This window comes from Streptomyces yamdrokensis, from assembly GCF_053890455.1.
The window spans coordinates 1-57,671 of sequence record NZ_JBSSMB010000003.1; the positions used below are offsets into that span (position 1 = coordinate 1).

Sequence of the window (57,671 nt, forward strand, 5' to 3'; positions counted from 1 at the left end):
TCTCGGATCCCGTCCGCTTGTGCGGGCTCCTGGCCCGCGAGGGGGTTTTGGTCCAGGTACCGAAAGGCGTCAGGAGACAGGGAGCGGGCCGGCCGAGGTGGTCAGGCAGACGGGCGACCGGTGAAGGCCGGCAGGGTCGTTGTCCTGATCCGGCGGTAGGTTCTAAAGCCGTACGCGGTCAGTCCTGCCCAGATGACGGTACTGGCCAGAGGCCACCACAGATCCCACCCCTGCTCGCCCTGGATAAGACTGCTGACCCAGTTCACCGACCAGCTGACCGCAAGGACAAGCGCCACCCACCTGGCCCACCGCCAGATCCCCATGGTTCCCCGGGCACGCGCTTCCTGTGGGCTCCGCTGGTCCTGCCGCATTCGTGTGCCATCCATACCTATCCGCCTACCCTCTGCCCGTCCCTTGCCTCTCGGCCTTTGAGAGAGGGCCGAAAACGGACGGCCTCACCGGCTTTAGAGATGCACAGAGGCGGTCTGGGGAGGGACTGGCTTGCAGCCAGATGTCGAGGCGCAGAAACACGATGAGACCCGGGTCGGCGGGTGGTGCTGCCTTGCCGGCGGTGGGTCAGGCATCCGCGTGACGTGGTGTAGTCGCCCTCCGTGATGCGGCGTGGTGCGCAGGACGTCGCGAGCCTGCGGCCTGGAGACGCTGCAGCCACAGGGAGGCCGCGAGTAGGAGGCCGCTGAAGACGGCCAGGAGGAGGGCGGACACCCACATCTGCCGGCTTCCGGGCAACTGCCAGCCCGTCCGGGCGGTCAATGCCGCCCACAGCAGGACGCCTCCCATGTAGAAGGCGCGGACCCGGCGCAGCTGCCGCACGGCCCGCAAGGACATGACGCGATCAGTCTTGGATGCCATGCCGGCCCGTATACCCCCGTGCATGCTATTCAACGGAGCGGGTTGATCGGGTTCGTCCTCCGGTTGCCTCTCACTCTTACTGCCGGGTGCGCCCTTCGAAGTCGCGTCGTGCTGCTGCGCCTTGGTCCTCGACCAGTCCCGCGCCGTCGGGGAGGTCCAGGACGGCGCCGCAGTGGTTGCACAGTTTGCCGTCCTCGGCCGGCGTGCCGCACGCCTTGCAGAACCGATTGCCCTCGTCGTTTCCAGTCTTCTGTGTCATGTCTCTCTCCTGCACAGTGGACAGTGATAGGCGGGGAGTACCCCTGGTGTCTGTGCTGATTCTCTACACGTCTGCTTCATTCTGTGCTTGGGATAGGCTCTGGAGCCGGAGAGTTCCATCACCGTGAGTTCTGTGGCCCGCTTGAGGGTGGTCATTTGTGTCCAGCATCGGAGTATGGGGCCGGTACCGCGGTGTAGACGCTGTGGGGCCGGAGTCCCTTTTCAGGTGGTCAGTTGGTTGTGCCTTGGTGTGAGAGGGCTGTCGTCCGGCTTGCAGGAAAGGATGAACTGAAGTGATGGTGAAGGAACTCCGTCCTCATCAGCGAGAAGCCGTGGACGCGGTACTTCGGGCGCTCGAATTTCCTGCAAGATCTACTGTGCCGGAGCGGGGGCTGCGCACTCAGGTGGTCATGGCGACCGGCTCGGGCAAGACTTTGGTGGCCACCCGGAGCGCTGAGGAGCTTCGCGCGGGCCGCGTGCTGGTCCTCGTGCCCTCCCTGGATCTGCTCGTCCAGACGGAAGCCGCGTGGCGCGCGGGAGGTCGCACAGGCCCGATGATCGGGGTCTCGTCCTTGCGGGGTGAGGAGGCGTCCTTCCCGAACACTACGGACGTGGGCGAGCTGGTCGAGTGGGTACGGCCGCTCGACAAAGTCACGGTGTTCGCCACGTACGCCTCCCTCGGGTTCGGCACCCTGGAACGCGCGCACGCCGCCGGTCTTCCGGGGTGGTCGCTGATCGTCGTGGACGAGGCGCACCGGGTTTCGGGCCGGATCGGCAGACCGTGGGCGATCGTCCACGACAACACCCGCATCCCCGCCCTGCGGCGTCTGTACATGACCGCCACGCCCCGGCTGTGGCAGCTCGACGACGACTCCGAGGCTGCGCCAGGCGTGCAGGGTGAGCTGGTGGCCTCGATGGAGGACGATTCGGAGGGGCCGTTCGGGGCGCGCTGCTACACGTTGACGTTGTCCGAGGCGATCGACCGGGGGATCTGCGCGCCGTACCAGGTGGTGTGCCTGGACATCACCGACACCCAGCTCCGGGCGGCACAGCTGCTGGGTGTGGAGGGCCGCTCGGATGAGGTACGCGGGGCGCGCCTGGCAGCCCTGCAGACGGCGCTGGTGAAGGCCGCGGCGGAGGAGGGCTTGCGTAGGACGCTCGTCTTCCACCACCAGGTGAAGGAGGCCGAGGCGTTCGCAGCCGGCCTCCCCCACGTCGCCGGCCGGCTGCATGCCGCCGAGCCGGAGCTGTATCCCAAGACGATCTGGGCCGACTGGTTGTGCGGGGAGCACAAGCCGGGTCACCGGCGCCGTGTCCTGGGCGAGTTCTCCAGGGGAATCACTGCTGAGGGCACGGTCGTGGAGAAGACGTTCCTCGGGTCCGTTCGCGTGCTCGGCGAAGGCGTCGATACATCCCGCTGTGACTCCGTGTACTTCGCGGACGTACGCGGCTCCGTGCCCGACCTTGTCCAGGCCGTCGGCCGGGCCCTGCGGATTCAACCCGGCGAGGGCAAGATCGCCTCCCTCGTGGTGCCCGTCCTGCTCGGCCCCGGCGAGACAGCCGACAGCATGCTCACCTCCCGGGCGTTCGGCGGACTGGCCAAGCTGCTGGAAGCTCTCCGTGCCCACGATGCCCGTGTCGTGGAAGCACTCGCCGAGCAGCAGGCGCGAAGCAGCGTCCGAGGCGTGCGGAGTCGTAGCGGGAGCCAGGAAGGCGAGGGGGTAGAGAGCGACCGGAGCGACCGTCGGCTGTCAGTGCCGGCCTGGGCCCTGCTGAAGTTCTCCACACCGCGCGACCCGACGCAACTGGCCGCGTTCGTCAACCTTCGCGTGATCAACCCCGAGCACGGACACTGGCGGCGCGGCATCGAGGCCGCCGTCATCTACGCCCGCGAGCACGGCGACCTGCGCGTGCCGTTCACGTACCGTGTGCCAGGCCGCGACGACCAGGAGGCTAAAGCTGAGGGGTGGCCGGCCTCGCTCGCCGGGTTTCCCCTTGGGCAATGGATCGCCGATGCCCGCCGCTTCTATGCCCGCGGGGAGATGGACGTCGACCGTGTCGTCCAGCTGGAGAAGTTCGGCATGATCTGGTCGCACTACGACGTCGCCTGGGAAGAAGGACTCGCCGCCGCCCGCGGGTGGGCAGCCAAGCACGGGCACCTGCTGGCACCGACCGGCGCCACGTTCCAGGGCTACCGGGTGGGTATCTGGCTGAAGAACCAGCGGGCCGCCGCCCGGAAAGCGCAGGAGATCGAGCAGCGGCGGGCCGAGGGCCTGCCCGTCACGTCGGCGGCGGGGGCACTGCCGGAGGAACGGCGCGAGCAGCTCGAGGAGATCGACCCGTCGTGGTGCCCGGCCTGGCCTGTGGAGTGGCAGCGGTGCTTTCATCTGGTCCGGTTGCACCTGGAGACCGGCGGCGTGCTGCCGGTGGAGCCGGGCACCGTCGTACACCAGGGCGAAGACCTCGGCCGGTGGGTGCGCTCGGTCCGGCTCGGCTGGGAAAAGCTCACCAGCGTGCAGCAATGGCTGTGCGAGCACATCCTCGGCATCACACCCGCGGCCGAGGACGAGAAGCCCGAGCCTCACCGTTCGCAGGCCGACAAGTGGGCCGTGAACTACGAGGCCGGCAAGCAGTTCTACGAACGCGAGGGACACCTGCGGGTACCGAGGAAGCACACCGAGCGGATCGCCGTCGACGAGGGTCAGGAGCATCGGGAGCTGAAGCTGGGCGCGTGGATCGGGAACCAGCGCAGCAGGGCCGCCACCCTTTCCCCGGAACGCGTGGAACAGCTCTCCGCCATCGGCATGCGCTGGACATAGGTTCACCGCGATGGTGCAGCCGTACATGGCGGGCATCGACGCCTCGAGGGGGGCGGGCGTTGCAGTTCTTCGGGGGGCGGCTGGTGCACGCCGGCCGGAAGGGTGCCGTGCTCGCGTCCGGGACGCCGTACGACGTGCGCAAGCTCGCCCATCCGGGACTGGAGGTCTGGGAGCCCGCCGACGCCGAACTCCGGGTCGCGCAGGCGGCCTTGGACGCCGTACCGGACGGGCTCGGCGAGCCGCTGTACGCGCGTGTCGACCTCGTGGACGGGGAGGACGGGGAGCCGCGGCTGATGGGGCTGGAGCTGGTCGGGTCGCATCTGTTCCTGTCGCTGCGCACCGGGTCGGTGGCGCGGGTGGCGGAGGCGGTGCTGCGGGCGGCCGGGTAGCGGCCCGCGGAGCGGGGACGGCCGCTCCCGCGGTGGGTGCGGGAGCGGCCGGTGGGTCACCAGCAGCGGGAGCTGACGTTGCCCACCTCGTTGCCCTTGAGCAGGCCGCCCCAGATGTAGTTGTCGTCCGAGAGGTACACCCACTTGTTGTGGGTGTAGCCGTTGGCGGAGACCGTGCCGCCCTCGAGCCAGCACACGGCGGTGAGGTTCTGGTTCGCCGCGACGGTGTAGGCGATGCGGTAGCCCGTCGACGGCCCGATCCGCACATTGCCCTGGACCCAGGTGGTGACCGTCTCGAACTCGGCGCTCGCGTTCGTCCGGTCGGCCTGCGGGGCTTCCGCCGCGGAGGCCGGAGACGCCGTACCGGCGGCGGCCATCACGCCCGCCGCTGCCGTGATCATGATCTTGGTCAGCGGGCGTGAACTCGTCCTGTGCATCTTCTGATTCCCCCTGATGGGTTCCGGGAGGCCCTGGGCCGGGCGGTGTCCCTCGTGCGGCCAGCGTCGCCCGCGGTGGGGTGCCGTGCAAGCTTTTCGGGAATCCTCGAAACGTTGCCGCGGCCGTCCGCCGCGGTGGCCAAAAGCCGACGTCCGGGGAACGGCGTCCGGCCGGACGGTGTTGTGCTGGTCGGTGTTGTGCTGGTCGGAGCACGAACGACGCTTCACCTTCACGACGGGGGATCCTGTTGACCGGCAGTCGTCTCTTACTGGGGCCGCTGGACGAGGTGCACGTGGAGGTGGCCCGGACCCCCGGCGCCACCCTCTTCCCCGTACTGCACGAGGTGCTGGGAGGTGTGCGGCACGGGGTGCCGGGGCGGTGGCGGAGCACCGTCGAATCCGCCCTGCCCGCCTCGGCCGACGCTGTCCGCCCCCTGTTCGGGCCCGGACACAGCTGGCTGCCCGACGTACTGGCGCTGACCGGCGACGTGCGCGCCACCCGTATGGAGACCGTGCTGTCCCAGCTGCGGGAGGTCGACCCGGACGACCTCGCGGCCGAGGTGAGCGGGCAGTTCGGTGACGCGGTACCCCAAAGCCGGCAGCGGGTGCTGGACGACCCCGCGCGTTTCCTCGCCGCGTATCACGAGGTGGCCGACGCCGCCTGGCGGCGCCTGGAGCCGCTGTGGGCGCGGGCGGACGCCCTGCTGGGCAAGGAGACCGAGCGGGTGGGTTCCGCCGTGGTCAGCCGGAACCTCGGCGCGGTGCTGACCGGTCTGAGCCCCCGAGTGGGCGCTGTCTTATTGGGTGCGTGGGTCTCTGGCGGCGCGTCGGGGCGTGGTGGGGGCCGGGATCCGGGCCGGTGCTCAGACCGCGGCGGGCTGGCCGGCGGCGCCGGTGGTCTGCTCCCGGATGGCGAAGCGGACGGTCATCCCGGCTCGGTAGCCGGGGGCGGTCATCAGGTGGCGGCGGGGCCGGAAGTGGGGGGAGATGCCGCTGAACGGGGCCGGGAACCACTGGGCTCCGCCGACGCCGCGGAAGCCTTTCATGGCGCGTTCGCGCTGCCGGGTGGGCTGGTGGCTGTTCTCGGCCCGGCTGTTCAGGCCCTTGTGCGAGCGGTGGGCGACCAAGGGCATGACCTCGCGGTGGCCGGCGCCGTAGGAGCGGAACTTGTCGGTGACGATCACCCGGGGCACCGTGCGGGTCGTCTTCAGGAGCTTGCGGAAAAAGCGCCGGGCCGCGGCCTTGGCCCGCCGGTTCTGCACGAGGATGCCAAGGACGGTGCCGTCGGCGTCCACGGCCCGCCACAGGTACTTCAACTCAGCGTCGATCCTCACGAAGACCTCGTCCAGGTGCCACTTGCCGCCCGGCCAGGGCCGTCAGCGGCGCAGGCCGTTCGCGTAGGTCTGCCCGAACTTCGCGCACCGGCGCCGGACCGTCTCATGCGAGACGAGCACGCCGCGCTCGAGCTCCTCGACCTCACGGAAGCTGAGCGGGAACCGGAAGTAAAGCCACACGCAGTGCGCGATGACCTCGACCGGGTACCGGTGCCCCTTGCACGACAGCGACGCGGACGACACGAACGACCCCCTCCCCGGCACAACCAACTCCAACATCATCCCAGGCCGGTCAGCCAACGTGACAAAGCCCTCAGAACGGCCCAGCGCACGGCGCGGCGATAGCTGCAGGCGACGCCGTCGGTGTCGTCGGCTGGATCGGCACGGTCGACTCCGTCGGCCCGGTGGTCTTCTCGACGGGGGCTGTGTCGCCCGCGGGCAGCCCTGGTCCACGAGACACGGTGGTCGATTTCCCTCGTCCGGGAGTGGGTGGCATCGGCGCACCGGTCCCCGGTCGTGTACGTCGGTGCGCGCCGTGCCCGCAGGGTAAGTCGCCGGAATCGTGGGCCGGTTGAGCCGCTCCGCCGCTCCCGGGCCGCCTCCGGGGAGCACCGGGGCGGCGGGCGGGTCTCCCGGGGTTGTGCGACGGGCTTCCAGCGAGGCTTCAGCGGGTCTCCGTTGAGCCTCCGGTGGCCCCTGGGACGGTGCCCAGCGATCGTGTGCGTCGCTAGCGTGCGCATCGCGAACGCGCGCGTAGCTGCGTCGGGTCGTCGATCGTCAGGCGCCGATCGTCAGGCGGCAGGCGTGCCTGTGACCGCGCAGGTGCCGTAGGAGCCGCTGGTGAGGGGTGGGAACGTGTGGGACGTGGTTCAGGCGGCGCCGTCCGAGGCCGTCTCGGGCGTGAGGTGTTCGGGTTTGGTGTAGAGGACGTCGCGGGCCTGTTCCGCGGCGCGGGCGGTGCTCTCGGAGACGAAGTCCAGGAAGCGGGCGATGTTCTCCAGGCGGGCGCCGGCCGGGGTGTGGGAGCCGAGGACGCCGACGCCCTGCCGTGCGGTCTCGACGACCTGGGCGATGGACCGGGCGCTGGCCATCATCGACCGGTACCAGACGTCGTCGTCGACGACGTAGCGCTCGCGGCGGCGTTCGTCGCGTTCGCGGCGGACGAAGCCCTGGCTCTCGAGGAACGCGATCGCCTTGGAGACGGACGCCGGGCTGACCTGGAGGCGCTGGGCGAGGTCGGACGCGGTGAGGCTGCCCGAGTCGGTGAGGCAGAGGCAGGCCAGCACCCGGGCCATCATCTTGGGCATGCCCGAGGCCATGACGACGGTGGTGAACACCTCCTCGTACTCGCGCACCGCCTCGGCGTCGCGCCCGTGGGGCTGCGCCGGCGTCCTGGGGTTGCGGGGCGCGGTCTGCCGGCGGCGGTGGGCGCGGTGTTCGGTGGCACGGTGGGCCAGGTCGGCGCGATAGGAGGTGGGGCCGCCGTTGCGCATCACCTCGCGCGTGATCGTCGAGGTGGGGCGGTCCAGGCGCCTGGCGATCTCCGCGTAGGCGAGGCCGTCGGCCAGTCCCAGCGCGATCTGCTGGCGTTCCTGCTGGGTGAGCCTGCCTCCCGGCATCGTGGTCTCCTCACATCGTCGTGGTGTCTCCCGCCATCAGCATCCACCATAGCGTTCAATCCCAATCTATTGCAACGAACGGGGTTGAGGAAGTTGCGTTAGCCTTCAAGTTATTGCAACGCTTTCTCGGCTTTGACCTGTATAAATACTGAATCTATGCGACGAAGGTGTTGCCTAATCAATGAACGCAACGTAGCGTTTCCATCATCAGAAAACTGAGCGAAGGAGCGCACGATGCAGCTGGACAAGAGCGCGACGCAGAGGTTCGACACCCCCGCCCCCGTCGCGGCCGTCCTCGACATCCCCGCGGGACTCATCCGGTTCGTCGCCGCCGACCGGACCGACACCACCGTCGAGGTCCTGCCCGCCGACGCCTCCAAGAGCCGCGACGTGAAGGCCGCCGAACAGACCACGGTCGCCTACACCGACGGTGTCCTGCGCGTCGAGGCCCCGCCGGCCAAGAACCGGCTCCTGGGTCCTTCCGGAGTCATCGAAGTGACCATCCAGCTGCCCACCGGCTCCCGCGTCGAGGCGAAGGCCGCCAGCGCCGAACTGAGGGGCGTCGGACGGCTCGGCGAGGTCGCGTTCGAGGCCGCGCAGGGCACGGTCAAGCTCGACGAGACCGCGAACGCCCGCCTCACCCTCGCCGCCGGCGACGTCACCGTCCACCGCCTGGGCGGCCCCGCCGAGATCAGCACCCAAAAGGGCGACCTCCGCGTCACCGAAGCCGTACGCGGCACCGTCACCCTGCGCACCGAGCACGGCGACATCACCGTCGGCGCCGCCCGCGGCACCTCCGCCACCCTCGACGCCGGCACTTCCTACGGCCGTATCGAGAACACCCTCACCAACACCGACGGACCCGACGCCGCTCTCACCATCCACGCCACCACCGCCTACGGCGACATCGCCGCCCGCAGCCTGTAGAAGCCCCGCCGCCGAAAGGACACCGTCATGAAGCCGCTGCTCGAAAAGAGGTGCGAGGTGGCGGCTTCGGCCGGCCCCGGGCCGGTCGCCTCCCTCGTACGGTTCGTGATCTCCGGTGGCGGTGTCGGTGTGCTCTCGAGCTTCGCGGTACCGCTGTTGGCTGTGACGATGCCCTGGGCGGTCTCGAACGCGATCGTCACCATCGTCTCCACCCTGCTGTGCACCGAGCTGCACGCCCGCTTCACCTTCGCCAAGGGGCGCGGCGCCGGGTGGCGGGAGCACTGGCAGTCCGCGGGTTCGGCGGCCGTCGCCTTCCTCGCCACCGGCGTCGCCGTGCACGCCCTGCATCTGGTGCGCCCCTCCGCGGGCCCGCTGACCGAGCAACTCGCCTACCTCGGCGCCTCGGGCCTCGCCGGCGCGGGCCGCTTCCTCGTCCTGCGCCTGTACGTCTTCGCCGGCCGCCCCGCCAGGGTCGCACGGCCGTCGACGCGGCAGGGGACCGCGGCCTCCCCCGCCCTCGCGGCGGCGTAGGCGCGTACCGCGAAGTCCCCTGCGGCGGACGGCTGAAACCGGTACGTCCGCTCGACGTCCGCTCGAGGATCAGTCCTTCTCCTCCGGAGGATCCGGCCGCGCGGCCCCCGGCTGGGTCAACGTGTCCGTGTGACGAAGCCGTCCGCCCGGCCGTCATGCCCGTACGGCCGGCCGTACCCGTTCGTTCCTCGTCACCCCGCTCACCACCCCCTCATCCAATGGAAGTGCGGTTTCCTGTGGCTACCTTCCTGTACGCACTCGGCCGCTTCGCCTTCCGGCGACGCGGCCTCGTCACCCTGCTGTGGGTGCTGATCGTCTGCGGCGTCGGTGCCGCGGCCGCGGCCGCGCCCGCACCGCCCACCGACCGGTTCTCGATGCCGGGCACCGAGTCGCAGAAGGCGTTCGACCTGCTCGAGGAGAAGTTCCCGGCCGCCGGCACCGACGGCGCCACCGCCCGTGTGGTGGTCCGCGTGCCCGAGGGCGGGAGCATCGACGCCGAGAAGGCGGCGATCGGCGCGCTCGTCGGCGAACTCGGCAAGGCCCCCCAGGTGGCGGGCGTCGCCGACCCGTTCACGGCCGGCTCGATCAGCGAGGACGGTCGTACCGCCTACGCCGTGGTGACCTACGAGGTCGCCGCGCCCGACCTCACCGACGAGGCCCGTGAGGCGCTCACCGCGGCCACCGACCGGGCCCGCGAGGGCGGTCTGACCGTCGAGGCGGGCGGGGACGCGGTCATGGTCGAGCAGACCATGTCCGGCACCGGCGAGCAGATCGGCGTGCTGATCTCCGCCGTCGTCCTGTTCCTCACCTTCGGCTCGCTGATCGCCGCCGGCATGCCGCTGCTCACGGCACTGATCGGCGTCGCCGTCGGCACCTCCGCCATCGCCGCGCTCGGCAGCGCCCTCGGGCTGTCCGCCACGACCGGGACGCTGGCGATGATGATCGGCCTCGCGGTCGGCATCGACTACGCCCTGTTCGTCGTCTCCCGCTACCGGGCCGAGATCGCCGAGGGCCGCGCCCCTCAGGAGGCGGCGGGCGTCGCGACCGGCACGGCCGGTTCCGCCGTCGTCTTCGCCGGGCTCACGGTCATCATCGCGCTGGCCGGCCTCGCGGTCGTCGACATCCCGATCCTCACCAAGATGGGCCTCGCCGCGGCGGGTACGGTCGCCGTCGCCGTACTGATCGCGGTCACCTTCGTGCCCGCCCTGCTCGGCTTCGCGCCGCGCCGGGTGCTGCGGGTGGCGGACCGGCGGCTCGTCCAGGCCAGGAAGCCGCTGTCGGCGCGCAAGCTGCGCAGGTCCGAGAAGAAGGCCGCGAAGCTGGCCGCGCGGACCAGGCCGAACCTGTCCACCCGCTGGGCGTCCTTCGTGGTGCGCCGCCCGGTCGTCGTGCTCGTCGTCGCGGTGGCCGGCCTCGGCGCGCTCGCCCTGCCCGCCACCAAGCTGGAGCTCGGCCTTCCCGGCGAGGGCACGATGGCGACCGACACCACCCAGCGCAAGGCGTACGACCTGCTGTCCGACTCCTTCGGCCCCGGCTTCAACGGACCGCTGACGGTGACCGTCGAAAGCCAGGACGCGGCCGCCGCCGGCGACAAGGTCGGCGCGGCGCTGAAGAAGACCCCGGGCGTCGCCTCGGTCTCCGGTGCCAGCGCCAACGAGGCGGGCGACACCGCCATCCTCAGTGTCGTCCCGGAGACCGGCCCGACCGACGCCAGGACCGAACAGCTCGTCAAGGACATCCGTGCGAGGGCTACTTCGCTCGGGGCGTCCGCGGGCGCCACCGAGATCCTGGTGACCGGCCAGACCGCTCTGTTCATCGACTTCTCGCAGACCCTGTCCGACGCGCTGCTGCCCTACCTGGCCCTGGTGGTCGGCCTGGCCTTCCTGCTGCTCCTCCTGGTGTTCCGCTCGGTCCTGGTCCCGCTGAAGGCCGCGCTCGGCTTCCTGCTCTCGGTCGGCGCGGCACTGGGCGCGCTGGTCGCGGTGTTCCAGTGGGGGTGGGCCGCCGACTTCTTCGGCATCGAGCAGACCGGCCCGATCATGACGACGATGCCGATCTTCATGATCGGCGTGGTCTTCGGCCTCGCCATGGACTACGAGGTCTTCCTGGTCACGCGGATGCGTGAGGCGTACGTCCACGGTGTCCGGGCCAAGGAGGCCGTCGTCTCGGGCTTCCACCACAGTGGCCGGGTGGTCGCCGCCGCCGCGGTCATCATGATCAGCGTCTTCTCGGGCTTCGTCGTGGAGGACGAGGACCTGGTCGCGATGATGGGCTTCGGCCTCGCCTCGGCCGTCCTGTTCGACGCCTTCGTGGTCCGGATGGCGATCGTGCCGGCCGTGCACTCGCTGCTCGGCGACGCCGCCTGGTGGCTGCCGAAGTGGCTCGGCCGGCTGCTGCCCAACGTGGACGTCGAGGGCGAGCGGTTGCGGCGGCGGCTGTCGGCCGGTCCGCCGTCGCCCGCGCCGCGGAGCACGCCGGATCACGAGCGGGACCTCGTGCACTGAGGCGTGCCCGGTCTGAACTGCCGCGGCCCGGTGCGACCTTGTCCAGGTCGCACCGGGCCGCCGTCCGTGTACGGGCCCGGGGGACACCGGAGCGCCGCGGACGCAGGGGCACCGCGAACGCCGGAGCCTGCAAGACCGCTTGAGAGCTGGTCGAGGTCCAGCCGAGGTCGATGGTCCCGGCCACGGGCCTCCGGTTCACTGATCCCATGGCGACCCCGACTTCCGGCACCGGTCGCGTCCCGCAGCCGTCGCGGCGCGAAGGGCCCGCGCCGCGCGGCACCGTCCCCCACCGGTACGCCGATCCCCCCACCGCCCGGCCGTCCGGCGCCCTCGCCCCGGGGCGGCACCTGCCGCGCGTGGTCCTCGCCCTGCCGCACGCCGCCCGCCCCGGCCGGATCGCCGCCCGGTGCGCCGGACTTCACCCGCCCGCCCCGGCCGCCGCACACGCCGACGCTCTGCTCCGGCTCGACGCCCTCACCCGCCCGGTCCGGTTCCCGCCGGGTGGGTCCTCCTGCCGGCATCGCGGTTCCCGGCGCGCTCCGAGTGTCCCCGGTATAGCGTTCACCCTCTATCCATTGCAACGGATAAGGTGGATCCCGTTGCATTAAGTCCAATCTCATTGCAATGATTTATCGAATCTACCTGCATTTATGGCGACTTCAAGCAACAACCATGTTGCTAGTTCTATGAATGCAACGTAGCGTTTCCATTATCAGAAACATCGGGACGCAGGAGCGCACGATGCAGAAGAAGGAGTGCACGATGCAGAAGTTCGACACCCCCGCCCCCGTCGCGGCCGTCCTCGACATACCCGCGGGACGCATCCGGTTCGTCGCCGCCGACCGGACCGACACCACCGTCGAGGTCCTGCCCGCCGACGCCTCCAAGAGCCGCGACGTGAAGGCCGCCGAACAGACCACGGTCACCTGCGCCGACGGCACCCTGCGCATCGAGGCCCCCACCGGCAAGAACCAGGCCCTCGGCGCCTCCGGCACCCTCGACGTGACCGTCCACCTGCCCACCGGCTCCCGCGTCGAGGCGAAGACGGCCGACGCCCAGCTCCACAGCACCGGACGGCTCGGCCGCGTCTCCCTCGACAGCGCCCAGGCCACCGTCGAGCTCGACGAGACCGAAGGCGCCCGCCTCACCCTCGCCGCCGGCGACGTCACCGTCCACCGCCTGGGCGGCTCCGCCGAGATCAGCACCCAGAAGGGCGACCTCCGCGTCACCGAAGCCGTACGCGGCACCGTCACCCTGCGCACCGAGCACGGCGACATCACCGTCGGCGCCGCCCGCGGCACCTCCGCCACCCTCGACGCCGGCACTTCCTACGGCCGTATCGAGAACACCCTCACCAACACCGACGGACCCGACGCCGCTCTCACCATCCACGCCACCACCGCCCACGGCGACATCGCCGCCCGCAGCCTGTAGAAGGAGCTCTCCTCATGACCAAGCCGGCCATCGCAGCGAACGGGCTGCGCAAGTCGTACGGCGACAAGACCGTCCTTGACGGCGTCGACCTGATCGTCCCCGAGGGAACGATCTTCTCCCTGCTCGGCCCGAACGGGGCCGGCAAGACCACCACCGTGCAGATCCTGTCCACGCTGATCTCCGCCGGCGGCGGGCAGGCGCAGGTCGCCGGTCACGACGTCGCCGCGGACCCGCAGGCGGTGCGTGCCGCGATCGGTGTCACGGGGCAGTTCTCCGCCGTGGACGGTCTGATCACCGGTGAGGAGAACATGCTCCTCATGGCGGACCTGCACCACCTGTCCAAGCAGGAGGGGCGGCGGGTGGCCGCCGAGCTGCTGGAGCGTTTCGACCTGGTGGAGGCTGCGAAGAAGCCCGCCTCGACGTACTCGGGTGGTATGAAGCGGCGTCTGGACATCGCCATGACGCTGGTCGGCAAGCCGCGGATCATCTTCCTGGACGAGCCCACCACCGGCCTGGACCCGCGCTCGCGGCACAACATGTGGGGCATCATCCGCGAGCTGGTCTCCGACGGTGTCACCGTCTTCCTCACCACGCAGTACCTGGAGGAGGCCGACGAACTCGCCGACCGCATCGCGGTGCTGAACGACGGCAGGATCGCCGCCGAGGGCACCGCCGCCGAGCTCAAGCGCCTCGTCCCCGGCGGCCACGTCCGGCTGCGCTTCACCGACCCGGTCGCCTACCAGGCCGCCGCCCTCGCGCTGGAGCAGGCGGCCCGGGACGACGACGCGCTCGCCCTCCAGATCCCCAGTGACGGCAGCCAGCGTCAGCTGCGCTCCATCCTCGACTGGCTGGACTCCGCCGGCATCGAGGCCGACGAACTGACCGTCCACACCCCCGACCTCGATGACGTGTTCTTCGCCCTGACCGGCGGCGCCGGCGTCCCCACCCAGCCCAAGGAGGCTGTCCGATGAGTTCCGTGTCCCTCGCCGTGCGCGACTCGAACACGATGCTGCGCCGCAACCTGCTGCACGCGCGCCGCTACCCGTCCCTCACGCTGAACCTGCTGCTCACGCCGATCATGCTGCTCCTGCTGTTCGTCTACATCTTCGGCGACACCATGAGCGCGGGCATCGGCGGTGGCGGCCGCTCCGCCTACATCGCCTACATCGTGCCCGGCCTGCTGCTGATGACCATCGGTTCCACCGTCATCGGCACCGCGGTCTCCGTCTCCAACGACATGACCGAGGGCATCATCGCCCGCTTCCGCACCATGGCCATCCACCGGCCCTCGATCCTCGTCGGGCACGTCGCCGGCAGTGTCCTGCAGTCGATCCTGAGCGTGGTCCTCGTCGGCGCCGTCGGCGTGGCCATCGGCTTCCGGTCCACCGACGCCACCGCCCTGGAGTGGCTCGCGGCCTTCGGGCTGCTCGCCCTCTTCACCCTGGCGCTCACCTGGATCGCCGTCGGGATGGGTCTGGTCAGCCCCAACGCCGAGGCCGCCAGCAACAACGCCATGCCTCTGATCCTGCTGCCGCTCCTGTCGAGCGCGTTCGTGCCGGTCGACTCGATGCCGGGCTGGTTCCAGCCGATCGCCGAGTACCAGCCCTTCACGCCGGCCATCGAGACCCTGCGCGGCCTGCTGCTGGGCACCGAGATCGGCCACAACGGCTGGCTCGCCGTCGTCTGGTGCCTGGCCCTGACGGTCCTCGGCTACTTCTGGTCCACCTCGACCTTCAACCGCGACGCGAAGTAGTCCGCCCCGTGACAGCGCGGGCCACCGCCCGCGCCCCCGGCCGACAACGTCACACGACGAACGCCCCGATCCACGAAGGCCCGTCGCCGCTATCTCCCTGATAGCCGCGACGGGCCTGCCTTCGCTCAGCGTCGTCAGTGGCGGTAGTGGTCCGGCTTGTACGGGCCCTCGGCCTTGACCCCGATGTACTCGGCCTGCTCCGGGCGGAGCGTGGTCAGCCTGACGCCGAGGGCGTCGAGGTGGAGGCGGGCGACCTTCTCGTCCAGGTGCTTGGGCAGCACGTGGACGCCCGTCTCGTACGCGTCGGGCTTGGTGAACAGCTCGATCTGGGCCAGGGTCTGGTCCGCGAAGGAGTTGGACATCACGAACGACGGGTGGCCGGTGGCGTTGCCCAGGTTCAGCAGGCGGCCCTCGGACAGCACGATGAGGACCTTGCCGTCGGGGAAGGTCCAGGTGTGGACCTGCGGCTTGACCTCGTCCTTGACGATGCCGGGGGTCCTGGCAAGGCCGGCCATGTCGATCTCGTTGTCGAAGTGGCCGATGTTGCCGATGATCGCCTGGTGCTTCATCCTGGCCATGTCCGAGGCCAGGATGACGTCCTTGTTGCCGGTGGTCGTGATGAAGATGTCGGCCTGGTCGACGACCTCGTCCAGCGTCGTGACCTGGTAGCCGTCCATCGCCGCCTGCAGGGCGCAGATCGGGTCGATCTCGGTGACGATCACGCGGGCACCCTGCCCGCGCAGCGACTCCGCGCATCCCTTGCCGACGTCGCCGTAGCCGCAGACGACCGCGGTCTTGCCGCCGATCAGCACGTCCGTGGCACGGTTGAGGCCGTCGATCAGGGAGTGGCGGCAGCCGTACTTGTTGTCGAACTTCGACTTGGTGACGGCGTCGTTGACGTTGATCGCCGGGAACAGGAGGGTGCCGTCGCGGTGCATCTCGTACAGGCGGTGGACGCCGGTCGTGGTCTCCTCCGTCACCCCGCGGATCTGCGCGGCGATGCCGGTCCAGTCGAGGGTGCTCGTCTTCAGCAGGGCGGCCACGGACGCCAGTTCCTCGTTGTCGGCCGGGGGCAGCTCACCGGTCTTGAGGTACTCGACGCCCTGGTGGACGAAGGTGGTGGCGTCACCGCCGTCGTCCAGGATCATGTTCGGGCCGCCGGTGGGGCTGTCCGGCCAGGTCAGCGCCTGCTCCGTGCACCACCAGTACTCCTGGAGGGTCTCGCCCTTCCAGGCGAAGACCGGGATGCCGGCCGCGGCCATGGCGGCGGCCGCGTGGTCCTGGGTGGAGAAGATGTTGCAGGACGCCCAGCGGACCTGGGCGCCCAGGGCGGTCAGGGTCTCGATCAGGACGGCGGTCTGCACCGTCATGTGCAGGGAGCCGGTGATGCGGGCACCGGCCAGCGGCCGGGCCTCGGCGTACTCCTTGCGGATCGCCATCAGCCCGGGCATCTCGTGCTCGGCGAGGGTGATCTCCTTGCGGCCGAACGCGGCCAGCGAGAGGTCGGCGACCTTGAAATCCGCGAACTCAGGCGACACGAATGCTCCTTGAACTGATGACGTTACGGTGGATGTCCAGGGCCGCGGTGGACCTGTTCAGGGTGATGTAGTGCAGTCCGGGCACGCCCTCCGCCAAGAGGCGTCCGGCCATGGCGGTGGCGTACTCGACGCCGATGCGGTGGCCCGCGGCGCGATCGTCACGGGCGGCTTCCAGACGGTGGGCCAGGTCCTCGGGGAAGGCCGCGTCGCTCAGTTCGGCGAAGCGGCGGATCTGGCGTACGTCGGTGGCGGGCATGATCTCGGGGACGATCGGGATGTCGCAGCCGGCCGCGGCCACCCGGTCGCGCAGCCGCAGGTAGTCCTCGACGTGGAAGAACATCTGCGTGATGGCGTAGTCGGCGCCGGCGCGGCACTTGGCCACGAAGTGCCGGATGTCGGTGTCCCAGTCGGGCGAGCGCGGATGCCGCTCGGGGAAGGCGGCGACGCCGATGGTGAAGTTGCCCAGGGAGCGGACGAGTTCGACCAGCTGGTAGGCGTGGGTGAAGCCGTCCGGGTGCGGCACCCACGGTCCTCGGGGGTCGCCGGGGGGATCACCGCGCAGGACGAGGACGTCCTTGATGCCGGCGTCCGCGTAGGCGCCGATGATCTGCCGCAGCTCGGCGACCGAGTGGCCCACGGCGGTGAGGTGCGCGACGGGACGCAGGGTGGTCTCCGCCGCGATGCGCCGGGTGACCTCGATGGTCCGGTCCCGAAAGGAGCCGCCCGCGCCGTAGGTCACGGAGACGAAGTCCGGGCGCAGCGTCTCCAGCCGGCGGATCGCCTGCCACAGCGTCCGCTCGCCGGCGGCGGTCTTCGGCGGGAAGAACTCGAAGGAGAAGGTCGTCATGCGCGGCCTCCCGCGTTGAAGTAGTTCGCCTCGGGGTGGTGGACGACGATGGCGTCGGTGGACTGCTCGGGATGGAGCTGGAACTCCTCGGACAGGTGCACGCCGATGCGTTCCGGCCGGAGCAGGTGGGCGATCTTCGCGCGGTCCGCCAGGTCGGGGCAGGCCGGATAGCCCAGCGAGTAGCGGCAGCCCTGGTACTCGGTGCGGAGCATGCCGTCCAGCGAGCCCGGGGCGTCCGCCGCGATGCCGAGTTCGGTGCGGACGCGGGCGTGCCAGTACTCGGCGAGCGCCTCGGCCAGCTGCACGGACAGTCCGTGCAGTTCGAGGTAGTCGCGGTAGGCGTTGGCCTCGAAGAGGCGGGCGGTCTCCCCGCCGATGCGGGAGCCGACGGTGACGACCTGGAAGCCGACGACATCGGTCTCGCCGGACTCCTCGGGGCGGAAGAAGTCGGCCAGGCACAGCCGGCGGCCGCGGCGCTGGCGCGGGAAGGTGAAGCGGGTGCGCTCATTGCCGGCCTCGTCTAGGACGATCAGGTCGTCGTCCTTGGAGACGCACGGGAAGTAGCCGTACACCACGGCCGCCTCCAGCAGGTTGTCCGTCTGGAGGCGGTCCAGCAGGCCGCGCAGCCGGGGCCGGCCCTCCGTCTCGACCAGCTCCTCGTACGAGGGTCCCTCGTCTGTGCGGGCCTGCTTCAGCCCCCACTGGCCCTTGAACAAGGCGCCCTCGTCCAGCCAGGACGCGTACTCCTTGAGCTGGATGCCCTTCACGACGCGGGTGCCCCGGAACGGCGGGGCGGGGACCGGGGCGTCCGTGGCGATCTCGGACCGCACGTGGCCCTTCTCGGGCCGTTCCTCGACCTTGACGGTGGCCGCACGGACCCGGCGTTGACGGAGTTCGGGCAACCGGGCGCCGGGGACGCCGCGTTTGATGCCGACCAGGGCGTCCATCAGGCGCAGGCCCTCGAAGGCGTCGCGGGCGTAGCGGACTTCGCCGTCGTAGATCTCGTGGAGGTCCTGTTCGACGTAGGCGCGGGTCAGTGCGGCGCCGCCGAGGATGACGGGGTAGTCGGCGGCCATGCCGCGCTGGTTGAGCTCTTCCAGGTTCTCCTTCATGATCACTGTGGACTTCACCAGCAGTCCGGACATGCCGATGACGTCGGCGCGGTGTTCCTCGGCGGCTTCCAGGATCGCGGAGACGGGCTGTTTGATGCCGAGGTTGACGACGGTGTAGCCGTTGTTGGACAGGATGATGTCGACGAGGTTCTTGCCGATGTCGTGGACATCACCGCGGACGGTGGCCAGGACGATGGTGCCCTTGCCGTCGTCGTCGGTCTTCTCCATGTGCGGCTCCAGATGGGCGACCGCGTTCTTCATGACCTCGGCGGACTGGAGCACGAACGGCAGCTGCATCTGCCCGGAGCCGAACAGCTCCCCGACGGTCTTCATGCCGTCCAGCAACGTCTCGTTGACGATGTCCAGGGCCGGCCGCTCGGTCAGCGCCTCGTCCAGGTCGGCCTCCAGGCCGTTCTTCTCGCCGTCGATGATGCGGTGCTTGAGACGCTCGTTGAGCGGCAGCGCGGCCAGCTCCTGCGCCCTGGACGCCTTCAACGACTTCGCGGTGGCGCCCTCGAAGAGCTGCATCAGCCTCTGCAGCGGGTCATGGCCCTCACGGCGCCGGTCGTAGATCAGGTCCAGGGCCGTGGTGACCTGCTCCTCGTCGAAGCGGGCGATCGGCAGGATCTTCGAGGCGTGCACGATCGCCGAGTCCAGGCCCGCCTTGACGCACTCGTCCAGGAAGACACTGTTCAGCAGGATGCGGGCGGCCGGGTTCAGGCCGAAGGAGATGTTCGACAAACCCAGAGTCGTCTGCACATCGGGGTGGCGGCGCTTGAGCTCGCGGATGCCCTCGATCGTGGCGACGCCGTCCTTGCGGGACTCCTCCTGGCCGGTGCAGATGGTGAAGGTCAGGCAGTCCACCAGGATGTCCGACTCGTGGATCCCCCAGTTCCCGGTCAGATCGGCGATCAGCCGCTCCGCGATCTCGACCTTCTTCTCGGCGGTGCGGGCCTGGCCCTCCTCGTCGATGGTCAGCGCGATCAGCGCCGCACCGTGCTCCCGCGCCAGCCGCGTGACCTTCGCGAACCGCGACTGGGGGCCGTCACCGTCCTCGTAGTTCACCGAGTTGATCACCGCCCGGCCGCCCAGCTTCTCCAGCCCGGCCCGGATGACCTCCACCTCCGTGGAGTCCAGCACCACCGGAAGCGTCGAAGCGGTCGCGAAGCGGCCGGCCAGTTCCTCCATGTCCGCGACGCCGTCGCGGCCCACGTAGTCCACGCACAGGTCCAGCATGTGCGCGCCCTCGCGGATCTGGTCCCGGGCCATCTCCACACAGTCGTCCCAGCGGCCCTCCAGCATCGCCTCACGGAACTTCTTCGACCCGTTCGCGTTCGTCCGCTCACCGATCGCCAGATACGACGTGTCCTGCCGGAACGGCACCGTCTGATACAGCGACGCCGCACCCGGCTCGGGCTGGGGGGCGCGCTCGGTGGGGGGCAGACCACGAACGCGCTCGACGAGCTGACGCAGGTGCTCGGGCGTCGTACCGCAGCAGCCGCCCACCAGGGACAGGCCGTACTCCCGGACGAACGTCTCCTGCGCGTCGGCCAGTCCTTCCGGGCCGAGCGGGAAGTGCGCGCCGTCCTTGGTGAGGACCGGGAGGCCCGCGTTGGGCATGCACAGCAGGGGGATGCGGGAGTGGCGGGCGAGGTGGCGCAGGTGCTCGGTCATCTCCGCCGGGCCGGTGGAGCAGTTCAGGCCGATCATGTCGATGCCGAGCGGCTCAAGGGCGGTGAGCGCGGCGCCGATCTCGGAGCCGAGCAACATCGTGCCGGTCGTCTCGAAGGCCATGGAGACCAGGAGCGGGACGTCGGTGCCGAGGGTCCCCATGGCACGGCGGGCGCCCAGGACGGCGGCCTTGGTCTGGAGCAGGTCCTGCGTGGTCTCCACCAGCAGCGCGTCGGCGCCGCCGGTGAGCAGCCCTTCGGCGTTGGCCTGGAAGCCGTCGCGGACGGTGGCGTAGCCGATGTGGCCGAGGGTGGGCAGCTTGGTGCCGGGGCCCATGGAACCCAGGACCCAGCGCCGCTGTCCGGTGCGTCGCGTGGACGCGTCGGCGGCCTGGCGGGCGATGCGGGCGCCCGCCTCCGACAGTTCGTGTGCGCGGGCGGTGATGTCGTACTCGGCCAGTGCCGTGTGGTTCGCGCCGAAGGTGTTGGTCTCCACGCAGTCCACGCCCGCCGCGAGGTAGGCGTCGTGGACGGAGCGCACGATGTCCGGGCGGGTGGCGTTGAGGACCTCGTTGCAGCCCTCCAGCTGCTGGAAGTCCTCCATGGTCGGGTCATGGGCCTGGAGCATGGTGCCCATCGCGCCGTCGGCCACCACCACGCGCGTGGCGAGCGCCTCGCGGAGGGTCTCGCCGCCTGTTGTCACCGCCGGCATGGCGCGCCTCCCAGGTGTGCCGCGATGGTCTCGGCCGCCGCCGTGCCGTAGGTCTCGGTGATGATGGCGGTGAGCCGGGCGGGGTCGGGGGTGTAGGCCTGGGAGCCCACCTCGGCGAGGGCCAGGGAGGCCACCGCGCAGCCGAGCCGGGCCGCGTGCGGGCTGTCCAGGCCCCGGGCGAGGGCCGCGAGGAAGCCCGCGCGGAAGGCGTCGCCGGCTCCGGTCGGGTCGGTGGTGCGGACACCGGCGACGGCGGGCACGGTGAACGCCGGGCGGTCGGCGGCCTCGATCCGGACGCCGTCGGCGCCGAGCGTGGTGATCCACGCGCCGACGTGTGCGAGGACGTCGTCGCGGCTCCAGCCGGTGCGTTCCAGCAGCAGGGTCGCCTCGTACTCGTTGGTGAACAGCCAGCGCGCCCCGGTGAGCAGCGTGCGGGCCTGGTCGCCGTCGAGGCGGGCCAGTTGCTGCGAGGGGTCGGCGGCGAAGAGGATGCCGAGCGCCCGGCAGCGCGCGGTGTGGCGCAGCATGGCCTCGGGGTCGTCGGGTGCCACGACCACGAGGTCGGGCAGCGGGTCGAGGCGCCCGAGGTCGATGTCGCGGGCCTCGGTCATGGCTCCGGCGTAGAACGCGGCGATCTGGTTGGCGTCCTGGTCCGTGAGGCACACGAACCGGGCCGTCTGCCGCCGGGCGGAGACGTGTACGGCGCCGGTGTCGACGCCGTGTTCCTTCAGCCAGACCTCGTACTCGCCGAAGTCGCTGCCGACCGCGCCGACGAGCACGGGGTCCAGTCCCAGCCCGCCGAGGCCGTAGGAGATGTTGGCGGCGACCCCGCCGCGGCGTATCTCCAGGTCGTCGGCGAGGAACGACAGCGACACCCGGTCGAGCCGGTCGGGGATCAGCTGGTCCACGATCCGGCCGGGGAACGTCATGAGGTGGTCGGTGGCGATGGAACCGGTCACGGCGATGCGCATGGCAACTCCCGTCCCTGTCGGCGCGGCCGGTTCAGTGGCCCGCGGCGGCGCGGAGGCGGTCGGCGCGGTCGGTGCGCTCCCAGGTGAAGTCGGGCAGCTCACGTCCGAAGTGCCCGTACGCCGCGGTCCTGGCGTAGATCGGGCGCAGCAGGTCGAGGTCGCGGATGACGGCGGCCGGGCGCAGGTCGAACACCTCGTGGATGGCCCGCTCGATCACGGCGCGCGGGACGTGTTCCGTGCCGAAGGTCTCGACGAACAGGCCGACCGGCTCGGCCTTGCCGATGGCGTACGCGACCTGGACCTCGCAGCGCTCGGCGAGTTCGGCCGCGACGACGTTCTTGGCGACCCAGCGCATCGCGTAGGCGGCCGAACGGTCCACCTTGGAGGGGTCCTTGCCGGAGAAGGCGCCGCCGCCGTGACGGGCCATGCCGCCGTACGTGTCGATGATGATCTTGCGGCCGGTGAGGCCGGCGTCGCCCATCGGGCCGCCGATCTCGAACTTGCCGGTGGGGTTGACCAGCAGCCGGTGGCCTTCGGTCTCCAGCTTGATGCCGTCCTCGGCCAGCTGGACGAGGACGGGTTCCACGACCTGGCGGCGGATGTCCGGGGTCAGCATGTGGTCGAGGTCGATGCCGGCCGCGTGCTGCGAGGAGACGACGACCGTGTCCAGGCGTACCGGGAGGTCGTCGCGGTACTCGATGGTGACCTGTGTCTTGCCGTCGGGGCGGAGGTAGGGCATCAGCCCGTCCTTGCGGACCTCGGCCAGCCGGCGCGACAGCCGGTGCGCGAGTTCGACGGGCAGGGGCATCAGGGTGGGCGTCTCACGGGTGGCGTACCCGAACATCAGCCCCTGGTCCCCGGCGCCCTGCGCGGCGAGGTCGTCGTCGGTCCCGCCGAGCCGCTTCTCGTACGCGGTGTCCACGCCCTGGGCGATGTCCGGCGACTGGGCGCCGATGGACACGGACACCCCGCAGGAGGCGCCGTCGAAGCCCTTGGCCGACGAGTCGTAGCCGATGCCGAGGACGGTCTCGCGGACGATCGCGGGGATGTCGGCGTAGGCGGAGGTGGTCACCTCCCCGGCGATGTGGACCTGACCCGTGGTGATCAGGGTCTCCACCGCCACCCGGGAGGCCGGGTCCTGGCTCAGGAGGGCGTCCAGGACGGCGTCGCTGATCTGGTCGGCGATCTTGTCGGGGTGGCCCTCGGTGACGGACTCCGAGGTGAACAGCCGGGTTGCCATGTCTCTCCTAGGCGTGAGCAGTCGTGGTCCAACGTGCCGCCCGTGCCCCGGCGTCCGGCGTCGCTCGCCGGGCCGACGGGCTGGGTGACCGGCGGGCCGCGCCGCCCGGCGCGTACTCGGCGGCACGGTCGCCGCGCGGTACCGGGATCACCGCGCGGCGCTGGGGCCACCGCGCGGTGCCGGCGTCGGCCCGAGGCCGCGCCGGGCGGCAGGACGTGATGCGAAGAGCGGAGCGAGTGGTTCGCCGTCGGGGGCGGTCTACGTCTTTCCCTGGCGGTCTGCGGCGCCACCAGGGTGGTTCTCGCCCGTCGAGGGCGGGTGGAAGACCGCTCGCGCAGTCCGGCGGCGCCCCACGGGCCGTGGAGCTGCGGTTCGTCGGAGTGCCCTCCGGTTGTGGGCCCTATTCCTTTCCGGACCGGTTGCGAGGCGGACTTGAGCGGATCCCGAGCGGACCTGCCCATGCTGTCCGGCGAAGCTGGACAAGGTGGGAACCGGTGCGGGCGACTGTCCGGGGCCTGGGTTCCGCCGCGGCCGCTGGGCGACAAGTACGCGCGACTCCCGTGTCCGGGGCGGCTCACCGGGCTGAGGATCACCGGGCCGAAGAGGCGAACGCGGGCCGCGATCGCCGGGCCCCTCGGGAAGCGACCGGGCCGAAGGGTGGAGGGAACATGGGCGGGCTGGCAGGACTGGCGGTGCTCGGATCGGCCGCGTCCCGGGCCACGGGCCGTGAGACGGCGGCGGTGGACTCGATACTCGACGCGCTGAACCGCCGGGGCCCCGGCGGACGCGCCGTGGTGCGGGACGGCGCGGCGGTGATGGGATGCGCGTGGCCGTCGTCGGCCGCGCCCGAGGACAGTGCCCACGCGTTCGTGTCGGCGGACGGAAAGACCGTGCTGATGGCGAGCGGCACGGTGCGCAACCACCGGGAGCCGGCCGCCGCACTGCCCGGAGTACGGCTGCGGACGCAGTCGGACCGCGAGATCCTGCTGCACCTCTACGGGGCCGAGGGGCTCGACTTCCTCGACGCCGTGCGCGGGACGTTCGCGCTGGTGGTCCTCGACCGGCGACGGGACGAGATCCCCTTCGCGCGGGACCGGTCCGGCACCGAGGCGGTCCACCACGCGGTGGCGGGCGGGCTGCTGGTGTTCGCCTCGGAACCGGAGGCGCTCGCCCACTGCGGCCTGGCGGACGTGGGGGCCGGCCGTGCCACACCCGCCGCGACGATCGAGCGGGTCGACCTGCGCGAGGGCACGACGTCGTCCCGGCGCTACCGGGACCTGTCCGATCTCGGCGGTGCGGACGGGTGTCCGGACCGGGACGCCGTCGCCGAGCGGCCCGAGCCCTCCCCGTACGGCAGTGTCCTTGTTCACCGAGCCCAGGGTGTCGCCTCCATGACCGAGAACAGCGCCGCGAAGCCGTACAGCCCTTTTGCCGTCCTGGACCCGCACCGCGCCCGGTACGCAGCGCGCACCGCGGGCATGACGGCCTCCGAGATCCGGGCGTTGTTCTCGGTCGCGAGCAGACCGGAGGTGGTCTCGCTGGCCGGCGGCATGCCGAACCTGGCCGCGCTGCCCCTCCAGACGCTCGCGGAGCAGACCGCGCGGATCATCGCGGAGGACGGCCTGACGGCGCTCCAGTACGCGTCGGCGCACGGCTCGCCGCTGCTGCGGGAGCAGATCTGCGACGTGATGGCGCTGGAGGGCATCACGGCGCACCCGGACGACGTCGTGGTGACGGTCGGCTCGCAGATGGGCCTCGACCTGGTGACCCGGCTGTTCTGCGACCCGGGTGACGTGGTGGTGGCCGAGGGCCCGTCGTACGTCGGTGCGCTGGGCTCGTTCACCGCGTACCAGGCGCGGGTCGTGCACGTGGCGATGGACGGGCACGGCCTGGTGCCGGAGGCGCTGCGGGCCGCGCTGCGGCAGGCCGCGGAGGCGGGGCAGCGCGTGAAACTGCTCTACACGATCCCGAACTTCCACAACCCGGCCGGCGTGACGCTGGCGGTCGAACGGCGGGCGGAGATCCTGGAGATCTGCCGCACGTACGACGTGCTGGTGGTCGAGGACAACCCGTACGGCCTGCTCGGCTTCGACGGGCGGACCTATCCGGCGCTGCGCTCGCTGGACCCGGACAACGTGGTGTACCTGGGCTCGTTCTCGAAGACGTTCGCCTCCGGGCTGCGGGTCGGCTGGGTGCTGGCCCCGTCGGCGGTGCGGGAGAAGCTGGTCCTGGCCACGGAGTCGGCGACCCTGTGCCCGCCCACCTTGAACCAGACGATCGTGTCGCGCTATCTGGCCACGCACGACTGGCAGGGCCAGATCGAGGTGTTCCGGGAGAACTACCGCGAGCGCCGCGACGCGATGCTGTCCGCGCTGGAGCGGTACCTGCCGCCGGGCTGTACGTGGACGACGCCGGACGGCGGGTTCTACGTGTGGGTGACGGTGCCAGAGGGCGTGGACACCAAGGCGATGCTGCCGCGCGCGGTGGCCGCCCAGGTGGCGTACGCCTCGGGCACCGGGTTCCACACGGACGGGTCCGGCGGCCGACAGATGCGGCTGTCCTACTGCTACCCGGCACCGGACCGGATCCGCGAGGGGGTGCGCCGGCTGGCCGCGGTGCTGGAGGCCGAGCTGGCGGCCGGGAGGAACGCCGGCCGCGCCCTCGCCGGCCTGGGTGCGCACCGGGCGCGGGAACGGTACGTCCCCGCGCCGGAGGTGGCCTGAGCCTTGCCGGACGGTCCTCGGTCAGTAGGCGTCCGTCGGCACGTACGTGCCCCAGATCTCGCGCAGTGCGTTGCAGACCTCGCCGACGGTGGCGCGGGCGCGCAGGGCGTCCTTCATGGGGTAGAGGACGTTGTCCTCGCCCTCGGCGGCCTTCTTCAGGGCGGCCAGCGCCGTGTCCACCGCCTGCTGGTCGCGCTCGGCGCGGAGCCTGGCGAGGCGTTCGGCCTGCTGGGCCTCGATTGCCGGGTCGACTCGGAGGGGTTCGTACGGCTCCTCCTCGTCGAGCTGGAAGCGGTTGACGCCGACCACGACCCGCTCGCCGGAGTCGGTCTCCTGCGAGATGCGATAGGCGTTGCGTTCGATCTCGGACTTCTGGAAACCGTGCTCGATGGCGCGGACGGCCCCTCCGAGCTGCTCCGTCCTGTCGATGAGCGCGACGATCTCCGCCTCCAGGTCGTCGGTCATCTTCTCGACGACGTAGGAACCGGCGAAGGGGTCGACGGTCGCGGTCACGTCCGTCTCGTACGCGAGGACCTGCTGCGTCCGCAGCGCGAGGCGGGCGGACTTGTCGGTGGGCAGCGCGATGGCCTCGTCGAAGGAGTTCGTGTGCAGCGACTGCGTGCCACCCAGGACGGCCCCGAGACCCTGCACCGCGACGCGGACCAGGTTCACCTCCGGCTGCTGGGCCGTCAGCTGCACCCCCGCCGTCTGCGTGTGGAACCGCAGCATCAGCGACTTCGGATTCTTCGCCCCGAACTCCTCCTTCATCACCCGCGCCCAGATCCGGCGCGCCGCACGGAACTTCGCGACCTCCTCCAGGATCGTCGTCCGCGCCACGAAGAAGAACGACAGGCGGGGCGCGAAGCCGTCCACGTCCATGCCTGCCGCCACCGCCGTGCGCACGTACTCGATCCCGTCCGCCAGCGTGAACGCGATCTCCTGCGCGGGCGACGCACCCGCCTCCGCCATGTGATAACCCGAGATCGAGATCGTGTTCCACTTCGGGATCTCGGCCTTGCAGTACTTGAAGATGTCCGCGATCAGACGCAGCGACGGCTTCGGCGGGAAGATGTACGTCCCCCGCGCGATGTACTCCTTCAGCACGTCGTTCTGGATCGTGCCCGTCAGCTGGTCCGCACCGACACCCTGCTCCTCCGCGACCAGTTGGTACAGCAGGAGCAGCAACGACGCAGGCGCGTTGATCGTCATCGACGTCGACACCTTGTCCAGCGGAATCCCGCCGAACAGCACCCGCATGTCATCGACCGAGTCGATCGCCACACCGACCTTGCCCACCTCGCCACTCGCGATCGGCGCGTCCGAGTCATGACCCATCTGCGTCGGCAGGTCGAACGCGACCGACAACCCCATCGTCCCGTTCGCGATCAGCTGCTTGTAACGGGCGTTCGACTCCGTCGCCGTACCGAAACCCGCGTACTGACGCATCGTCCACGGCCGGCCCGTGTACATCGACGGATACACACCCCGCGTGAACGGGTACACCCCCGGCCCACCCAGCTTCTCCGCCGGATCCCAGCCCGCCAGGGCATCGGGCCCGTAGACCGGTTCGATGGGCAGCCCGGACTCGCCTGTTCTGGTGTTGTCCTTCATCATCTTCCGTTTCCAGAGGGCCGGCGTCAGCCGACGACGGTCCAGGTGTCGTTGCCGGCGAGGAGGGTGGCGAGGTCGCCCTTGCCGTTGTGTTCGACGGCGGTCTCGAGCTGGTCGGCCATGAGGGTGTCGTAGACCGGCCGGTCGACGGAGCGCAGGACGCCGATGGGGGTGTGGTGGAGGGTGTCGGGGTCGGCGAGGCGGGAGAGGGCGAAGGCGGTGGTCGGGGACGCGGCGTGCGCGTCGTGGACCAGGACGTCCGCCTCGTTGTCCGGTGCGACCGTGACGACCTCGAGGTCGCCGGTGGCCTGGTCGCGGACGACGCCCTTGGTGCCGTCGGTGCCGAAGCGGATGGGTTGTCCGTGTTCGAGGCGGATGACGGCTTCCTGGGCCCGCTGTTTGTCCTTGAGGGCGTCGAAGGCACCGTCGTTGAAGATGTTGCAGTTCTGGTAGATCTCGACCAGGGCGGTGCCCTGGTGGGCGGCGGCCTGGCGCAGGACCTCGGTGAGGTGTTTGCGGTCGGAGTCGACGGTGCGGGCGACGAAGGACGCCTCGGCGCCGATGGCCAGCGACACCGGGTTGAAGGGTGCGTCGAGGGAGCCCATCGGCGTCGACTTGGTGATCTTCCCGACTTCGGAGGTGGGGGAGTACTGGCCCTTGGTCAGGCCGTAGATCCGGTTGTTGAACAGCAGGATCTTGAGGTTGACGTTGCGGCGCAGGGCGTGGATGAGGTGGTTGCCGCCGATGGACAGCGCGTCGCCGTCACCGGTGACGACCCACACGGACAGGTCGCGGCGGGAGGTGGCCAGGCCGGTGGCGATGGCGGGGGCGCGGCCGTGGATGGAGTGCATCCCGTAGGTGTTCATGTAGTACGGGAAGCGGGAGGAGCAGCCGATGCCGGAGACGAAGACGATGTTCTCCCTGGCCAGGCCCAGTTCCGGCATGAAGCCCTGCACGGCCGCCAGGACGGCGTAGTCACCGCACCCCGGGCACCAGCGCACTTCCTGATCGGACTTGAAGTCCTTTGCCGTAAGGGTGAGTTCAGTGGCCATCGATGGCCTCCTTCAGCGCGGTGGCGAGCTGTTCCGCCTTGAACGGCATGCCGTTGACCTGGGTGTAGGAGTAGGTGTCGATGAGGTACTTCGCGCGGATGAGGGTGGCGAGCTGGCCGAGGTTCATCTCCGGGACGACGACGCGCTCGTAGCGGGTGAGTACCTCGCCGAGGTTGGGCGGGAAGGGGTTGAGGTGGCGCAGGTGGGCCTGCGCGATGTGGCCGCCCCCGGTGCGGATGCGGCGTACGGCCGCGGTGATCGGCCCGTACGTCGAGCCCCAGCCCAGCACCAGGGTCCGCGCGCCGTCCGGGTCGTCGACCTCCAGGTCGGGGACGGTGATGCCATCGACCTTGGCCTGGCGGGTGCGGACCATGAAGTCGTGGTTGGCCGGGTCGTAGGAGATGTTCCCACTCCCGTCCTGCTTCTCGATGCCGCCGACGCGGTGCTCCAGACCGGGTGTGCCCGGCACCGCCCACGGCCGGGCCAGGGTGTCCGCGTCCCGCTTGTAGGGCCAGAACACCTCGCTGCCGTCGTCCAGGGTGTGGTTGGGGCCCTGCGCGAACCGCACCGCAAGATCCGGCAGCTCGTCCGTCTCGGGGATGCGCCAGGGTTCGGAACCGTTGGCGAGGTAGCCGTCGGACAGCAGGAAGACGGGGGTGCGGTAGACGAGCGCGATCCGGGCCGCCTCCAGCGCCGCGTCGAAACAGTCCGCCGGGGTCCGCGGCGCCACCACCGGCACCGGTGCCTCACCATTGCGCCCGTACATCGCCTGCAGCAGGTCCGCCTGCTCCGTCTTGGTCGGCAGCCCAGTGGACGGCCCGCCGCGCTGGATGTCGACGACCAGCAGCGGCAGCTCCAGACTCACCGCCAGTCCGATCGTCTCGCTCTTGAGCGCCACCCCCGGCCCGGACGTCGTGGTCACCGCCAGCGAGCCGCCGAACGCCGCGCCCAGCGCCGCGCCGATCCCGGCGATCTCGTCCTCGGCCTGGAACGTGCGCACACCGAAGTTCTTGTGCCGGCTCAGCTCGTGCAGGATGTCCGAGGCCGGCGTGATCGGATACGAACCCAGGAACAGCGGCAGATCCGCCTGCCGGGACGCCGCGACCAGCCCCAGCGACAGGGCCAGGTTCCCCGAGATGTTGCGGTAGACGCCCGGCGGGAACGCCTTCCCGGCGGGCGCCACCTCGTAGGAGACCGCGAAGTCCTCCGTGGTCTCACCGAAGTTCCAGCCCGCCCGGAACGCGGCGATGTTCGCCGCCGCGATGTCCGGCTTCTTCGCGAACTTCGACGTCAGGAACGCCTCCGTGCCCTCCGTGGGCCGGTGGTACATCCACGACAGCAGCCCCAGCGCGAACATGTTCTTGCTCCGCTCGGCCTCCTTGCGGGACAGACCGAACTCCTTCAGCGCCTCCACCGTCAGCGTCGTCAACGGCACCGGATGCACATGGAAACCGTCCAGCGAACCGTCCTCCAGCGGCGACGACGCGTAACCGACCTTCTGCATCGCCCGCCGCGTGAACTCGTCCGTGTTGACGATCAGCCCCGCACCCCGCGGCAGATCACCCACGTTCGCCTTCAACGCCGCCGGGTTCATCGCCACCAGCACATTCGGCGCGTCCCCCGGCGTCAGGATGTCGTGATCGGCGAAATGCAGCTGGAACGACGACACCCCCGGCAGCGTCCCGGCAGGCGCCCGGATCTCGGCCGGGAAATTCGGCAGCGTCGACAGATCGTTCCCGAACGACGCCGTCTCCGAGGTGAACCGGTCACCCGTGAGCTGCATCCCGTCACCCGAGTCCCCCGCGAACCGGATCACCACCCGGTCCAACCGGCGGACTTCTTTGTCAACCGCACCCGGGACAACGGGGGCGGTGGTTTCCACGGACATGAGTGTGTCGGCTCCTGTCGTTGCCGGCCCGCGCGCGGGACCGGGGCGTCACTGGGGCTGGTTGCCGTGCTTGCGAGAGGGCTGCGCCACGTGCTTGGTGCGCAGCACGGCGAGCGCGTCGATCAGCCTGACCCGGGTCTCGGCGGGATCGATGACGTCGTCCACCAGGCCGCGTTCGGCGGCGTAGTACGGGTGCATGAGCTGGTCCCGGTACTCCTTGATGTACTGCTCGCGGGCGGCCTCGGGGTCGGCGGCGGCGGCGATCTCGCGCCGGAAGACGACGCCCGCGGCGCCCTCCGCACCCATCACCGCGATCTCGTTGCCGGGCCAGGCCAGCGACAGGTCCGAGCCGATGGAGCGGGAGTCCATGACGATGTAGGCGCCCCCGTAGGCCTTGCGCAGGATCAGCTGGACGCGGGGGACGGTGGCGTTGCAGTACGCGTAGAGGAGTTTCGCGCCGTGCCGGATGATGCCGCCGTGCTCCTGGTCGACGCCGGGCAGGAACCCCGGCACGTCCACCAGTGTCACGAGCGGGATGTTGAAGGAGTCGCACATCTGCACGAACCGGGCCGCCTTCTCGCTGCCCTTGATGTCGAGGACCCCGGCGAGGGAGGCGGGCTGGTTGGCGACGATGCCGACGGTGTGGCCGTCCAGGCGGGCCAGGGCACACACCATGTTGGGCGCCCAGGCCTCGTGGACCTCGAAGTAGTCGCCGGCGTCGACGAACTCCTCGATGACCCCCCGCATGTCGTACGCGTGTCTGGGCTCGGTCGGCACCAGGTCGTACAGGGCCGGGGTGAGCCGGTCGGGCCGGTCGCCGCAGGGCTGTGCCGGCGGCAGCTCGCGGTTGTTGGCGGGCAGGTAGGACAACAGGTGGCGGACGTCGGCGAGGCAGCTCTCCTCGTCGTCGTAGGCGAAGTGGGCGACCCCGGAGTGGGTGGCATGGGTGTCGGCGCCGCCCAGTTCGTCCTGGCTGATCCGTGCTCCGGTGACGGCCTTCACCACCTCCGGACCCGTGATGAACATCTGCGAGGTGCCGCGCACCATGAACACGAAGTCGGTCAGGGCCGGGGAGTAGGCCGCCCCGCCCGCGCAGGGGCCCATCATGACGCTGATCTGCGGGACTACCCCGGAGTTGCGGACGTTGCGCTGGAAGATGCCGCCGTAGCCGGCGAGCGCGGTCACGCCTTCCTGGATGCGCGCCCCGGCGCCGTCGCACAGGCCCACGATGGGGGCGCCGGCGATGGCGGCCATGTCCATGATCTTGTGGATCTTCTCGGCGTGCGCCTCGCCGAGGGAGCCTCCGAAGATCCGGAAATCGTGGGCGTAGGCGAAGACGGTGCGTCCGGACACTCGGCCCCAGCCGGTGACCGCACCGTCGGTGTGGGGGCGCCGGTCCTCCAGGCCGAAGCCGGTCGCCCGGTGCCGGCGCAGCCCTTCGACCTCGGTGAAGCGGCCGTCGTCGAAGAGGAGTGAGAGCCGTTCCCGGGCGGTGAGCTTGCCCTTGGCGTGCTGGGCCTCGGTGGCCTTCTCGCCGGGCCCTTCACGCACGGCGATCCGTACGGCCTCGAGCTCGGCGACCGTGCCGCGCCGCTGCCCGGCCGGCTTGTCGTCCAGGGCGGTCATGAGGTCCCCTTCCGGCCGTCGTCATGAACCACCGAGAAGCCTCTGTCATGTCGCTCGAAGCCGGATGGAGTGCGGGATGATGCCGGCCGCGCGGGCTCTCCACCGGCCTGCGAGCAGCCGTCGAGGGCGGGGCGCGACGCTCGGGTGGTGAGCTCCGATGCGGACGGGCGCGAGCCCTCGCGGGGCATCCGGTCGCCCGTCGGCGCCCCCCACCCCCGTGGGCACCGGCGGGCCTTCCGCGCAGTGCCGGGCCGGTCGGCCGGCACAGACGAAGGGACACACCAACTGTGAACAGCGAGTGGTTCCGGCGCTTCACCACGGCGGCGGGGGACGGGCCACGGCTCGTGTGCTTCCCGCACGCGGGAGGCTCCGCGACGGCGTACACCCAGCTCGCGCGTACGCTGCCGGCGGACTTCGACGTGGTGGCGGTGCAGTACCCGGGGCGCCAGGACCGGTACAACGAGGCGCCGTTCACGGCCCTGGACCGGCTCGTCGAGGCGGTGGCCGAGGAACTGGCCCGCGACGTGGCCGCGGACCCCAAACGGCCGTACGCCCTGTTCGGCCACAGCATGGGCGCGCTCGTCGCCTTCGAGACGGCCCGGCTGCTCCGCACGGCCGGACTGCCGGCCCCCGAGCGGCTGTTCCTGTCCGGCCGGGGCGCTCCGGACGCCGGGAAGAGCGCCCACTGCCTCCTCTACGACGACGCCGACGTGCTGGCCGAGGTGCGCAGGCTGGGCGGCACCGATCAGGCCATGCTCGACAACCCCGAGCTCTTGGAGCTGGTGCTGCCGGCGCTGCGGGCCGACTACCGGGCCCTCGCCTCGTACACCTGGCGTGAGGGAGAGCCGCTCGCCGCTCCGATCACCGCCCTGATCGGGGACCGCGACCCGATGGTGACGGTGCGGGAGGCTCGGACATGGCGGGAGCACACGCGTGGTGACTTCGCCCTGAAGGTCTTCCCCGGCGGCCACTTCTACCTCGCCGACCACATCCATCGGACCGCCATGGTCGTCACCGAGGGGTGGCTCGCCGGTACCGCCGCTTCCTGAGCGCGCGGACCGGCGGCCGGGCTCAGATCCTGGCTCGATGCCGTCGGTTGACCCTGACCCGGGGTCAGGGTGGACGCTGAAGCACATGACCACTTCCACCGCTTCGTCCCGGACCGGCATGCTCCCCGTCGACGACACGGCCCTGTCCGTCACCGACACGCGCGGCCCCGGCCTTCCCGTCGTCTACCTGAACGGCTCCTACTGCGGCCACCGGCCCTGGCGGCCCCTGATCGCCGAACTCGGCACCGGCTGGCGGCACATCACGTACGACGAGCGGGCCCGCGGCCGGTCCCGGCGGTCGGCGGACTACTCCTTCGAAGCGTGTGTCCGAGACCTCGACGCCGTTCTCGGGGCGACCGGCGTGGACCGTCCGCTGCTCGTCGGGTGGTCCTACGGTGCGGCGCTGGCCGTCCACTGGGCCGACCGCAACCCCGACCGCGTCCTGGGAGTGGTGTCCGTGGACGGCGCCGTGCCGTACGGCATCACCGGCGAGGAGGCCCGTGAGCGGATCCGGCGCCTGTTCCGCCGGATGCGCCTGCTGCTGCCGCTGTTGCGCCCGTTCGGCCTGTCCGCGCGGATGACCTCCGCCCAGCATGCCGAGATCAACATCGAGATCAACGAGATCTGCGCCGCCCTCGGGCCGGTCCTCGACCGCGCGACCTGCCCGGTACGGTACGTCCTGGCCACGGACGGCAACCTCGGCGGGGGCCGGGAGGAGATGGAGCGGATGCGGGCCTCGCTCGACCCGGTGCTCGCCCGGAACCCGCACCTGCGGGTCAACGCGAAGGTCGCGAGCAACCACTCCCGCATTCTGCGCAAGGACTTCCGGGCCGTCGCCGAGGCCGTCCGCGAGATCGCGGCCACGCACGACCAAGGGGCCCACTGAGCAGATGGTGCACGGACTGACGATCGGTCAGGCGGCCGCGTTCGCCGGCGTCACGGTGAAGGCCGTGCGCCACTACCACCGGCTCGGCCTGGTCGACGAACCGGAGCGCGACAGCTCCGGTTACCGCCGGTACGGATCGTCCGGCATGCTGCGGCTGGTCCAGGTCCGCACGCTCGCCGGAGCGGGTGTGCCGCTGGCCGAGATCAGGGACCTGCTCGACGCCGGTCCCGAGCGGTTCGCCTCCGCCCTGGAGGACGTCGAGCGGCGGCTCAACGACCGGATCGAGGAGCTGATCGCGCGCCGCGCGGCGCTGCGCCGGCTCGCCGCCGGCGACCGGCTCCTGCTGCCCGAGCGCGCCTGTACGGCCTTGGACCGGCTCGCCGGGCTCGGCTTCAGTGCCGACTACGTGGCCCTCCAGCAGGAAGCCCTGATGCTGGCCCGTACCCTGGTACCGGAGATCTTCGACAGCCTCGTGGTCCAGCTCGAACGCCAGCTCGCCCATCCCCGGTACATCGAGCTGATGAAGCTCTGCCAGGACGTCGAGTCGTGGGATCCGGACGATCCGCGGCTCGACCAGCTCGCGTCCGACCTGTGCGCCGAACTGCTGGGCGACCGTGAACTGCTGACGATGCCGGCCGAGTTCCGGGCCAGGCCCGACGCCGCCACCCGCTACGGGCTGATCAACCACCACCGGGAGGAGCAGGCATCGGCGGCTGCCCGGCTGACCGAGCTGCTCGAGGCGAACCTGCGCGCGGCCGGCGTCGACATCCCGTACCAGTGACGGCCCGCCCGGCCGGGGTGAGCGGCCCGGACCTCCCGGTACCAGGATCGTCCGGCACCGGGGCCTCCCTGCACCCGGCCGACCCGCGTCGCCGGATGTTCCGGAGGTCCCGGTGCGGACAGCGGCTCAGAGGACCGCGCCCGCCTTCGTCCGCCTGCGCAGGGCCGGCCTGCTGGACTGGGCGAGGTCGCGCCACATGTCGGACAGGCCGGTGACGGTGCGCGCCGCGAACAGCCTGCGGATGGACACCTCCTGGTCCAGCTCGGCCCGGATCAGGCCGACCAGCCGGATCGCCCGCAGCGAGTTGCCGCCGAGGTCGAAGAAGTCGTCGTCGATGCCCACCCGGTCCAGTTCGAGCACCTCGGCGAAGGCCTTGGCCAGGGCTCGTTCGGTGTCGTTGCGCGGTGCGCGGTACGTCCCGTCGTCGAACCGGGGCTCGGGCAGCGCCGCCCGGTCGACCCTGCCCCCGGCCGTCTCCGGCAGGCGCTCCAGCACCATGAACAGGGACGGCACCATGGACTCCGGCAGCCATCCCGCGGCGAAGCGGCGCAGTTCGTCGGCGGTGACGGTCCGGCCGGCCGCCGGGACCACGTAGGCGACGAGGCGCTGCTGGCCGGTGGCGTCCTCCCGGACGACCACGACGGACCGGGCGAGGCCGCTGTACTCGGACAGCACCTCCTCGACCTCGGCCAGCTCGACCCGCACGCCGCGCACGTCGGCCTGGGCGTCGGCGCGGGCCACGTAGTCGAGGCGGCCGTCGGTGCCCCAGCGCGCCCGGTCCCCGGTCCGGTACATGAGCGCACCGGCCGGACCGAACGGGCAGGGCACGAAGCGCTCGGCGGTCCGTCCGGGGTGTCCGGCGTAGCCGCGTGCCACGCCGGGCCCGGCCACGTACAGCTCACCGGTCACGCCGGCGGGGACGGGTGCCAGTCCCGGGCCCAGGACGTAGAGGGCGGTGTTGTCCATGGGGCGGCCGACCGCGTCCGCGTGGCGCACCGGTTCGCCGGCGGGCAGGCGGTGGCGGGCGGCGAACACGGTCGTCTCCGTCGGGCCGTGGCCGTGGACGATGGTCAGCTCGGGGCAGGCCTCGCGGACCCGGCGCAGCGCCGCCGCGGACACGCGGTCACCGCCGGTCCAGACCTCGCGCAGCCCGGCGAGGCGCTCGGGGTGGCCAGCCGCGATCGCCGAGAACAGGCCCGCGGGCAGCCACACCGTGGTGATGCCGTGCGCCGCTCGCGCCTCGGTCAGCGCGTCGGCGTCGAGGTGTCCCTCGGGGGCGACGACCACGCGGCCGCCGTTCAGCAGCGGCGCCCACACTTCGAGGGCGAGGGCGTCACTGGTGTGCGGCGCGTGCCACAGCACGGTGCCGCGGCCGCCGTCCTTCCAGTGCCGGTCGAGGACGAACCGGAGCATGTTCCGGTGGGTCAGCGCGACCGCCGTGGCCGCGTCGGTCGATCCGGAGCCGTACAGCACGGCCAGCAGAGTGTCCGGGTGGGCTGGCGACGGGACGGATGCCCCGGACGTGCCGCCGTCGGCGGTGTCCGGGCGGAGGTCGTCGCACACGAGCGCGGGCACGTCGAGATCGGCGGGGAGCGTGCCGGCGGTCACCGTGTCGGTGAGCAGGAGGCGTGCCGTGCCGGCGCCGGCCTGGGAGCGGATCCGCTCGGCCGGGGACGCCGGGTCGACGGGCAGGTAGGCTCCGCCCGCCTTCACCACGGCCAGCAGGGCGGTGACCAGGCCTGCCGACCGGGGCATCGCCACCGCCACGACCGTCTCGGGGCCGACGCCTCGCCGGCGCAGTTCCCCGGCGAGGCGGTCCGACCGCTCGTCCAGTTCCCGGTAGGTGAGGGCCGCGTCGCCGTGGACCAGCGCGACGGCGTCGGGGTCCCGCTCCGTCCGCCGGGCGAACAGGTCCGCGACCGTCGCCTCGGGCAGCGGTGCCCGGGTGTCGTTGGGCGCCCGGAGCACCTGGTGCCGTTCGGCGCCGGCGACGACGTCCAGGGCGCCGGCCGGCTGGGCGCCGGCGGTGACCGTGGCGCGGATGTGCGCGATCAGTTCCTCGCCGATGAAGCGCAGTTCCGCGCGGTGGTAGAGGTTGGCGGGGGCGTCGAGGCGGATGTAGAGGTCGCTGTCGGCGCTGCCGTCGGTGTAGACGCCGATCGACAGTTCCTCGAAGGTGCCGGTCGTCGCGCCGGAGTAGCGGGCCGGGCTGTCGCCGAAGTGGAGCCGCTCCACGAACTCGACGACGTTGATGACGGTGCCGAAGCTGCCGCGCCCGCTCAGGACGGTGCCGGCGGCGCGCTGGATGTCCGAGTAGTGGCAGGCGGCGTGGTCGAAGATCTCGTACGTCTCGTCGACGAGGGTGTCGGCGATGTCGGTGAAGGTCGCGCCGAGGGGGACGGCGACGCGCACCGGCACCACGTTGACGGCCAGGCCGGGTGTCCTGCTGGCCACGCCGACGCGGTTGCCGACGGCGAGCGACAGGAGGAACTCGGGGCGGTCGCAGCGGTGCCGGAAGTAGACCGCGGCGGACGCGGTGAGCAGCTGCGACATCCACAGGCCCATGGACTTCGCGGTCTCGGTCCACGTGTCGGCCTCGGCCCGCGGGACGGTCAGGGTGCGGCTGACCATGCCGATGGTCTCGGCCACCTCCGACCAGCGGTCGGCGCTGCTGAGCGGTTCGGACAGCGCGGAGCGCCGCTCGTCGGACAGGGCGACGCGGGGGACCTGCGCGGGCGCCGGCGCGTCCTTGAGGTAGTCGCGCCAGAAGTCCATGTCCTCGGCGAACCGCTGCGAGCCTCGGTACCCGACGGCCTCGGCCGCGAAGGACTCGATGTCCCACGGGTGGGGCAGCTCGGGGACCGGCTCGCCGCGCACCAGGGCCGTGTAGACCTCGGCGAGGCGCCGGGAGAGCAGGCCGCCCGCGCCGAACCCGTCGGATATGAGGTGGTGGTAGGCGATCACCAGGAGGGAGCGGTCGGCGGCGAGCCGGACCACGCCCAGCCGGAACAGCAGGTCCCGTCCCAGGTCGAACGGCTCGCGCACCAGGTCGGCGAGCGCGTCGCGGGCCGCCTGCTCGGGGTCGGCCCCGGCGCTGAGGTCGAGGTGGAAGGGCCGCCAGTCCCCCAGTTCCCGGGGTACGAGCCGCAGTTCGCCGTCGTGCTCGGCGAAGTTGACGCGGAGCACTTCCGCTTCGCCCATGACGTGCCGGAACGCGGACTCCATGACGGCCGCGTCCAGGTCCCCGTCCACATCCCACATGGTCAGCGCGTGATTCGGCGTGTCGGGAGCCATGTGCTGCGCCCGCCACATCCCTTCATGCGCAGACGACGCACCGAACGAAGGCACACAGATCAACCCCTCAGCAGACAGGCCCGGGTAACGGAAGAATTCACAGATCGCCCCCATCTTCCGGGGGGGTGTTGCGGCCGTACAAGACAACTCGGTGCCCGGCGGGACAGGCCGCCCAGGGCCTCGCGTGTCCCGCCGGCGGGACAGTCGCGCCGGACGCCGGCGGGACGGTCCCGCCGGCGTCCGGCGCCCCGGGGCTCGGGGTCCACCGTGTGGTGCGGTCGTTCAGCGGGTGCCGCGGCCCGCCAGCGAGGTGGTGACGTGCTCGGCGATCAGGCGGGGGGTCGGGTGCCGCAGCACCATGTTCGCCCGCAGTTTGAGCCCGGTGGACGCGGTGAGGCGTTTGCTCAGCTCCGCCGAGAGCATCGAGTCGAAGCCGATCTTCAGGACCTCCTCGTCGGGGTCGACGACCTGGTCGGCGGAGCGCCCGAGGACGACGGCGACCCGCTCCAGGACGTGGTCGAGGACGAGGGCGCGCGCGTCGTCGTCGCCCAGGCCGGCGATCCGCTCCGACAGGGGGACGAGGGTGTCGTCGTCGGCGGGGGGCTGCTCCGTCGCGGGCAGCTGCGCGGTGGGCGCGGTGGGCGCGGGGTCCAGCCAGTACCGCCGCCGTTGGAACGCGTACGTCGGCAGGTCCACCCGGCGGCGGGTGGTGAACAGGGCGGACCAGTCGACGGACCCGCCGTGGACGTGGAACTGGGCCAGCGAGCCGAGGACGGTCTCCACCTCGTCGCGGTCCCGTCGCGTCGACGACAGGACCAGCGCGTCGGCCACGTCCTCGACGGTCTCCTGCACCGGGACGGTCAGCACGGGGTGCGGGCTCATCTCCACGAACACCCGGAAGCCGTCCTCGGCCAGCCGCCGCACGGACGTCTCGAAGACGACCTTCTCGCGCAGGTTGTCGTACCAGTAGCCGGCGTCCAGCCGCGCGGTGTCGGTCTTCTCGCCGTACAGGGTCGAGTAGAAGGGCAGCTTCGAGGTGCTGGGGCTGACGCCGGACAGCGCGGCGGTCACCTGGTCGCGGACCCGGGCCACGTGGTGGGAGTGGGAGGCGTAGTCGACGGATATCCGCCGGGCCTGCGCGCCGTCGGCCTTCATCTTCTCGACGAACTCGTCGAGCGCGTCCGGTTCGCCGGACACCACCACGGAGCGGGGGCCGTTGACGACGGCGACGCTGATCCTCCCCTCCCACGGGGCGAGGCGCTGCTCCACGACGTCGGCGGACTCGGCGACCGAGGCCATGCCGCCGTGGCCGATCAGGTCCACGAGGGCCTTGCTGCGCAGCGCGACGACCCTGGTGGCGTCCCGCAGGGACAGCGCGCCGCTCACGTACGCGGCGGCGATCTCGCCCTGGCTGTGGCCGACCACCGCGGCCGGCTCCACGCCCCAGGACCGCCACAGGGCGGCCATGGACACCATCACGGAGAACAGCGCCGGCTGGACCACGTCCACCCGGTCCAGGTCCGGTGCCCCCGCCGTGCCGCGCACCACGTCGAGCAGCGACCAGTCGACCCATTCGGCCAGGGCGTCGGCGCACGCGTCGAGGGACTCGGCGAAGACCGGGAAGGCGTCGTACAGCTGCCGGCCCATGCCCACCCACTGCGAGCCCTGGCCGGGGAACACGAAGGCGACCGGGCCCGTCCCGGCGGCGGCGACGCCGCTCACCACGGCGGTGGACTCCGCGCCGTCGCCGAGCGCGGTCAGACCGTTCAGCAGTTCGTCCTGGTCGCGGCCGAGCACCACCGCGCGGTGTTCGAACGCCGTCCGGCCCGACACCAGGGACCAGCCGACGCCGGCGAGGTCCAGGTCCGTGCCGGCAGCGACGTCGCGGAGCCTGCCCGCCTGTGCGCGCAGGGCCGCCGCGCTCCGGCCCGACACCACCCACGGCACGAGTCCGCCGACGACGCCCGCCCCGGGCCCGTCCGCGTCCGCCCGCTCCTCGGGCGGTCCCTCCTCCAGGACGACGTGTGCGTTGGTGCCGCTGACGCCGAAGGAGGACACACCGGCCCGCCGGGGAGCGTCGGCGCGGGTCCACTCGCGGCCCTCGACGAGCAGTTCGACGTCGCCGGAGGACCAGTCGACGTGCGAGGTGGGCGCGTCCACGTGCAGGGTCTTGGGGAGGTATCCGTGGCGCAGGGCCATCACGGTCTTGATGACGCCGCCGACGCCGGCGGCGGCCATGGCGTGCCCGAGGTTCGACTTCAGGGAGCCCAGCCACAGCGGCCGGTCCTCGGCCCGGCCCTGCCCGTAGGCGGCGAGCACCGCGCCCGCCTCGATGGGGTCGCCGAGGACGGTCCCGGTGCCGTGGGCCTCGACCAGGTCGACCTCGGAGGGGGCGACGCCGGCGTTGGCCAGTGCCTTGCGGATCACCTTCTCCTGGGCGCGGCCGTTGGGGGCGGTCAGGCCGTTGCTGGCCCCGTCCTGGTTGACGGCGCTGCCGCGGACGACGGCCAGCACCGGGTGCCCGTTGCGGCGGGCGTCGGACAGCCGCTCCAGCAGCAGGACGCCCACGCCCTCGGCCCAGCCGGTGCCGTCGGCGCCGTCCGCGAAGGCCTTGCACCGGCCGCCCGCCGACAGGGCGCCCAGCCGGGAGAACTCCACGAACATCGCGGGCGTCGAGATCACCGACGCTCCGCCGGCCAGCGCGAGGGAGCACTCCCCCGAGCGCAGGGACTGCACCGCCATGTGCAGGGCCACCAGGGACGACGAGCACGCCGTGTCCACGGACACCGCGGGTCCCGTCAGGCCCAGTTGGTAGGCGACCCTGCCGGAGGCGACGCTGAGCGCGCTGCCGTACAGCAGGTAGCCCTCCAGCTCCTCGGGGCTGTTGTCCAGGAAGCGCCAGCCGTACTCGGAGGAGCTGACGCCGGAGAAGACGCCGACGTCGCAGCCGCGCACCTCGGCGGGGACGATGCCGGCCCGCTCGAAGACCTCCCAGGACGTCTCCAGCAGCAGGCGGTGGTGCGGGTCGACCGCCAGCGCCTCGCGGGGGCTGATGCCGAAGAACTCGGCGTCGAAGCCCGCCACGTCGCTCAGGAACCCGCCCTGGCGGGTGTGCGAGCTGCCGGCGGTGTCGGGGTCGGGGTCGTACACGTCGCGCCAGCCGCGGTCCTTCGGGAAGTCGTCCACGACGTCCAGGCCGCCGCGCACCACGCCCCACAGGTCCTCGGGCGAGGACACGCCGCCCGGGTAGCGGCACGCCATGGCGACCACGGCGATGGGCTCGCCGCGGCCGGCCTTCATGGCCTCGTTCTCCTGCCGGAGCCGGTCGCGCTCCTCCAGCAGTGTGCGGAGCGCCCGCTGGACCCGGTCCGCGCCGTCCGCTGTGCGATCCGCGGAGTTGGTCATGTCTCTTACCTCTTCTCGTCCAAGGCCAGGTCGACCAGTGCTTCCAGATCCAGGTCGGTCAGTTCGTCCACGCCCGCGTCCGTGTCCGCGTCCGCCGCGGGCGTGCCGTCGTCCGCCGGGTGCGGGGTGTCAGCGCAGGCCAGGACCAGGTCCAGGAGGCCGGCGGCGCGCAGGCTGTCGACCGACACGTTCCGCAGCGCTTCCCGGATCCGCGCGTCCTCGTCCCCGCCCGCGGCCGTGCCGGTGTCCGCGGCCGGGCGCAGCAGGCCGTGCAGGTGCTCGCTCAGCTCGCGCGGGGTCGGGTAGCTGAAGACGAGGGTGGTCGGCAGGCGCAGGCCGGTCGAGGAGGCCAGGCGGTTGCACAGTTCGACCGAGGTCAGCGAGTCGAATCCGAGCTGGGTGAAGGCCTGGTCGACGTTGACAGCGGCGCCGGAGGGGTGTCCGAGCACGACGGCGACCTGGTCGCGGACCCAGTCCAGGACGGCGGCCTGAGCCTCGTCGGCGGGCAGGGCGGCCAGCCTGGCGGCCAGGCCCTGGGAGCCGCCGTCCCCGGCGGTGTTCGCCCGGTCGCGGCGCGGGCGGCCTCCGTCGGCGAGTTCGCGCAGCAGCGGCGGCACGTCGCCGCCGGTCCTGCCCCGCAGCGCGGCGACGTCCACCCGGGCCGGCACGAGGACCGGCTTGTCGAGGGCGCACGCGGCGTCGAACAGGGCCAGTGCGTCGGGGGTCGGCATCGGGGCGATGCCCATCCGGCGCAGGCGGGAGAGGTCGGCCTGGTCCAGGTCCCCGGTCATGCCGCTGCTCTGCTCCCACCAGCCCCAGCACAGTGAGGCACCGGGCAGGCCGGACGCCCTGCGCCGCGCCGCCAGACCGTCCAGGAAGGCGTTGGCTGCGGCGTAGTTGGCCTGTCCGGCGGTGCCGAGGGTGCCGGCGAGGGCGGAGAACTGGACGAACGCCGACAGGGGGTGATCCTGGGTCAGTTCGTGCAGGTTGAGCGCGCCGCGGGCCTTGGCGGCCAGGACGTGGTCGAGGCTCTCGGCGGTCAGCGACTCCACGGTGCCGTCGGCCAGGGTGCCGGCCGCGTGGACGACGGCCGTCAGCGGGTGGCGGGGCGGCATGTCCGCGAGCAGGCCGGCCACGGCGGCCCGGTCCGCGACGTCGCAGGCCACGACGCGGACGGTGGCGCCCGCGCCCTCCAGGTCCGCGACCAGTTCGGTGACGCCGTCGGCCGCCGTGCCCCGGCGACTGGCCAGGACGAGGCTGCGTACGCCGCGTTCGGCGACGAGGTGCCGCGCCACGACCGAACCGACGCCGCCGGTTCCGCCGGTGACCAGCACGGTGCCGCCGCCGAGGGTGTCGCCGATCTCCAGGACCAGCTTGCCGACGTGCCGGCCCTGGCTCATCTCGCGGAACGTGGCGCGCGCGTCGCGGATGTGCCGGACGGCGATCGGGCTCAGCCGCACCCGTCCGTCGGCGAACAGGGCCATGACCTCCTGGAACATGGCGTGGATGGTGTCCGGGCCGGACGCGTAGAGGTCGAAGGCCCGGTACGCGACTCGGGGGTGGTCGGCCGCCACCCGCTGGGGGTCGCGGATGTCGGTCTTGCCCATCTCCAGGAACGTGCCGCCGCCGGGCAGCAGGGTCAGGGAGGCGTCGACGAACTCGTGCGCGAGGGAGTTGAGGACGACGTCCACGCCGCGCCCGCCGGTGGAGTCCAGGAACTTCCCGGCGAACTCCAGGTCGCGCGAGGACGCCAGGTGCGCGTCGTCGATGCCCAGGGCGCGCAGGGCGGGCCACTTGGCCGGGCTGGCGGTGGCGTAGACCTCGGCGCCGACGTGCCGGGCGAGCTGGACGGCGGCCATGCCGACGCCGCCGGCCGCGGCGTGGACGAGGATCCGCTGTCCCTTCTTCAGCTCGGTGGCGCGGAAGAGCGCGTAGTAGGCGGTGAGGAAGGTGCACGGCACGGACGCGGCCTCGGCGTAGCTCCAGCCGTCGGGGACGGGGACGAGCATGCGGTGGTCGGCGACGGCCACGGGCCCGAAGGCACCGGAGAAGATGCCGGTCACCCGGTCGCCCGGCGCGAAGCCGGTCACGTCGTCGGCGACTTCGAGGACGACTCCGGCGCCCTCGCTGCCGAGCCCGGCGTCGATGGCCGTCCGGTCGATCAGGCCCAGGGCGATGGTGACGTCGCGGAAGTTGAGCCCGGCGGCGTGCACGGCGATGCGGACCTGCCCGCCGGTCAGGGGCTCGTCCACCTCGGGGCAGGGCACCCAGGTCAGGTTCTCCAGGGTTCCCTTGTTCGGGATGCCGAGGCGGTGGGTGCCGTCGGCCGGCGGCTCGATGCGGTGGTCCGCGGGCGCGGCCGGCGCGAGGCGGGGGACGAGGGCCGTGCCGTCGCGCAGGGCGAGCTGGTCCTCGGGGAGGGCGAGGGCGTCCGCGAGGCGGGAGCGGGAGGTCTCCTCGTCGTCGATGTCCAGCAGCCGGAACCTGCCGGGGTGCTCGGTCTGGGCGGAACGGACCAGGCCCCACACGGACGCGCCGGGCAGGCTCTCGACGCTCTCGCCCGTGCTGGTGTCCTGGGCCAGGCGGGTGAGGACGACCAGGGTGGAGTCGGCGAGCGGTTCCTCGGCGAGGAAGCGCTGGAGGAGGGCGAGGACGTGTTTGTCGGCGTCCGCGACCACGGTGAGCGGATCGGGGCCGTCGGTGACGATGTCGTCCAGGCACAGGACGAGGTGCCCGGGCGCCTGCCCCGTCAGGACCTCGTCGAGGGATTCGTGGAGGGTGACGCGTTCGTCGCCGGCCGCGGCGAGGCGGGCGGCCTGTCCGTCCTTCGCGCCGAGTACGCCCCACGGCCCGCGCCGGGTCTCGCCCTCGCCCTGCCGGGCGGGCCGCCAGTGCGGTTCGTACAGCGACCGCTGCTGTCCGCCGTGCGCCGCGTGCACCTGCTCGGCGCTGGCGGGGCGGAACGTCAGCGCCTCGACGTGCGCGACGCGGCGGCCGCGCTCGTCGGTGAGCGTCAGGGACACGACGCCCTCGGCGGCGGCGTGGAGCCGGACGCGTACGGTCGCGCCGCACGCGCCGGGCGCGTGGACGCCGGACCACGCGAAGGGCATCCAGCCCTGTCCGCCGGTCACCGGGACGGCTCCGCCGGCCACGGCCGCGTGCAGGACGGTGTCCATCAGCGCCGGGTGCAGGGTGAACCCGGCGCCGGCCGCCTCGGCGCTCTCGGGCAGGGTGGCGAGGGCGAACAGGTCGTCGCCGCGGCGCCAGACCTCGCGCAGCCCGCGGAACGCCGGGCCGTAGTCGAAGCCGGCGTCGGTGAAGGAGTCGTAGAGGTCCTCGATGCCGACCCGCTCCGCCCCGGCCGGGGGCCAGGCGGCGAGCGCGGGTCCCTCCTCGGCCCCGGCGGCCGGCGTGTCCGGTGACAGGGTGCCCGCCGCGTGGCGGGTCCAGCCGCCCTGTGTCGGGCCGTCCTCGCCGGGACGCGCGTACACCTCCAGGGAGCGGCGGCCGGTCTCGTCCGCCGCGCCGACGACGACCCGTACGCGCACGTCGCCGGTGTCGGGCAGGATCAGGGGTACGGCCAGGGTCAGTTCCTCGACCGTGCCGCACCCGACGTGCTCGCCCGCCGACAGCGCCAGGTCCAGGTAGGCGGTGGCCGGGACGACGACCGCGCCGAACACGGCGTGGTCGGCGATCCAGTCGTGGGTCCGCAGGGACCACAGGTCGGTGAAGACCGCCTCGTCGGTGCCGGGGTGCTCCACCACGGCGCTCAGGAGGGGGTGGCCGGGGGCCGACAGACCGGCCGAGGTGACGTCCGCGGAGCGCTGTCCGGCGAGGAAGTCCATCCAGTACCGCTGCCGCTGGAACGCGTACGTCGGGAGGTCGACCGGCGGGCGCGGCCCGAACAGGGCGGTCCAGTCCACCGGCACGCCCCGCACGTGGAGCGCGGCGAGCGCGCCGGTCAGCGCGTCGGCCGCCCCGCGGCCCTTGCGCGACGTGGAGAGGACCACCGCGTCGTCGACGCCCTGGCCGGCGAAGGCGTCCTTGAGGAGGCCGGCGAGCGTGGAGCCCGGACCGACCTCGACGAAGACGTCCGCTCCCGCCTCGCGGGCCCGCTCCACCGCGTCGTGGAAGCGCACGGGCTCACGCACGTGCCGCACCCAGTGCTCGACGGACGTCAGCTCCTCGAGCGTGGCCTCGCGGCCCAGGCGCGTCGACACGATCGGGACCGACGGCTCGCCGTCGGCGGGCAGCGCGCCGAGGGTCTGGGCGAACTCGTCCATGACCGAATCCATGAGCGGGGAGTGGAAGGCGTGGTCGACCGGGAGCAGCTTCGCGGACCTGCCGTCGGCGACGAGCCGGTCGCGCAGGTCGTGGACCTCGTCGCGCAGGCCCGCGAGCACCACCGACTCGGGTCCGTTGACGACGGCGAGACCGACCCGGGTGTACGGGGCGAGCAGCGTCTCGGCCTCGGCGAGCGGGGCGCGTACGGCGAGCATGGCGCCGGGCTCGGTGACGGCCTGCATGACGCGTCCGCGGGCGGCGACGAGCCGGGTCGCGGTGTCGAGGTCGAGGACTCCGGAGACGTGGGCGGCGGCGATCTCGCCGACGGAGTGGCCGATCAGGCGGTCGGGGCGCGGGGTGTACCGGGTGAGGAGCCGGTACAGGGCGACCTGGAGAGCGAACAGCGCCGGCTGCATGACGTCGGTGCGTCCGCGTCCCTCGGGCTCGTCGGCGAGGAGCAGGGGCTTCAGGGCGAAGGGGAGGTGGGCGTCGAAGTGCCGGCAGACCTCGTCGAAGGTCCGCGCGAAGACGGGGAAGGTGTCGTACAGCTCCCGCGCGACACCGGTCCACTGGGCGCCCTGGCCCGGGAACAGGAAGACGCGCTCGCCGGGTTCACCGGCCTCGCCCCGTATGACGGCGGGGGATTCGTCGCCGTCGCCGAGCGCCGTGAGGGCGTTCAGCAGGTCGTCGCGGTCACGGCCCACGGCCACCGCGCGGTGCTCGAACGACGTCCGGGTCGTCACCAGGGACGCGCCGATGCCGGCGAGGTCCGCGTCGGGGTCGGCGGCGACGAACGCGCGCAGCTTGTCCGCCTGCGCGCGCAGCGCCTGCGGCGAGCGCGCGGACAGCACCCACGGCACGGGGCCGCCGGTGGCGGCCGGCGCGGGGTCGGCGGTGGCGGCTGAGTCGGTGGTGGCGGTGGTCGCGGCCGGCTGCCCGGTCTCGGCGGTGGCGGCGGCCGGTTCGGGCTCGGGGGCCTCTTCGAGGATGAGGTGGGCGTTGGTGCCACTGGCCCCGAAGCTGGAGACGCCGGCCCGGCGCGGGCGGCCGGGTGTACCGGGCCACTCCCTGGCCTCGGTCAGCAGTTCCACCGCGCCGGCCGTCCAGTCCACGTGGGTGGAGGGGCGGTCCACGTGCAGCGTGCGGGGCAGGACTCCGTGCCGCATCGCCATGATCATCTTGATGATGCCGCCGACGCCCGCGGCGGCCTGCGTGTGCCCGATGTTCGACTTCAGCGAGCCCAGCCACAGCGGCTTGTCCGGCTCGCGGTCCTGCCCGTAGGTGGCCAGCAGCGCCTGCGCCTCGATGGGGTCGCCGAGCGTCGTACCGGTGCCGTGGGCCTCCACCGCGTCCACGTCGGCCGCCTGGATCCGGGCGTTGGCGAGGGCGGCCCGGATGACGCGCTGCTGGGCCGGTCCGTTCGGCGCGGTCAGGCCGTTGGACGCGCCGTCCTGGTTGACGGCCGAGCCGCGGATGACGGCCCAGATCCGGCGCCCGTTGCGCCGCGCGTCCGACAGGCGCTCCAGGACCAGCATGCCGACGCCCTCGGCGAAGCCGGTGCCGTCGGCCGCGTCGGCGAACGCCTTGCAGCGTCCGTCGGCGGACAGGCCCCGCTGCCGCGAGAACTCCCGGAACACCTGCGGCATGCCCACGACGGTGACACCGCCGGCCAGGGCCAGGCCGCATTCGCCCTGCCGCAGCGACTGCACCGCCTGGTGCACCGCGACCAGCGACGACGAGCACGCGGTGTCCGTGGACACGGCCGGGCCCTCCAGACCCAGCGTGTACGACACCCGGCCCGAGGCCACGCTCAGCAGGGAACCGGTCTGCGCGTAGCCCGAGATGGCCTCGGGGGTGGTGAAGTGGTTGCCGTAGCCGAAGTAGGCGAGGCCGGCGAACACGCCGGTGTCGCTGCCGCGCAGCTTCTCCGGATCGATGCCGGCCCGCTCCAGGGACTCCCACGAGGTCTCCAGGAGCAGCCGCTGCTGCGGGTCGGCGGCCAGCGCCTCGCGCGGGTTGATGCCGAAGAAGTCGGCGTCGAAGTCACCCGCGTCGTGGAGGAAGCCGCCCGAGCGCGCATAGCAGCTGCCCGGCCGGTCGGGGTCCGGGTCGTACAGGTTCTCCAGGTCCCAGTGGCGGTCGTCGGGGAAGTCCGACATGGCGTCCGCGCCCGTCCGCACCAGCTCCCACAGCGCCTCGGGGGACGCGGCGCCGCCCGGGAAGCGGCAGGCGACGCCCACGACGGCGATGGGTTCGGCGGCGGCGTCGGTCACCTCCTGGAGGCGCTTGCGCGTTTCGAGCAGCTCGATCGATGTCCGCTTCAGGTACTCGAGAACATCGGCGTTGTTGTCGTTGGTCATCGTTCTCCCCTAGCCGAGCTCTTGGTCCAGCAGCGCGAGAAGCTCTCCCGCCGATGCCGAGGTGATCTGGTCGGCGATGCCGGCCGGTGCCGCGGCGCTCGCCATCGAACGGACCCGTCCCTGCAACTCGCCGAGCAGTGTGGAGATGGCCGCCTGGTCCGCCCCTTCCAGGTCGAGGAACGCGTCCTCCAGGCGGGCGCCCAGTCCTTCGATCTCCTTGACCAGGAGTCCGGCCGGTGATGCCGGGGCGGCCGCCGGTTCGGGGGCGAGGCTCTCGCTCAGGAACCGTGCGAGGGCGCTCGGGTTCGGGTGGTCGAAGACGAGGGTGGTGGGCAGTTTCAGGCCGGTCACCGACACCAGCTTGTTGCGCAGTTCCAGCGCGGTGAGCGAGTCGATGCCCAGTCGCTTGAACGCGGCGGTGGGGCTGATCCGTCCGGTGTCGGGGTGGCCGAGGACGAGGGCGGTCTGCTCCCGGACGGCGGTGAGCAGCGCTGCCTGGGCCTCGTGGGGCGGCAGGGACGCCAGCCGCTGGGCGAGTGGGCCGGCGGCGGCGTTCGGGTCCGCCGGGCCGTCGGGTCCGCCGGGCGCGCCGGACAGGCCGCGCAGGAGCGGTGACGCCGCGTCGGGCGCCGGGAGGCTCAGCCGGGCGGGCACGAGCACCGGTTCGTCCAGGGTGAGCGCCGCGTCGAAGAGGGCCAGTCCCTCCTGCGAGGACAGCGGCAGTACGCCCTGGCGTCGCAGGCGCACGAGGTCCGTGTCGACGAGGTCGGCGACCATCTCGCTGCGTTCGGCCCAGAAGCCCCAGCACAGCGCGGTGGCCGCGAGTCCGGTGGCGCGGCGGGTCTCGGCGAGGCCGTTGAGGAAGGCGTTGGCCGCCGCGTAGTTGGCCTGTCCGGCCGTGCCGAGCATGCTCGCGACGGAGGAGAACAGCACGAACGCGGACAGGTCGAGGTGCGCGGTCAGCTCGTGCAGATGCCAGGCGCCGCGCACCTTCGGCGCGAGGACCACGTTCACTCGGTCCTCGGTGAGCGTCTGGACGACGCCGTCGTCGAGTACGCCCGCGCAGTGGATCACCGCGGTGAGCGGGTGCTCGGCCGGTGCGGAGGCGATCAGCGCGGCGACGGAGTCCCGGCTGGTGACGTCGCAGGCGACGACGTCGACGTGGGCGCCCGCGTCGGTGAGTTCCTCCCGCAGCGCCGCCGCCTCCGGGGCCGCCGGTCCGCGCCTGCTGGTGAGCAGCAGCCGGTGCACGCCGTGCCGCGCGACGAGGTGCCGGGCCAGCTTGGCGCCCAGGCCGCCGGTGCCGCCGGTGATCAGGACCGTGCCGGTGCCGAGCGCGGACGACGTGCCGTCGGCGGCGTCGTGGCCCGGGGCGGTGTCGGGGGCCGGGGCGGTGTCGGGGGCGTGGACCAGGTGCGGGACGCTGACCTGGCCGTCGCGGATCTTGAGCTGGGCCTCACCGGTGTCGGCCGCGGCCGCCACGCGGGCCAGGGAGGCGGGCAGGCCGTCGGTGTCCACGAGGGTGAAGCGGCCGGGGTTCTCGGTCTGCGCGGTGCGCACGAACCCCCAGACGGCGGCCGCCGCCGGGTCGGTGCGGGGGTGCCGGCCGTCGTGGACCGCGTCCCGTGTCACGACGACCAGGCGCGCGTCGGAGAACCGGTCCTCGGTGAGCCACTCCCGCGTCCAGCGCAGCATGCGGTGGAGGATGCGCTCGACGGCGGCGGGCGTGTCGTCGCCGTCCGCGCCGGCCCCGTCGAGGGCGGCGATGACGACGGAGGGTATCTCCCCGTCGGACGCGGCGAGTTCCGCGAGGTCGGTGAAGACCGCCGTGTCCCGTCCCAGAGCAGCGGTGACCGTGTCGGGCTCCCCGAGGGGAGCGCCCGGGGTGCCCTCGCCCAGCACCGCGTACGGGCCGCCGTCTCCCCCGTCCCCGCCGGACGGGACCGGGACGGGGACCCAGTCCAGCCGGAACAGGGAGTCCTGGTGGTCGAAGCCCAGCTCGGTCAGCTGCGCGACGTCGGCGGGCGCCAGGCTCAGTGACGCGATGCCGCCGACCGGGGTGCCGTTGTGGTCGGCGAGGGTGAGGGACAGGGCGTTCTCCCCGGCGGGCGCGAGGCGGACGCGCAGCGCGGCCGGCCCGGTGGAGCCGACGCGCAGACCCGTGCAGCGGTGCGGCAGCCAGCCCTCGGGCCGGTCGCCGTCGACGATCGGCCCGAGGCCGAGCGGGAGCAGCGCGGCGTGGAGCAGGGCCGGGTGGATCCGGAACGCGCCGCGGTCGGCGCCGTCGGACGTGGGCAGTTCCACCTCCGCGTACAGGACGTCGTCGCGGCGCCACACCTGCTTGAGGCCGCGCAGCAGGGGCCCGTGGGCGAATCCGAGGGCGGACAGCCTGGCGTACTCGTCCTCGACGGGGACGCCGACCGCGCCCGTGGGAGGCCACGCGACGAGGCTCTCCTCCTCGCCGGTGTCCGCGCCGCCGGTTCCGGCGACGCCGACGGCGTTGCGCGTCCATCCGGCGTCGCCCTCGCCGCGCGAGTGCACGCTGATCGTCCGCCGGGCGTCGACGACGACGCGGATCTCGCGGTCGGCCGTCCGGGACAGCACCAGCGGGGTCTCCAGGGTCAGTTCGTCGACGGTGTCGCAGCCCGCCTTGTGCGCCGCCCACACCGCCAGCTCCGCCAGCACCGCCGCCGGTACCAGGACGGCGCCGTGGACCACGTGGTCGGCGAGCCAGGGGTGGCGCTCCGGCGACAGGCGCCCGCTGGCCACGATCCCGCCGTGCTCCGCGTCGTCGGGCAGGTCGATCACGGCGTCGAGCAGCGGGTGGTCCGACGTGCCGGCGGCGGTGGTCTCGGCGGGTGCGTTCATCCAGTAGCGCTGCCGCTGGAAGGCGTACGTGGGCAGGTCGACGAACCGGCCGCCGGTGCCCGGGAAGGCCGCCTCCCACGACACCGCGACGCCCGCCGTGAAGGCCTGCGCCGCCGAGCGGTGGAAGCGGGCGAGGCCGCCCTCGGTGCGGCGCAGGGTGCCCGTGACGACGGCCTCGGCGCCCGCGCTGTCCAGGGTCTGCTCCACACCGATGGTCAGGACGGGGTGGGGGGACGCCTCGACGAAGCACCCGAAGCCCTGTGCGGCCAGGGACCTGACCGCCTCCTCGAAGCGGACGGTGCGGCGCAGGTTGGTGTACCAGTACTCGGCGTCCAGCGTCGTCGTGTCCAGCCAGTCGGCCGTCACCGTGGAGAAGAACGGCACCTTCGCCGGGCGCGGCTGCAGTCCGGTCAGCACGCGCCCCAGTTCCTCGTGGATCGCTTCCACGTGCGCCGAGTGCGAGGCGTAGTCCACCGGGACCTTGCGGGCCCGGACGTCGTCCTTCTCGCAGGCGGCGAGCAGCGCGTCGAGTTCGGCGACGTCGCCCGAGACCACCACGGACGAGGGTCCGTTGACCGTCGCGATCGACAGGCCGTCCGTGAGGCGCTCCGCGACCTCCTGGGCGGGCAGCGCGACCGACACCATGCCGCCGCGTCCCGACAGCGCCAGGATCGCCTTCGACCGCAGCGCCACCACCTTCGCGGCGTCCTCGATGGGCAGGGCGCCGGCGACACAGGCGGCGGCGATCTCCCCTTGCGAGTGGCCGACGACGGCCTCGGGCTCCACGCCGTAGGAGCGCCACAGCTCGGCCAGCGACACCATCACCGCCCACAGCGCGGGCTGGACGACGTCGACGCGCTTGAGTGCCTCGGCGTCGCCGAGCACGTCGGGCAGGGACCAGTCCACGTACGGTGCCAGCGCGTCGGCGCACTCCCGCATCCGCCGGGCGAACACCGGGGAGGACCCCCACAGTTCGCGCCCCATGCCGGCCCACTGCGAGCCCTGGCCGGGGAAGACGAACACGGTACGGCCGACCGGACCGGCGAGCGCGGAGACCGCGCCGTTCTCGTCGCCGGCGGCGACGGCGGACAGGGTGGCGAGCAGGTCGTCCCGGCCGGTGCCGAGCACGACCTGGCGGTGCTCGAACAGCGAGCGGGTCGTCACCAGCGAACGCCCCACGTCGGCCGCCGACAGCGACGGGTCGGCGGCGACGAGGTCCCGCAGCCGCGCCGCCTGTGCGCGCAGCGCCGGCTCCGAGCGCGCCGACAGCACCCACGGCACCGGGCCGGCGGCGCCGGCGGGCTCCTGCTCGGCGGGCTCGGGGGCCTGCTCCAGGATGAGGTGGGCGTTGGTGCCGCTGATGCCGAAGCTGGAGACGCCGGCCCGGCGGGGGCGCTCCGGTGTGCCGGGCCACTGCCTGGCCTCGGTCAGCAGCTCGACCGCGCCGGCCGACCAGTCCACGTGCGACGACGGACGGTCCACGTGCAGCGTGCGGGGCAGGACCCCGTGCCGCATCGCCATGATCATCTTGATGATGCCGCCGACACCCGCGGCGGCCTGCGTGTGCCCGACGTTCGACTTCAGCGAGCCCAGCCACAGCGGCTTGCCCGCGTCCCGGTCCTGCCCATAGGTGGCCAGCAGCGCCTCGGCCTCCATGGGGTCGCCCAGCCTCGTGCCGGTGCCGTGGGCCTCCACCACGTCCACGTCGGCCCCCTGGAGCCCGGCATCGGCCAGGGCCGCCCGGATCACCCGGCGCTGCGCCAGTTCGTTCGGCGCGGTCAGGCCGTTGGACGCGCCGTCCTGGTTGACGGCCGAGCCGCGGATGACCGCCAGGATCCGGCGTCCGTTGCGACGGGCGTCCGACAGGCGCTCCAGGACCAGCATCCCGGCGCCCTCGGCGAAGCCGGTGCCGTCCGCCGCGTCGGCGAACGCCCGGCACCGTCCGTCGGCCGACAGGCCCCGCTGCCGGCCCAGCTCCACGAGCAGACCCGGCGTGGACAGCGTCGACACCCCGCCGGCCAGCGCCAGCGTGCACTCCCCGGACCGCAGGGACCGCATGGCCTGGTGGACGGCGACCAGCGACGACGAGCACGCGGTGTCGGTGGACACCGCCGGGCCGTGCAGACCCAGCGTGTACGCCACCCGGCCCGAGGCCACGCTGGTGTACGTGCCGGTGGCCGCGAAGCCCTCCACCTCGCCGCCCGCCCCGCCGCCCGTGCGGGGGCCGTAGTCGACGCCGTAGAGCCCGGTGAACACCCCGGTGGCCGAACCCCGCAGCGCGGCCGGGTCGATGCCCGCCCGCTCCAGGGCCTCCCACGACGTCTCCAGCACCAGCCGCTGCTGCGGGTCCATCGCCAGCGCCTCGCGCGGGCTGATGCCGAAGAACGGCGCGTCGAACTCCGGCAGGTCGTGCAGGAACCCGCCCGAGCGGGTGTACGTCGTCCCGGGCGTCTCCGGGTCCGGGGAGTACAGCGCCTCCAGGTCCCACCCGCGGTCCGACGGGAAGTCGCCGATGGCGTCCACCTCGCCGGACACGACCGACCAGAGCCCTTCGGGGGTCGTCGCCCCACCGGGGAAGCGGCACCCCACGCCCACGACCGCGATGGGCTCGCGAGCGGACTCCTCCAGCTCGCGGACCCGCTCCCGCAGCTGCTGCGCGTCGCCTACGGCGCGTCGCAGGTAGGAACGGAGCTTGTCGACGTCCTCCACCAGGGCCTCCCCCAAGGGTGATTCAGGGCGATTCAGGGTGATGCAGAAGAACAGGTGCGGTTACACGTATCCGCGGTCGATCAATGCGTACAGATCGTCGTCGGGTGCCTCAGACGCATCACGCACCTCCGGCGCCTCAAGGGTCTCGGGAACCTCGGGCAGCACCTCGGATGTCCCAGGCGCCTCAGGCGTCTCGGGCTCCTCCGGTGCGAGGAGGGCGAAGACTCGGGCGGCGAGCGCGCGCGGGCTGGGATAGGTGAACGCGACGGTGGCCGGGAGGCGCACCCCGGTCACCGCGGTGAGCCGGTTGCGCAGTCCCACGGCCGACGAGGAGTCGAAGCCCAGGTCCTTGAAGGTCTCGGCCGACCGCGCCACCAGAGCGGGGCCCGTCACGTCCGGGTCCTTCACGCTCAGCAGGGCCGCCGTCTCGGCGCACACCAGGTCGAGGACCGAGGACTCCGTGTCCAGGCGGGCCGTCCCGGCGCGCGTGCCCGGTCCGCCGGTCCGCGCGGCGGGGTCCGGGTGCGTGACGCCGGGTGCGGTCAGCCAGTACCGCCGGCGCTGGAACGGGTAGGTCGGCAGGCCGATCCGGCGCGGCCGGTGCCCGGCGAACACCGGCTCCCAGTCCACCGGCACCCCGCGCACGTGCAGTTCGGCCAGCGACGCGAGGATGTTGCCGGCGCTCCCGTCGTCCCGGTGCAGGGTGCTGGCGACGACCGGCGGGTCGGCCAGCGCGTCGGCGGTCTCCTCCATCGCCACCCGGAGCACGGGGTGCGGGCTGACCTCCACGTACACGCCGCCGCGCTCGCGCATCAGGTGCTCGACGACCTCGCCGAACCGCACCGTCGAGCGCAGGTTGTCGTACCAGTACGAGCCGCCGAGCAGGCGGGTGTCGAGCCGTTCCGCGGTGACCGTGGAGTGGAACTCCACCGCCGTCCGTCGCGGTGTGACACCCGAGGTGGCCTCCAGCACCTGGTCGCGGATGCGTTCGACCTGGTGGGAGTGGGACGCGTAGGCGACCTTGAGCCGGCGCACCCGGACGCCGTCGGCCGCCGCCGACGCGGCGAACGCGTCCAGCGCTTCGAGGTCCCCGGAGACCACCACGGAGGCCGGTCCGTTGACCGTGGCGACCGAGAGCCGCCCGGGCCACTGCCGCAGCCGATCCTCGACCCGGTCGAGGGGCTCGGCCACCGCGCTCATCCCGCCCTGGCCGGCCAGTGCGGCCAGGGCCCGGCTGCGCAGGGCGACGACCCGCGCCGCGTCCTCCAGGCCGAGCGCGCCCGACGCGCACGCCGCGGCGATCTCTCCCTGTGAGTGGCCCACCACCGCGTCGGGGACCACGCCCAGCGACTCCCAGACCCGGGCCAGGGACACCATCATCGCGAACAGCGCCGGCTGCACCACGGTGTCGCCGCCGTCCAGCGACGGCGCCGTGTCCGCGCCGGTGATCAGGTCCAGGAGGGACCAGTCCAGCCATGGCTGAAGGGCCCGCGCGCAGGCGTCGATCGAGCGCGCGAAGACGTCCGACTCGGCGTACAGCCGCCGGCCCATGCCGAGCCACTGCGAGCCCTGGCCGGGGAACACGAAGACGACCGGGCCGGTCCGCGCCGTGGCCGTCCCGCGCACCGCGCGTGCCGGCTCCTCGCCCGCCGCCAGTGCTCCGAGGCCGGTCAGCGCCTCGTCACGGCTCCCGCCCAGCAGCACCGCCCGGTGCTCGAACGTCGACCGTGCCGACACCAGCGCGTGCCCCACGTCGGCCGTCGACAGGGACGCGTCGGCGGCGACGAGGTCCCGCAGCCGCGCCGCCTGTTCCCGCAGCGCCGGCTCCGAGCGCGCCGACAGCACCCACGGCACCACGCCGGGTACGCCGGTCAGGGCCGGGTCCTCGTCCGTGGCGGGGGATTCGTCCCGCGCCGGCGTCCCGGGGGCCTGTTCGAGGATGACGTGCGCGTTGGTGCCGCCCATGCCGATCGACGTCACGCCCGCCCGCCGGGGCCGCTCAGGCGTGCCCGGCCAGGGCCGCGCGGCCCGGACCACCTCGAAGTACTCGTCGAAGTCGGGGACGGCCGGGTTCGGGGACCGGAAGTTCACCTGCGGGACCAGCTGGGCGCGGTCCAGGCAGAGCGCGGTCTTCACGAAGCCGGTGATGCCGGCGGCCGGCTCCAGGTGCCCGACGTTCGCCTTCACCGAGCCGACCGTCAGGGGGCGGTCGCGGCCGGTCTCCCGGAACACCTCGCGCAGTCCGGCGAGTTCCGCCGGGTCGCCGAGCCGGGTGCCGGTGCCGTGGGCCTCGACGTAGTCGACGCCGTCGAAGGGGACCGCCGAGCGCGTCAGCGCGGACAGTACGGCGGTCGCCTGCCCGGCGGGGCTGGGGTCGGGCATCCGGGAGGAGGCGCCGCCGCTGCCGACGCCCCAGCCGCGCACCACCGCGTAGACGTGGTCGCCGTCGGCCGCGGCGAGGTCGAGCCGCTTCAGCAGGACGAACGCCCCGCCCTCGCCGCGGACGAAGCCGCCCGCCCGTTCGTCGAAGGGGAAGCAGTCACCGGCCGGCGACAGGGCGCCCAGGTTGGCGAGGCCGAGGCCCGCCTCCGGGTCGGCGATGAGGTGTACGCCGCCCGCGAGCGCCATGTCGACGGCGCCGCCGCGGATCCGGTCGCAGGCCAGGGCGAGCGAGACGAGGGAGGAGGACTGGCCGGAGTCGGCGCACAGGCTCATGCCGCGGACGTCGAAGAGGTTCGAGATGCGGTTGGCGATCAGCGCGCCGGCCGAGCCGAGCGCGGCGTAGTGGTCGTCCTGGTCGCTGCCGGACAGCTTGCGCAGCAGGTCGTACCCGGAGGGGGCGGCGCCGACCACGACGTCGATGGCGCGGCCCGCGAGCGTGGCCGCCGGGAGCCCGGCGTCCTCGACGGCCTCCCAGGCGAGTTCCAGGCCCAGCCGCTGCACGGGGTCCATCGCGGCGGCCTCCCCGGGAGGCGTGCCGAAGAACTCCGCGTCGAACCCGTCGATCGCCTCCAGGAACGATCCCGCGTTCACCGTGTCGGCGTCCGGGTGGGGCGGGGACGTGCGGCGGATGTCGGCCGTCCGGTGCGCGGGGAAGCGGCCGACGGTCGAGCGCCCGTCGAGCAGCAGGCGCCAGAAGGCGTCCAGGTCGTGCACCCCGGGGAAGCGGCACGACATCCCGATGACAGCGATATCGGCGGCTGCGCCACTCATGTGAAGTCCTTCCGGTTCCCTCGGCGTACGGCTCTCACGGGCTGCACTGCTCCTCACCGCCGGCGGGTGAGGGTCTTCATCAGCTCGTCCGGCGCGTCCATGAAGTCGTAGTGGCCGCCGTCGAGGACGCGGAACTCGACGGAGTCGGCGTACGCGCGCCAGCCCTGGAGGTCGTCGAGGCTGACGTCGGGGTCGTCCCGCCAGTGCAGGACGACGACGGGGCACGGCAGCGGGGCCGGCTCCTGCCTGCGGTAGGCGCCCGCCGCGGCGTGGTCGCGCAGCAGCACCATGAGGCCCATCTCGACCATGTCCGGCCGCGGTTCGATGCCCCGGCCGCGGATGAACGCCTCGACCTCGGCGCGCAGTTCGTCCTCGGCCATGGTGAGCATCCGGTCGCGCGAGGCGTCGTGCGGTGCGGGCTGGCCCGACACGAAGAGGCACTCGGGTGCGGGCAGACCGAGGGCGGTGAGCCGGAGCACGGTCTCGTAGGCGGGCAGGGCGCCCGCGCAGTGCCCGAAGAACGCGTACGGCCTCTCCAGCAGTGGGGAGAGCGCTTCGGTGAGGTCGGCGGCGAGGTTCTCGTAGGTGCCGTAGTGGGGGTGGGCGAGCCGGTTCTCGCGGCCGGGGAACTGCACCGGGCAGACCTCGACGTCGTCGAGGGCGGCGGGCCAGGCGCTGAAGGCCGACGCCCCGGAACCGGAGAAGGGCAGGCAGAAGAGCCGGGCGGCGGCCTCGGCGGACGGCGGCCGCACGAACCACGGCGACGCGGTGGCGGTGGCGGTGGGACCGGAGGTCATGGCGTGTGCCGTTTCTGCGCGGCGACGGGGAGGTGGGTCATCCCGGCGATGAAGTACGACCGCAGGTGCTCCGGTTCGCCGGCGAGCTCGATCGACGCGAATCCTTCGAGGAGTTCCTCGAAGAAGATGCGCAGCGTCATCCGGGCCAGGGGCGCCCCGA

At 72.3% G+C, this 57,671-nt stretch carries 30 protein-coding genes and 4 pseudogenes (1 of these 34 running past the window's edge); 13 read left to right on the plus strand and 21 right to left on the minus strand.

The features are described from left to right. Positions 1–946 precede the first annotated feature (946 nt). Entirely contained in the window at positions 947–1,129 is a 183-nt protein-coding gene (locus ACWZEH_RS34605) for a hypothetical protein (protein ID WP_456200294.1), read from the minus strand. Between the two features lie 295 nt (positions 1,130–1,424). Between ACWZEH_RS34605 and ACWZEH_RS34610 the strand changes: the two genes are divergently transcribed. Both ACWZEH_RS34610 and ACWZEH_RS34615 read left to right on the plus strand, forming a co-directional pair. Further along, a complete protein-coding gene (locus tag ACWZEH_RS34610) occupies positions 1,425–3,947 on the plus strand; it encodes a helicase associated domain-containing protein (protein ID WP_456200293.1) in 2,523 nt (840 codons plus the stop codon). A gap of 1 nt (position 3,948) precedes the next feature. Continuing rightward, a pseudogene (locus ACWZEH_RS34615) lies at positions 3,949–4,336 on the plus strand (ATP-grasp domain-containing protein); the annotation flags it as partial. 56 nt (positions 4,337–4,392) lie between these two features. Here the strand turns inward: ACWZEH_RS34615 and ACWZEH_RS34620 are convergent. From ACWZEH_RS34620 to ACWZEH_RS34635, 4 genes and pseudogenes are all read right to left on the minus strand, one after another. Then, the gene (locus ACWZEH_RS34620; RefSeq protein ID WP_456200292.1) at positions 4,393–4,773 is read right to left on the minus strand and encodes a hypothetical protein; all 381 of its coding nucleotides are present in this window, start codon (positions 4,771–4,773) and stop codon (positions 4,393–4,395) included. Between the two features lie 266 nt (positions 4,774–5,039). Further along, entirely contained in the window at positions 5,040–5,417 is a 378-nt protein-coding gene (locus ACWZEH_RS34625) for a hypothetical protein (RefSeq protein WP_456200291.1), read from the minus strand. Between the two features lie 219 nt (positions 5,418–5,636). Then, positions 5,637–6,386 (minus strand): annotated as a pseudogene (locus tag ACWZEH_RS34630) (IS6 family transposase). 590 nt (positions 6,387–6,976) lie between these two features. Next, complete coding sequence (locus ACWZEH_RS34635; protein WP_456200295.1) at positions 6,977–7,726, minus strand: GbsR/MarR family transcriptional regulator; 750 nt, start codon at positions 7,724–7,726, stop codon at positions 6,977–6,979. Positions 7,727–7,960: 234 nt separating this feature from the next. Here ACWZEH_RS34635 and ACWZEH_RS34640 point away from each other — a divergent pair, with 234 nt between their 5' ends. The 6 genes from ACWZEH_RS34640 to ACWZEH_RS34665 all read left to right on the plus strand — a co-directional run bounded on the left by ACWZEH_RS34640 (position 7,961) and on the right by ACWZEH_RS34665 (position 14,875). Beyond that, positions 7,961–8,653, plus strand: a complete 693-nt coding sequence (locus ACWZEH_RS34640) for a DUF4097 family beta strand repeat-containing protein (protein ID WP_456200297.1) — start codon at positions 7,961–7,963, stop codon at positions 8,651–8,653. A gap of 27 nt (positions 8,654–8,680) precedes the next feature. Continuing rightward, the gene (locus tag ACWZEH_RS34645) at positions 8,681–9,184 is read left to right on the plus strand and encodes a GtrA family protein (RefSeq protein ID WP_456200299.1); all 504 of its coding nucleotides are present in this window, start codon (positions 8,681–8,683) and stop codon (positions 9,182–9,184) included. Positions 9,185–9,420: 236 nt separating this feature from the next. Then, the gene (locus tag ACWZEH_RS34650) at positions 9,421–11,688 is read left to right on the plus strand and encodes an MMPL family transporter (protein ID WP_456200301.1); all 2,268 of its coding nucleotides are present in this window, start codon (positions 9,421–9,423) and stop codon (positions 11,686–11,688) included. 762 nt (positions 11,689–12,450) lie between these two features. Beyond that, positions 12,451–13,122: a DUF4097 family beta strand repeat-containing protein gene (locus ACWZEH_RS34655; protein ID WP_456200342.1), complete on the plus strand. Its 672-nt coding sequence runs from the start codon at positions 12,451–12,453 to the stop codon at positions 13,120–13,122. Between the two features lie 14 nt (positions 13,123–13,136). Beyond that, positions 13,137–14,093, plus strand: coding sequence for an ATP-binding cassette domain-containing protein (locus ACWZEH_RS34660; protein ID WP_456200303.1), 957 nt, complete (start codon positions 13,137–13,139; stop codon positions 14,091–14,093). Continuing rightward, positions 14,090–14,875: an ABC transporter permease gene (locus tag ACWZEH_RS34665; RefSeq protein WP_456200304.1), complete on the plus strand. Its 786-nt coding sequence runs from the start codon at positions 14,090–14,092 to the stop codon at positions 14,873–14,875. The genes ACWZEH_RS34660 and ACWZEH_RS34665 overlap by 4 nt, the downstream gene beginning before the upstream one ends. A gap of 134 nt (positions 14,876–15,009) precedes the next feature. On the opposite strand, the gene ahcY is transcribed toward ACWZEH_RS34665, so the two are convergent. From ahcY to metK, 5 genes are read right to left on the minus strand one after another with little or no spacing between them, the layout of a single operon-like run. Then, the gene (gene ahcY / locus ACWZEH_RS34670; protein ID WP_456200306.1) at positions 15,010–16,413 is read right to left on the minus strand and encodes an adenosylhomocysteinase; all 1,404 of its coding nucleotides are present in this window, start codon (positions 16,411–16,413) and stop codon (positions 15,010–15,012) included. Beyond that, the gene (gene metF / locus ACWZEH_RS34675; protein WP_456200308.1) at positions 16,403–17,260 is read right to left on the minus strand and encodes a methylenetetrahydrofolate reductase [NAD(P)H]; all 858 of its coding nucleotides are present in this window, start codon (positions 17,258–17,260) and stop codon (positions 16,403–16,405) included. Before metF ends, ahcY begins: the two co-directional genes overlap by 11 nt. Further along, positions 17,257–20,754: a methionine synthase gene (metH, locus tag ACWZEH_RS34680; protein WP_456200309.1), complete on the minus strand. Its 3,498-nt coding sequence runs from the start codon at positions 20,752–20,754 to the stop codon at positions 17,257–17,259. Before metH ends, metF begins: the two co-directional genes overlap by 4 nt. Continuing rightward, on the minus strand, positions 20,742–21,725 hold the full coding sequence (locus tag ACWZEH_RS34685) for a carbohydrate kinase family protein (RefSeq protein WP_456200311.1): 984 nt from the start codon (positions 21,723–21,725) through the stop codon (positions 20,742–20,744). The genes metH and ACWZEH_RS34685 overlap by 13 nt, the downstream gene beginning before the upstream one ends. 31 nt (positions 21,726–21,756) lie before the next feature. After that, the gene (gene metK, locus ACWZEH_RS34690) at positions 21,757–22,965 is read right to left on the minus strand and encodes a methionine adenosyltransferase (protein WP_456200313.1); all 1,209 of its coding nucleotides are present in this window, start codon (positions 22,963–22,965) and stop codon (positions 21,757–21,759) included. 668 nt (positions 22,966–23,633) lie between these two features. Between metK and ACWZEH_RS34695 the strand changes: the two are divergent. Both ACWZEH_RS34695 and ACWZEH_RS34700 read left to right on the plus strand, forming a co-directional pair. Continuing rightward, positions 23,634–24,125 (plus strand): annotated as a pseudogene (locus ACWZEH_RS34695) (class II glutamine amidotransferase domain-containing protein); the annotation flags it as partial. Between the two features lie 231 nt (positions 24,126–24,356). Beyond that, on the plus strand, positions 24,357–25,688 hold the full coding sequence (locus tag ACWZEH_RS34700; RefSeq protein WP_456200344.1) for an aminotransferase-like domain-containing protein: 1,332 nt from the start codon (positions 24,357–24,359) through the stop codon (positions 25,686–25,688). A gap of 21 nt (positions 25,689–25,709) precedes the next feature. On the opposite strand, the gene ACWZEH_RS34705 is transcribed toward ACWZEH_RS34700, so the two are convergent. The 4 genes from ACWZEH_RS34705 to ACWZEH_RS34720 are packed head-to-tail and all read right to left on the minus strand — an operon-like array spanning position 25,710 to position 31,865. Further along, on the minus strand, positions 25,710–27,299 hold the full coding sequence (locus tag ACWZEH_RS34705) for an acyl-CoA mutase large subunit family protein (protein ID WP_456200345.1): 1,590 nt from the start codon (positions 27,297–27,299) through the stop codon (positions 25,710–25,712). Between the two features lie 26 nt (positions 27,300–27,325). Next, positions 27,326–28,351 (minus strand): 2-oxoacid:ferredoxin oxidoreductase subunit beta, encoded by a 1,026-nt coding sequence (locus tag ACWZEH_RS34710; RefSeq protein ID WP_456200315.1) that lies wholly within the window; start codon positions 28,349–28,351, stop codon positions 27,326–27,328. Then, entirely contained in the window at positions 28,341–30,239 is a 1,899-nt protein-coding gene (locus ACWZEH_RS34715; protein WP_456200316.1) for a 2-oxoacid:acceptor oxidoreductase subunit alpha, read from the minus strand. Before ACWZEH_RS34715 ends, ACWZEH_RS34710 begins: the two co-directional genes overlap by 11 nt. A gap of 48 nt (positions 30,240–30,287) precedes the next feature. Next, positions 30,288–31,865: an acyl-CoA carboxylase subunit beta gene (locus tag ACWZEH_RS34720; RefSeq protein ID WP_456200317.1), complete on the minus strand. Its 1,578-nt coding sequence runs from the start codon at positions 31,863–31,865 to the stop codon at positions 30,288–30,290. Between the two features lie 287 nt (positions 31,866–32,152). On the opposite strand from ACWZEH_RS34720, the gene ACWZEH_RS34725 reads away from it, so the two are divergent. The 3 genes from ACWZEH_RS34725 (at position 32,153) to ACWZEH_RS34735 (ending at position 34,581) form a co-directional block, all read left to right on the plus strand. Beyond that, positions 32,153–32,914 carry a thioesterase II family protein gene (locus ACWZEH_RS34725; RefSeq protein WP_456200319.1) on the plus strand — a complete coding sequence of 254 codons (762 nt, stop codon included), beginning with the start codon at positions 32,153–32,155 and terminating at the stop codon, positions 32,912–32,914. Between the two features lie 85 nt (positions 32,915–32,999). After that, entirely contained in the window at positions 33,000–33,800 is an 801-nt protein-coding gene (locus ACWZEH_RS34730) for an alpha/beta fold hydrolase (RefSeq protein WP_456200321.1), read from the plus strand. 4 nt (positions 33,801–33,804) lie between these two features. Beyond that, the gene (locus tag ACWZEH_RS34735) at positions 33,805–34,581 is read left to right on the plus strand and encodes a MerR family transcriptional regulator (protein WP_456200322.1); all 777 of its coding nucleotides are present in this window, start codon (positions 33,805–33,807) and stop codon (positions 34,579–34,581) included. Positions 34,582–34,707: 126 nt separating this feature from the next. Here the strand turns inward: ACWZEH_RS34735 and ACWZEH_RS34740 are convergent, their stop codons facing one another. From ACWZEH_RS34740 to ACWZEH_RS34770, 7 genes and pseudogenes are all read right to left on the minus strand, one after another. After that, positions 34,708–37,989: a non-ribosomal peptide synthetase gene (locus tag ACWZEH_RS34740; protein WP_456200324.1), complete on the minus strand. Its 3,282-nt coding sequence runs from the start codon at positions 37,987–37,989 to the stop codon at positions 34,708–34,710. Between the two features lie 168 nt (positions 37,990–38,157). Then, positions 38,158–41,280 (minus strand): type I polyketide synthase, encoded by a 3,123-nt coding sequence (locus ACWZEH_RS34745; protein ID WP_456200326.1) that lies wholly within the window; start codon positions 41,278–41,280, stop codon positions 38,158–38,160. Positions 41,281–41,285: 5 nt separating this feature from the next. Then, a complete protein-coding gene (locus ACWZEH_RS34750) occupies positions 41,286–47,924 on the minus strand; it encodes a type I polyketide synthase (RefSeq protein WP_456200328.1) in 6,639 nt (2,212 codons plus the stop codon). A gap of 9 nt (positions 47,925–47,933) precedes the next feature. Beyond that, positions 47,934–53,471, minus strand: a pseudogene (locus ACWZEH_RS34755) (type I polyketide synthase); the annotation flags it as partial. 90 nt (positions 53,472–53,561) lie between these two features. Further along, the gene (locus ACWZEH_RS34760; RefSeq protein ID WP_456200329.1) at positions 53,562–56,714 is read right to left on the minus strand and encodes a type I polyketide synthase; all 3,153 of its coding nucleotides are present in this window, start codon (positions 56,712–56,714) and stop codon (positions 53,562–53,564) included. 53 nt (positions 56,715–56,767) lie between these two features. After that, on the minus strand, positions 56,768–57,511 hold the full coding sequence (locus ACWZEH_RS34765; protein ID WP_456200330.1) for a thioesterase II family protein: 744 nt from the start codon (positions 57,509–57,511) through the stop codon (positions 56,768–56,770). Next, positions 57,508–57,671, minus strand: partial view of a cytochrome P450 gene (locus ACWZEH_RS34770; RefSeq protein ID WP_456200332.1) — the 3' portion only. Its footprint extends 1,087 nt past the window's final position; 164 of the gene's 1,251 nt are visible here — the last part of the coding sequence; the start codon falls outside the window, past its right edge; its stop codon occupies positions 57,508–57,510. The genes ACWZEH_RS34765 and ACWZEH_RS34770 overlap by 4 nt, the downstream gene beginning before the upstream one ends.

Bases quoted from the DNA above. Each gene is read 5' to 3' on its own strand.
- ACWZEH_RS34665 (WP_456200304.1), top strand. From the start codon at position 14,090: ATGAGTTCCGTGTCCCTCGCCGTGCGCGACTCGAACACGATGCTGCGC.
- ACWZEH_RS34765 (WP_456200330.1), bottom strand. From the start codon at position 57,511: ATGACCTCCGGTCCCACCGCCACCGCCACCGCGTCGCCGTGGTTCGTG.
- metF (WP_456200308.1), bottom strand. From the start codon at position 17,260: ATGACGACCTTCTCCTTCGAGTTCTTCCCGCCGAAGACCGCCGCCGGC.
- ACWZEH_RS34730 (WP_456200321.1), top strand. From the start codon at position 33,000: ATGACCACTTCCACCGCTTCGTCCCGGACCGGCATGCTCCCCGTCGAC.
- ACWZEH_RS34635 (WP_456200295.1), bottom strand. From the start codon at position 7,726: ATGCCGGGAGGCAGGCTCACCCAGCAGGAACGCCAGCAGATCGCGCTG.
- ACWZEH_RS34750 (WP_456200328.1), bottom strand. From the start codon at position 47,924: ATGACCAACGACAACAACGCCGATGTTCTCGAGTACCTGAAGCGGACA.
- metH (WP_456200309.1), bottom strand. From the start codon at position 20,754: ATGCCGGCGGTGACAACAGGCGGCGAGACCCTCCGCGAGGCGCTCGCC.
- ACWZEH_RS34685 (WP_456200311.1), bottom strand. From the start codon at position 21,725: ATGCGCATCGCCGTGACCGGTTCCATCGCCACCGACCACCTCATGACG.
- ACWZEH_RS34710 (WP_456200315.1), bottom strand. From the start codon at position 28,351: ATGGCCACTGAACTCACCCTTACGGCAAAGGACTTCAAGTCCGATCAG.
- ACWZEH_RS34605 (WP_456200294.1), bottom strand. From the start codon at position 1,129: ATGACACAGAAGACTGGAAACGACGAGGGCAATCGGTTCTGCAAGGCG.
- ACWZEH_RS34745 (WP_456200326.1), bottom strand. From the start codon at position 41,280: ATGACCAACTCCGCGGATCGCACAGCGGACGGCGCGGACCGGGTCCAG.
- ACWZEH_RS34760 (WP_456200329.1), bottom strand. From the start codon at position 56,714: ATGAGTGGCGCAGCCGCCGATATCGCTGTCATCGGGATGTCGTGCCGC.
- ACWZEH_RS34660 (WP_456200303.1), top strand. From the start codon at position 13,137: ATGACCAAGCCGGCCATCGCAGCGAACGGGCTGCGCAAGTCGTACGGC.
- ACWZEH_RS34705 (WP_456200345.1), bottom strand. From the start codon at position 27,299: ATGAAGGACAACACCAGAACAGGCGAGTCCGGGCTGCCCATCGAACCG.
- ACWZEH_RS34715 (WP_456200316.1), bottom strand. From the start codon at position 30,239: ATGTCCGTGGAAACCACCGCCCCCGTTGTCCCGGGTGCGGTTGACAAA.
- metK (WP_456200313.1), bottom strand. From the start codon at position 22,965: ATGGCAACCCGGCTGTTCACCTCGGAGTCCGTCACCGAGGGCCACCCC.
- ACWZEH_RS34610 (WP_456200293.1), top strand. From the start codon at position 1,425: ATGGTGAAGGAACTCCGTCCTCATCAGCGAGAAGCCGTGGACGCGGTA.
- ACWZEH_RS34720 (WP_456200317.1), bottom strand. From the start codon at position 31,865: ATGACCGCCCTGGACGACAAGCCGGCCGGGCAGCGGCGCGGCACGGTC.
- ACWZEH_RS34655 (WP_456200342.1), top strand. From the start codon at position 12,451: ATGCAGAAGTTCGACACCCCCGCCCCCGTCGCGGCCGTCCTCGACATA.
- ACWZEH_RS34700 (WP_456200344.1), top strand. From the start codon at position 24,357: ATGACCGAGAACAGCGCCGCGAAGCCGTACAGCCCTTTTGCCGTCCTG.
- ACWZEH_RS34740 (WP_456200324.1), bottom strand. From the start codon at position 37,989: ATGGGGGCGATCTGTGAATTCTTCCGTTACCCGGGCCTGTCTGCTGAG.
- ACWZEH_RS34640 (WP_456200297.1), top strand. From the start codon at position 7,961: ATGCAGCTGGACAAGAGCGCGACGCAGAGGTTCGACACCCCCGCCCCC.
- ACWZEH_RS34620 (WP_456200292.1), bottom strand. From the start codon at position 4,773: ATGCACAGGACGAGTTCACGCCCGCTGACCAAGATCATGATCACGGCA.
- ACWZEH_RS34645 (WP_456200299.1), top strand. From the start codon at position 8,681: ATGAAGCCGCTGCTCGAAAAGAGGTGCGAGGTGGCGGCTTCGGCCGGC.
- ACWZEH_RS34735 (WP_456200322.1), top strand. From the start codon at position 33,805: ATGGTGCACGGACTGACGATCGGTCAGGCGGCCGCGTTCGCCGGCGTC.